The sequence below is a fragment of the Halpernia sp. GG3 genome, assembly GCF_052976925.2.
In genome coordinates this window covers 1-57,671 of sequence record NZ_JBRIIR020000006.1, presented here as the reverse complement: position 1 = coordinate 57,671, position 57,671 = coordinate 1, and the positions used below count along the sequence as shown (strand labels likewise).

Genomic DNA, 57,671 nt, shown 5'->3' with positions numbered 1-57,671 from the left:
TTTTAAGGAGCATCTTAATTTTTCGTTAAAAAACCCGAAATAAGTATAAATTTCTAATAATAAAACGAAAATTAAATCCTTTTATTCTAATTTAAAATTAATGCAAAAAGAAAAGTTTTGGTGCAGATCAGACAATTTTAATTTTTAGTAAATATATTTCTCAACTTATTTGAGAATTTTACAAGCCATGGTTCTTCATAATTTTTATCCTCATCAAAATAACCATAGCCATAGCCGTAGCCGTAGCCGTAGCCGTAACCATAGCCCTGTTTTACAGAATAATCATTATAAACTAAACCAAGATGCTTTATTTCTTGATTTTTATGTTTTTCCATAATCATTTTCAGCATATACTTTTCTGTATATTCATGCCTCACCACATAAACATTAGCATCCGTATACTTCATAAGTTCAAAAGAATCTGCCACCAAACCAACTGGCGGAGAATCAATTACAATAAAATCATAGTGCTTTTTAAGCTCAGTTATAAAATCTATATTTCTGTCACTCATCAATAATTCTGAAGGATTTGGAGGTATGGGTCCAGATGTCGCTACATCCAAGTCTTGTACATTAGTTTTATTAATGATTTGATCTATGGTAACTTCACCTGTAAGATAGTTTGAAATTCCATATTTATTATCAATATTGAAATCACCAAAGATCTTTGGTTTTCTTAAATCCATTCCTAGCAATATAGTTTTCTTGCCACTCAAGCCCAAGACAGAGGCAATATTGATGGAAACATAAGTTTTTCCCTCACCGCCCACAGAAGAGGTCACCAAAATTACTTTACTTTTATTATCTTGTTTATGTAAAAATCTAAGATTAGCTCTAATCCCCCTAAAAGCCTCAGAAATGGAGGATTTTGGCTGTACTAAAACCGTAATATTGCTGTCATTACTGTTGTTTCCAATCACGCCAAGCAGGGGCATTTTGGTAACGTGCAGCAATTCTTTAACATTTCTAATTTTATTATCCAACAATTCTCTCAAAAGAATTATCAGTAATGGAAAAAGCATTAAGATACTAATGATGAGTAACTTTGCACGGGAAATATTTGGAGCGATTGGTGTTTGACCTAAATTTTTAGCTGAATCAATAACAGTGATATCAGATTTATTGCTCGCCACCCTAAGAGAAGTTTCATTTTGCTTGGTCAAAAGTGCGTTATAACTAGCTTCTATCATATTATAACCGCGTTGTACATCCAGATATTTTCTTTCCTTTTCTGGATAAGTGGCTAAATCTTGGTCTGCAGTAGAAATTTTAGAATTTATTACCTGAAGTTGATCTGCAAAAACGCTGTAATATTTTCTTAAACTACCTTCAGATTTGCCACGGGATTCGTTAATGAGTCTATTTATTTCTTTCATAGGCGCAGAATTTGCCTGGTAGATCGTCCCCATTTCTCTCCTTTTAGCATAGAGTGCTTTTAACTCAGAAACTGATGCAGTAAACATTCCATCTTCAATACCTGCGGCATTTAGACTGATGAGATTATCTAAATTAGAAGATGCGACGGAATTTCTTACATTGTTAAGAGAATTAATTTTAGTTATTAATTCTGCTTTGGTTTTTTCTAAGTTTTTTATTTCATTCAGTTGTTTTTCATCTCTGTTTGTAATATCGTACAAACCTTCATTTACTTTCAGATTATTTAATTTATTTGCACTCGAATCTAATTTTATTCTTATTTTATCTAAATTTTCCTTAATGTAAACCGTGGTGTTTTCATCCACCATATTTTGATCTTCAATTCGCTTCTTTTTTAAAACCTCGACCGATTTATTCAGGAAATTAACCGTTCCATTTAAATTATAACCGCGTTTAGAAATAATCATGATACTGCTAATTTCTTTATCAAACGTAATACCTATATCCTGAGTAAGCTCATTGACCGCAGCATTAATAGTCGTAAGTGAAATGATAACATTTTCAAGCTTTATTGTAGACTTATATGGGTTTTGCACCAGTTTAAAGCGCAAATTAGGTGTTGTATACCATTCATTGACACTGATGATTTTATTTGCCGGTCTTTTATAAGGTGAAATTGATTGAAATCCCTCACCAATGAAACTATATAAGGAAGTCTGTTGTCCGTCATTTGGTAATTCTACCTCATATTTACTACCACCTTTGGGAAAAAGCGTTATGGGATAATTAACCTGCTGCAGATGCGTTTTATCTATTTCCAAAAAAACTGGACTATCGTTTTTATCTAAATAAGTGGCTTTAATAAGACCTTTTGTGGAGTAATTTGAATATAAATCCAGTTGCCTTACCAAATATTCATTGTGAGTTCTGGAGAGTAATAATTTTTTTAAAAATATACCATCTTGATTGCCCGTTTGTCCCCAGATAAAATTGATAGATTGATTAGGTGTAAAATAACTGGAAGAACTATTTGAAATACTTAAAGAAAGGTCTGAGGCGTAAATTCTCTGCGCATAATACTTTGCATAGATGAAAGATATAAAATAGCCCATTACAAACATGAGCAAAAACCAGTACCAATATTTTAAAACATTTCTAATAAAATGTTCTGTATCAAAAAAAGCAAAAGTGCCAAGTTTTTCTTTCGCCGGGATATTTCCTTCCTTTTTTTCTGGAATCATATGATTAAAGTCTAGATAGAATTAAATAAATAGAAAGTGCAGTTGTGATAACACTTACGCCCGTCGTTAAAGTTTGAATAGGATCTTTACCCAAGCCATTTAAGTTTTTAGGTCTTGTATTTAAAAAAATTTCGTCACCATTTTGGACCCAATAATATTCCGAATTCATAGCATCTTCTCTGGTAAGATCTATCTTCGCAATTTTTATTCCTTCTGGATATTTTCGGTGTATCTGTATGTTTTTACGATCTACAGTTCTGTTTAGTCCACCATTATCTGCAAGTGCTTCTGTTAGTGTTAACGTATTTTTATGTGCTACTTTTTCACCGGTCATTCCGACGGTTTCAACATCACCAATAATCGTATAAGTAATACCATCAGTATTCAATCTGACCTGAGATTTTCCATCTAAAAAATTTTCATTGACCCGCTTTTGAATCTCATCTGAAACGTCTTTAATAATTCTGCCCTCAGCTTTAATATAACCAATGCCAAAAATATTTATCTCACCATTTGAGTCCACTTTTAAACCATTAAAATAAATTGACGCATTTCCTGAACTTGCACCGCCACCTGAAACACTGACGCCGCTTGTCGCTGATGTTGCACCAACTGTTCCTGATCCACCTTCGCCAGCAGCATACAATTGCGAATAAAATTGTGCCGCATCACCCTTCGGCGTGGTTACGATATTTAAGGTAAGGATATCATTTTTTGTAATTCTATATTCAGGGATGTTGTACGGAATTAAGCCTTCCCCATTTATCACTAAACTTTCACTTGGTTGAAAATAGCGAACATCTTTTGTTGTGACACATGAGGTGACAGAAAAAACTGTAAATAATATTAAGAAAATTTTTAAGAATTTCATCATGGTTGTAAAGTTTGCAAAAATAATAATTTATTTGGATTTTCTTATTTTAAATTTAATTTCCGGAATGAAAGCACCTACAAAACCGAGACATACAACTAAAAAAAGTAATAGATTGTTATTTAGATGTCTAAAAAAATACGCGAAAAGCACTACCAAAAGATAATAGAATAAAATATAAGCTGTAGACCTTCTATGCGTATAACCCAATCTTAAAAGTTTGTGATGGATGTGATTGGTATCCGCTTCAATGAGGGATTTCTTTGTAATTAGACGGGTAATTATGACATTCAGCGTGTCGATTATTGGCAAAATAAGAATTGCAACCGCTATTACTGGTGCACTGTCTAGATGGTATTTTGGTATTGAAGCCACCTTTTTATCTACAAAGATATTGATAAAACAAATTCCCGTAAAGGCCAATAGGAAACCCAAAATCATAGATCCAGTGTCACCCATAAATATTTTTTTCTGTCTAAAATTTGATAAATTGTAATATAGAAATGCTAAAACAGAACCTACTATCACAGCTGAAAGGATGACCAAAGGATAATTATACGGTCCTAAACGAAAGTAACTTATCGCAAAAAATATACTGCAAAGTGCCGAATAACTTCCAGCTAAACCATCAATACCATCAATTAAATTAAAAGCATTTATTAAAATTACAAAGGTTAGGACACTAAAAAAAACACTTAATGTGTAGGACATTTGATAAATACCAAAGACACCAAATAAACTACCAATTCTAACATCTGAGCCAATAACCATTAGAGTGGAGACCAAGATCTGAGCAATCAATTTCTTATAAGCCCGCATGATCATAATATCGTCCATCACACCGATGAAAAGTAATATTGTCAATGATGCGAAAAGAAATTTATATTCTTTAAAAAGTTCAGAAGCAAAAATAGGCGCGCAGACACATAAAGAAAAAACAATAGCAATGCCACCCAAATTGGATATTTTGCGAAGATGTGAACTTCTTGATCCTGGCTCATCCATCAAGTTCTTCCGTCTGGAAATATTGATAATGCTTGGGATTGTGTAAAAAGTGATCAAAAATGATGCACTAAAACCAAGGAAAATCTTTAACCAAAAAAATGGAAATTCTATTGAACTTAAAATAGTATGTACTTTTTCCATATCTTAATTCCAAAGATAATTTTGATAAGTGTCTGGAGTAAATTTACCCTTTGTTGCCTGATAGTTTCCAAAAACAAAGTAATAAAAAATAACGAATAATATTAATATAAAATGTAAAAATTTTTTATAATTAATATCGTTAATAGCCGCTAAATTATTTGGTAAAATTAAAGCGGCAAAAACAACGTAAGTTCCAACTAATCTAGTTGAAAATATAGGACTTCCTCTAAATATAAAATACAAACAGATCCCACATACGCCTATATTTCTCATGTACTCATAATACGGAATTCTCTCGCATGTCACTTTATTCAGCGTAATAATAAAAAAGAGGTACAAGAGAGATATTAAATCAAAAAACTTTATAAACCCTGTATCAACGCTTTCTATACTGAGATAATCTGAATAGCCTTTATAGACCTCCTCCGGTGCAATGCTATTTAAAAAACCTATGTAATTATAAATTTCAAACGGTGACAAAATCATACAAAAAACAACTAAACCTATTATTTTAGCTTTTGTAAGTGAAACCTTTGCCAACCAATAAGCAGGAATAAACAAAATGGCTGACTTATGAAATCCTAGTGCAAAATACATTACAATTAAAAACATAAACAGATTCCGCTCCTTTATATATTTGAAAGAATATATTGCTAAAGCCATTGAAAGTCCCTGCCGGATCTGCCCAGAATCGGCAATAAAATAAGAAGGAATTAAATATAAAAGTAATGCCGTTGCAGGATAAGCAACGCTTTTTTCCATCATATAAAACTTTGGCGCTATCGACAAAATTGCCACAAAAGCCGTAAAAATAAAAAAGGGAGATCCTAAGAAAAAGAAAATATTATTAAAAAGGATAAAAAGCCATTCGATTTCTAAATTGTTTTTTTGAAAAAGAGCTTTGCTAAATATTTCGCCAAAATCTGTATGCAGGGGAAAATAGGTGTACATACTTTGATAAATAGGATAATCTGCACCTACACCTTTTCTAAAACCTGCAAAAATTATAAGTGCAATGACTATAAACCAAACACTTTTATAGTTTTTAATTTCACGGCCATAAACTTCTAAAAAACTGTAGCCTATTAAAATTAAAATGGATATCGTAAAAACTGGATGTAAAAGCTGCACCTAATCTTCTGTGTTTTTTATATAAATCTTCGTAAATAATTATTTAATCCAACAAAATATACCATATAGTAAATTATTTTACGCTTTGGCAAAGATAGCAGATAATTTTTACCAAAGCGTTTGTATCCTATTATTTCAAACAAACTGATACTATTTTCCTTAACAAATTCGCAATAAGCCTGATGTAGTTTTTTCGCAACTATCTCATCTTTCACATATGCTAAATATGCTAAATATGTATAAACTCCTTCCAAAATCTGAAAGTTTTTTAACCCAGTTTTCTCAGTGAAATATACGGAAGTTTTAAATTGATCAGAAACAGTTTTTACAGCTCGTAAAATATCAAGTCCCTTTTCCGTATGTGTTTTACTAATAGAATTTTCCCGCTCGAGATATTGATAATGGTAAACCTGCGTTTGCGCTAAGGTTTTGCATTTTAATAAAAGTTGTGGTATTAATTCAATATCTTCAAAGTGCATATTTTTTTGGAAACGCATGCCATTAAACAAATTTCTTTCAAATATTTTATTACAGGCAAAATAAGATAAATCTGAAAAAACGGAGAAGTTTTCCCTTAAATTTATAACCTCCGGAAGATGTGGAATTTGCGTTAGCTTTTGAGTTATAACTCCATTCTCATTTACTTTTTGAAGATTACAGACAACCACTTCAGCGCTGTGTTTTTGCGCCAGATCATACATTTCCTGAAACATATTTTCTAATACATAATCATCACTATCCACAAAACCGATGTACATTCCTTCAGCGTTATCTAAACCAAAGTTTCGCGCCTCACTTAATCCTCTATTTTGTTTGTTAAAATATTTTATTTTTAAAGGAAATTCTTGCTGAAATTCTTCTATAATTTTTAAAGACCCATCTGTACTTCCATCGTTAATAACAATTATTTGGATATCTTCCAATGTCTGAGCCACCAAAGAACTTAAACATTTCCTCAGGTATTTTTCAACATTGTAAACCGGAACGATTACAGAAACCTTATTCATCAGTTTATCATTTACTCACAATTTTATAGAGAAAATAGTCTTTTCCGATCGGTCTTATTTTATACATCCATCTCAAAATTTTAGGAGCGTTATTATGGATCTCAGCAATTGGATAACTTTTCACGAAGCTATAATGAGAATCAAAATAAACCTGCTCATCTGGTTTCATTCTGTAATAACTCGCATTGTCGCCGGGTTTATTATTAATGGTTAAAATATAATCCGGTTTAAAATCCTTCACAGAATTTATCCACCAGAAATTTTCATCTTTCAGCATTTCATCGGTAATTTTTTCGTTTACCAAACCCACCTCATCATACGTATAAAGTCCTGTATAAAAGGGAATTTTCCCCGCTGGCTCCAATATTATTGATTTGCTGATATCCGTATGTTCACTTTCTATATCTTTTGCAATTTGCATTCTTTGCGTTTCCTCCATATAACCGATGGTGTACGATTGCAATAATTGAAATGCATATAACCCAAGGGTAATACAAAATAATATTGGAAGGATGATCTTATTTTTATTTTTAAAAAAATGCAGCGAACAAAACAAAACTACTGCAAGCATAAAAACTCGGGGAAGCCAGTAATACCAATCAAAATAAGCTTTAAAATACGCAAAAACCGTAAGTTTTAATAAAGCAAAAACAACTGTTGCAACTAAAATAATTTTTGTAGAAAATAGAATTTGTGTTTTACTTCTCGTAATTTTAAAAATACAAAAACCAAGTAAAATAAGAAATGCAATAAAAATCAAAAACGTGAACAGTGAATATTTCTTTATTAAACCACCGTAATAAGCCCATTGGTAGAAAAAATAAGCTAACCTGTTATTTTGCATAACATTCTTATACGCTATTTTTTTTGCTGTGATCGTATGATTTACAATTTCGCCGAAATAAAAATAATTAAAAGATAACACGGTGCCAAGCCCTATCAAACCTCCTAAAACAAATAAATAATTAATTTTTTTCTTAATTATCAAATCGGCTAAAAAGAAAACGCCAAGAAAAATTACAGTATCAATTCTCGTCCAGAGAAGTAATATAGGAAAGATTAAATACGCCCACTTTTTGCCATTAAAAATTCCGAAATACATCAGCCCATTGTAGAGAAAAAATAAAATTCCGTATTCCATGCCCAAGCTGGAAGCTGTGAGTGCGGGCGGAAGCATATTTAGAAAAATAACGAAAATCCCACCTCTTACTTTATCATCTGGAAACAAAATTTTCGCCAGCCACAATGAGCCTACCGCAAAAAAAATTCCGTTGAAAATGAGTAAAGGATAAATAAAATGCTGCCCAAATATTAATTGAAAAAACGCACTCACTAAGACATAGAGATGCGTTGTAGAGGCTGAAATCCTTTCATCACCATTAAAACCAATGACACCATAATGAAGAAAATTTCTCGCAACGCGCCAAGTAATGAAGGAGTCTTCCTGAATGTGCTTCGTTAAAAACACCGGTATTTTGACAACTACCGTTATGAAGATCAGCCAAAAAGGATTTGCTAAAACTTTAAATAGATTTCTATTCATAATCATAAATTAATTGGTGACGATTATACAACTGATACATTTTGTTCATGCATGCAGCATATTTTTCATCTGAAAACCAAAAAATATGAAGTCTTCTGTAGCCCTGAGATTTTAAAAACGCTACTAATTTGGGTGATTTTTCTTTCCATAACTCAATAACGAAAAGCGGTTTATGCTCTTTCACAAACTCATGCATTCCCTCTAAAACCTGCTCTTCATAACCCTCAACATCTACTTTTACAACACAAAAATCATCTATTTTTAAATCTTTGTAAACGTCATCAAAACGCAGAATTTTCACAAAATCTTTACTATCGCCTGCCTTTTCACCGATGGAAGCTTCACCAAGCTCAAGTTTTTTATAATGAATGGTTTGCTCTTCTTTTTTATTACCCAATCCAAAATTGAAAAGGGTTGCATTATGCGTAACATTATTAAATTTAAGATTATTTTCAAGCGCATTAAAATTAATCTTCAATGGTTCAAAAGAAATTACCTTCCAGTTTTTTTTAGCCATCAAGGTGCTGTAACGACCAATGTGAGCACCTACATCTACAAAAGTTCCATTTTCATCCTTCACCACTTCTACAAGAAAATGCGTAAAATCCGGCTCATAACTTTCTAATGTTGCCCAAAAATCAATTGTATTTGACCTTGTTTCTAAAATTACATCCTGATATTTAAACTGAGCTTTTGGGAATTTAATAATTGGCGGCAATTTTAAAACTTTGAAAATATAGTGGTTATAAAATGCAGCCAAAAAATATTTTTGATTAGCGTTACTTCCTACAAATTGTGTTTTAATACTTTTTACAGTACTTTTTAATTGTTCTTTTTTTCCCATTTTGTGTGTAAATGTCTACTAATGTGTTCTCAGTTACGATTTATTTTTGAACGATAAATCACAGATTTTTTAAAAATCTTGTTCCTAAAAAGCCTCTCTTCGCATCTTCATATTCAATTTTAGAACACGGTAATAAATTTTCTATTTTTTCGTCATCACCAAAATACCAAAGATTTTTAAAAGTATCCCTTTTAAAGGTATGATCTTCTTCATTTACCATAACATGAAAAGTCTCAAAAAAACGTTCTCGCGGACGTGATTTTTCTAAATCTATACCTAAAATTAAGTACCAGATCATCTGCGCTAACAACTGATGATTTAAAATATCTTCTGCTTCAAAATTAAAATTAAATATTCCAACTGATTTTAGATTCTCACCCAAACCGATCTCTTGCATGTAAGCACAAATTTCTCTTCTGTTCAAGCCGTTCACTTGAGGATGAATTGAAAATGCTTCAGCAAAACTTTCCACCGCATCGCAATTAACCGTAACTAAATCTGCTCTGCGGAAAAAAGGTTCTGCCTTTTCTGTGGCATTCATCATTTCCGCGAGTCTAATTATATCAAAATCTACCTCTTTTATTAAATTTACTGATTCCTCAGGATTGAGATGCTTTTGATAGGCTAAATGGTGGTAATTTTCTACAGATAAATTTTTAGAACTTAAAATTTTAGATAAAAAATTTTTTTCAGAAAGCGGTTCTTCTTGATTTCCTAAGTTGATTTTGCTATTAATTTGGGTATAATTGATATTTTTTTTATGAAAATTTAAAGCTGAAAAAAGAGAAAATGCCAGATCATTACTGCCACCAATGATGACTGGGATTGCATTTTTATAATGGCAAAGTGAAAGAATTTCCTGTAAAACATAATGCGTATCTTCTGGTGTGTTACCCGAAATGAGATCACCTAAATCACAAATTTCCGTTTCAAAATGTAAATTTGAAAGACTGTAAAATTGCTTTCGGACCTTTCTGAAGTCTTGGCTTTCACCACCTCCATTTGCACCTCGCAAATCTGACACAAAAACTAATACAATGCTGTTTTCCAAAATTTCTGATTTTAGGAAGTGACCCAGTTGCCAGTTTTCTGTTTTTATATGAGGTGGTGGAATAATGAAATCGTCAATATTCATAAAATGATTTGATTTATTAGTATCAGCAAATTTAAAGAAAAAGGCGCAAATATAATTGCGCCTTTTAAAAACTGTCTAAGATTTAGTTTTCATCATTTTCCTTGTAATTACATCACCACTACTTTCAGTGATTTTAAGAATATAAATACCTGGCAATAAATCTGCTGCATCTATTTCTTTATTTTTAACCTTACCGGTTCGAATCATTTTTCCAGATGTATCAAAAATTTCAAATATTGCTGTTAAATCATTTTTTAAATAAATTTTATTTTGAAATGGATTTGGATAAATATCTGTATTTGAATTTTTTGCAGCAAGTTCAGGAAGTTGAATTTTTTTAGATATTTTCTTGGTATTTGAAGGATCGTTCACTAAAAATCTAGGTTCATCTTTTGCGCATCTTACTGACATTGCTGCCTGCGGATAAGCACCTGTTCCCGTCTGTAAATTACTGTCATCAAATTCCATTGCAAGTGCATAACCTGTTCCTAAATCTGCCATAGAAGCTAGCCAAACCCCACTTCTGTCAAATGAAACTCCCTCACCGCCTAATTCACCTCTCATCCCGGCATACGGGAAATTACCAATATTAAATTTATCCGATGTAAATTTTAAATAATATCCCTTTATATTTTGACCCTCATAAAATTCTGAAATACCCGTTGGTTGATCCTGTATAAGTCCAACGTTATTATATTGATCTGTAAGGTTCCCATTATAAAAAGGAGAATTTCCTTTTGAACTTGTGTAGAGTGCGGTGTAAGTTACGTCTGGAACTCTCCAACCTTCGGGACATGGATCGTAAACAGATTTTTGATCTGCATGACCCCATCTTTCTGGAGCCTGAGATTGCTTGTCAGAAACCCAGTCACGAATTTGAGTCACATCATTGTTAGTTTTATTTCCGCCATCGTATAATTCACCCGTATCATTTTGATATAAAAAATAAAGCGGATTATTCACTGAGTACAATATATTTTCTGAGATTTTTTTTGACGCGACTTCATTATTTGATTTATATTCTTGAAACTCTTTTGTATAATATTGCTCATATCCATTGCTTGAAATACTGGTATAACTCAAAGTACCATTATCCGTCATATTTTCTGATCCCACAAAAATCTTACTATTAGCATTGCTATAAAGCATTCTGCTGTAAACTGGGAAAATTGGCATTGCATCTTTTCTGCCCCATTGGTATTGTAAACCACTTGCATTATTAGCTTCATCTCTGGCATTTTTTTCATTTACTCCGCTAATTTTGTCAAATGATCCCAAATTACGATCCATAAAAGTAGTGGTGATTGGGGGCAAATTACTTTGTGATAAGCCTACAAAATTAAATGCACTTGGAATTGTTTTTTCTGTAGTGTAAGTTATACTGGCAGGTTCTTCCCCCGGACTCCATATTTGCCAACTCCAATACGCGGGTGTGTCAGTAGAATTATTATGAAGTGATACTATTGCGTTACCTTTAGTTTTACTGTTTAAATGTAGAATTATTTTTCCGTCCCGAACATCGCCAATACCAGCTTCGAAACTAATACTTTGAACTAAATCAGGATTATCCGTCCATAGCACTTTGGCTACTAAATGATTTGTCGCCAAAGATTCTTGGTCTGTCAGAAGTTGATTATAAACTGAAAACGCCTTACTTATTGAAATTTCTAAAAAAGATTGATTAACAACCATATAAGTATTAGGATCATGCAAACCTTTTGTATAATTTTCTTTATCCGAAACAAAATAATTGGTCGGAAAGTGACCGATAAAATCAACATTCGGATCTTTCATACATCTTACCGCAAGTGCATTTTTAGTTGAACCCGTTTGATTGATCCAAACACCGTGTAAACCAGCAGACGAAATATCTTTTCTCTGTGCATCGGAAATTAATCCTAAATATCTGGGACCGTCAAACCCATAAGTTCCACTCCATAGACCGCCATCAGAATTTTCATCTTGATAAATGGAAAAAATGGAAGAATTAGGAGATACTGAATTTGGATAATATACATAAGTGCCTGAAATCGGCATCATTCCTAGATTTCTGGCACCATTTTGCGCATTAGAAAAATCCATTCCAATTCCTGGATATACTTTTATGCCCGTAAGTGCCCCGTTAGCTACATCAGGTTTTAGCAAGCTATAATCGCTTTTATCGTCATTAGCTCCACTATTTTTTCTACCCCAAGGTCCTAAATTATTATTCACTGTTTCACGCCCATAATAAGATGGCACTCGCCAACCGTCTGGACAAGGATCTAATTCAGACTTTAATTCATATGAACGTGAATCGTTTTTGACGGTCGTGTTTGAGCTGCTTGCATTGCCATTTCCACCTTTATAATTATCAGACCATAAATCCCATGATGCATAGTTTCCAGCCGTTCCCTCCGAACGATGGATTTTATTAGAAAACCAATTTGCATTATCGGTATTAATTACTAATGTGAGCGGATTTTTAACTGCAAAATCCATATTTCTTTCGATATCATCAAACTCACGGATTTTGAGAGGTAATGTATTTAGTCCATCTATTGCGCGATGTTTTATGGAGCCTACTTCACCATTTAATTCATAAAAATAGAAATCTTTATTAGCAAGACCCGGGAAGGGATCTTTTCTACCCCATTCATAAAGCAACCCACCAGATTTTTGCCAGTTATTTCCTAAAAAATTTCCAGTAGAAGCCCCTAGGTTCCGATCCATATATTGGATTTCTACAGGGTTTCCCTTAATATCAGTTTCAAGACCTTGGGTGTATTTTACGCCATTTTCTGGGCTATCTGTCACCCAAACGTGCCAGCTCCAATATATGACGCCATTTACTTTAAAAGCAATTACCGCATTACCCGCACCTTTTCCTTTATTGACTTCTACTTTAATATTAGACTCTTCCGGCAAAGAAGCTCCTAATAGAGAAACATTTTCAATTAAACCCGGCACATCTTCCCAATATAAACTTGCGGTTAAAGTGCCCGTAGGAATGGGATTCGGCATTCCACCGCTTTTCAGATAGGTGTAATTTGTCCACATTTTGTACGCTTTCTTAACGGGAATTTGCAGACCACCATAATTTTGAAACTTCGCAATATCTAGGTCATAGATAAAACTATTTGGGGATTTTACATAATCTATATTCTGAGATTTTGCGCAAAGAGACAGTACTATAAATAGTAGGGAAATTTGTTGCTTCATTAGTTAAAAAAATTAAAGATTTTTAAATCTATTTTTTTAACATCATTTTGTGTGTTGTCCGATAATTTTTTGAAGCACCGTTTGTGTATATCAATAATATGACAAATTTCTAAGAAAACTAATATTTTCTAAGAAAATTTTAATAAATATTTAACATTAGTTAAAATTCAAAATTAAAGTCAAAAAAAATCACCAAATATATTGGTGATTAATTACAAAACAATAAAATTTGTTATTATTTTAATTTTGCCTTTACTACTGGTTTTTTCTTCACAGTAGATTTTTTAGTTGCTGGTTTTTTCGCAACTGCCTTCTTTGGTTTTTCTTTAAAAGCATTTTTATCCTGAGCTGTAATCCATTGTTTCACTTCCTCCAAAACAACTTCTTTTAAATCCTCAACTTCATATTTTTCACCCGCCTTTGTCCTTGGGATTTTATGAATATTTTTTCCGTGCTTGATAATCGGACCCCATCTTGCATTTTCAATAGAAATTTTTTCCGCTTCCCATTGCTGAATATACCTGTTAGCTTCTTTTTCTAATTTAGCATCAATTAATTCCTGAATATCGTTTTGAGATAAATTTTCAAAATTATAACGCTTCGGAACATTGATGAAAATACCTTTATACTTAATGAAAGGTCCAAATCTTCCCGTTCCTTTTGTCACAGGCTCTTCTTTATAAGTTGTGATTGGTGCGTCTGTCTCTTTTTTTTCTTCAATAATTTCGATGGCTTTTTCGTCATTCACAGAAAATGGATCCATACCTTTTGGAATACTTATAAATGCTTCGCCCCATTTCACGTAAGGTCCAAATCTTCCCACACCAACTAAAACTTTTTCACCTTCATAATCGTTTAAATCAAAAGGGATTTTAAATAATTCCAAAGCTTCGTCAAAAGTTAAAGTGACAATATTTTGATTTGCCATCAAACTTGCAAAAGTTGGTTTTTCTTCATCATCTTGCTCTCCAATTTGCACCATTGGTCCAAATCTTCCGATTCTCGCATACACATTTTTACCAGATTTTGGATCTTTTCCTAAAAGTCGTTCCCCATTTGCGCGCTCTGCATTTTCCTGCACATCCTCAATTCTTGGATGAAAGTCTTTATAAAAAGTTTGTAAAGTCTCCTTCCATTTTTCAGTTCCTTTCGCAATATCATCAAAGTTCTGCTCAACTTTTGCAGTAAAACCGTAATCTAAAATTTCGGCAAAATTAGCAGTTAGAAAATCAGTTACTACTTCTCCAATATCGGTCGGAACAAATTTATTTTTATCACCACCAAATTTTTCCTCTAAAATTTCTTTCGTTAAAGTTTTCGTTAAAGTTAACTTTGAAATTTCACGAGTTTGAGGTTCTATCTCACGCTTGTCAACATATTCTCTATTTTGAATTGTCTGAATAGTTGGTGCATATGTTGAAGGTCTTCCAATCCCAAGTTCTTCTAATTTTTTTACCAAACCTGCTTCCGTATATCTTGCCGCAGGACGGGTAAATTTTTGAGTTGCAGTAATTTTTTTATAACTTAGAATCTCACCAATGGTCACTTTTGGTAATAATTTACTGTTATCCTCCGCATCTTCATCATCATTTTTTTCAATACCGTACGCTTTTAAAAAGCCCTCAAAAATGATCACTTCACCAACTGCTTCGAAATGTTGGGGTAATTTCGGATTACCAATTTCAATAACCGTTTTCTCAATTTTAGCATTTGCCATTTGCGATGCTAAAGTTCGGCGATAAATAAGTTGGTATAATTTATTTAATAGCGCATCTGGCACTGATTTTAAACTAAAATCAGTAGGCCTGATTGCCTCGTGCGCTTCCTGAGCAGAAGCAGATTTCGTTGTAAATTTTTTTGGATTAGAAAATTCCTTTCCAAATTCAGAAATAATTTGTGATTTTGCCCCATTTATTGCTTCTTCAGAAAGATTAACAGAATCAGTTCTCATGTAAGTGATAAAACCCTCTTCATATAATCTTTGCGCAATTCGCATCGTATTAGTTACGTTGTAACCCAATCTGTTAGACGCTTCCTGCTGTAAAGTTGAAGTGGTAAAAGGTGCAGATGCAGAACGAATTCCAGGTTTTTTCTCAACATTTAAAACCTTAAATTCTGTATCTTTTGCTAAATTTAAAAAATCTTCTGCTTCATTTTCAACATAAAAATCTTTCTTTAATTTAGATAAAATATCCTGATTTTCTTTGTTCAGGAATGTCCCTTCAACCTTATAAGATGAAGAAGATTGGAAGTCGCGAATTTCTTTTTCACGTTCTACAACTAATCTTAATGCAACTGACTGCACCCTTCCTGCAGATAACCCGGTTTTTACTTTTCGCCATAAAACAGGTGACATTTCAAAACCAACAATTCTGTCCAAAATCCGTCTTGCTTGCTGCGCATTAACTAAATTTTGATCTATTTTTCTTGGATTTTCTATGGCCTTTAAAATCGCATTTTTTGTAATTTCATGGAAAACTATTCTTCTTGTCTGTTCTTCTTTTAATTTTAATTCCTGTGCCAAATGCCAGGAAATCGCCTCACCTTCGCGATCCTCGTCCGAAGCTAGCCAAATAATATCTGCTTTTTTAGCTGCGGCTTTCAATTCTGCAACTAATTTTTTCTTGTCTGCAGACACCTCATATTCCGGTGTGAAAGTTTCAAGATCAATGCCCATTCCTTTTTTAGGTAAATCTCTGATGTGTCCAAAACTGGATTTCACCTCATAATCACTTCCCAAATATTTCTGGATTGTTTTTGCTTTAGCGGGAGATTCTACAATTACGAGATTTTTTGACATAGACGAAATTTTTGCAAAAGTAGAAGTTTTTTTTTACACGGGAATTTTTTATGACATTTAATAATCGTTACCTTTATTTGTAGTTATACATCTCTCCTTGATGATTAAGAAATTTGAACTAAATTTTTGGCAAAAAATTTGAACTAAATAAATAATTAATCAGTTAAAAAAAAATTCATTTTTGAAGAACTTTATTAAAAATACCTTTCAGAGTCAAAAAGTTTTTTTTCGGTATATGCGGAAGAAAGGTTTTAGAAGATTTTTGAAAGAAAATATTCTCGAAAGCGACGGGAGTAACAAAACAAAAGCACTTTCCGTAGCTCTAGGCGTCTTTGTGGGCTTGACTCCCCTTTGGGGTTTTCATACCGTGATCGTTATTTTTTTAGCCAGCTATTTCAAACTCAATAAAGTTTTATCTTACATGAGTACCCACGTCAGTTTTCCTGTTTTTCTTCCTTTCATCATAGCGATTTGCCTGTATGTTGGAGGACATTTTCTAGGAGACTCTATTGATTTTTCTAATGAAGAAATGAATTTTGCATTTGTAAAAGAACATCTTTTGCAATATATTGTTGGAAGTTCTATCTTAGCAGTTTTCGCTTCTATAATATTTGGTTCAATCACCTATTTTTTTCTCGAGATCTTCAAAAATAAATAGAATTTCGAACGTTATTTAAAAATTAATCTTACTCTATTAATGAAAAACGCCTCACAAAATAAAATTAGAATAATCGCATTTTTAGTCTTCATTCTTACTTTAATTTTTATGTTTTCTAATTTTATTTTAATTCCAATTTTTCTTACAGTTGATTTTGCACTGCGTGGTTTCAACGCGAGTAAATTCAGTATTTTATCGGTGATTTCTTCTAAAATTGTTAAATTTCTTCCCTATGCCGAAAAACCAGTATTCTTTCCACCAAAACAGTTTGCCGCAAAAATTGGGTTGGTTTTTTCGATTTCTTTAATTATTTTTTATTTTCTAAATTTAAATTCAATTATTATTACCTCCATTTTAGCATTTTTTGCAGCAATGGAAGCGTTCTTTAATATTTGTATGGGCTGCATCGTTTTTAATAAATATCAAGAAATGAAAATTAAATACTCGAAAAATTAAATACTTTCGGAATTATTTTTCACAAAATATGTCACCTAGAACTCCATTTATTTTTGTTTCTGAAGTGATTTAAAAATTATCTAAAAATCCGTACCTTCGCGCCTTATTTTTAACCATAGAAATTAAAATTGATGAGTCAATTTACCGAATATAAAGGTCTGAATCTTACTGCAATAGCCAACAATATTTCTGAATTTTGGAAAGAAAACCGCACTTTCGAAAAATCTGTAGAAATGCGCTCTGGAAAACCAGAATATGTTTTTTACGAAGGACCTCCTTCCGCCAACGGAATGCCAGGAATTCACCACGTAATGGCGAGAGCGTTGAAAGATATTTTTTGCCGCTACCAAACGCAACAAGGAAAACAGGTTTTTAGAAAAGCGGGTTGGGATACACATGGTTTACCAATCGAATTAGGCGTTGAAAAAGAATTAGGAATTACAAAAGAAGATATCGGAAAAACAATTTCAGTAGAAGATTATAATGATGCCTGCCGAAAAGCAGTTATGAAATACACCGATGTTTGGAATGATCTCACTGAAAAAATTGGTTACTGGGTGGATTTAAAAGATCCGTACATCACCTACGAACCAAAATATATGGAAACGGTTTGGTGGCTTTTAAAAGAACTTTACAAAAAAGATTTACTCTATAAAGGCTACACAATTCAGCCTTATTCTCCGGCTGCAGGAACTGGACTTTCTTCTCATGAATTGAATCAGCCAGGAACTTATCGCGATGTTTCTGATACAACGGTGACAGCACAATTCAAAGTAAAAAAAGAATCTACGAGTTTATTTAATGAAATTTCTGGTGATGTTCATATTTTAGCCTGGACAACCACGCCCTGGACTTTACCCTCTAACACTGCGCTTGCTGTGGGAAGAGATATTGAATATGTATTAGTTAAAACTTTTAACCAATATACTTTTGAACCAGTTACAGTTGTTTTGGCGAAAGTTTTATTAGAGAAAAATTTTGGTAAAAAATTCTCGGTTGAAACCGAAGCAGATTTTATAAATTATACTTCAGAAAGCAAAGTAATTCCTTACCAAATTTTAAAAGAATTTACTGGTGAAGATTTAGCGGGAACTACCTACGAACAATTAATTCCGTGGTTTTTACCCGCAGAAAATCCTGAAAATGCTTTTCGGATAATTATTGGTGATTTTGTAACGACTGAAGATGGAACTGGGATCGTGCACATTGCGCCTACTTTTGGTGCCGATGATGCAAGAGTTGGGAAAGAAAATAATATTTCACCACTTTTAATAAGAGATAAAAATGACAGTTTAGTTCCACTTGTGAACTTACAGGGAAAATTCATTAAAGGTGAAAATGTACCGGAATTGTTTGCTGATAAATTCATTAAAAACGAATATTACGCGATCGGAACAGCACCAGAAAAATCTTGGGACGTTGATTTAGCAATTCTTTTAAAAACAGAAAATAAGGCTTTTAAAGTTGAAAAATACATCCACAGCTATCCACATTGTTGGCGAACTGACAAACCGGTTTTGTATTATCCATTAGATTCTTGGTTTGTGAAAATGACGGCTGTAAAAAATCGTTTGGTGGAACTTAATGAGACCATCAACTGGAAACCGAAATCAACTGGTGAGGGAAGATTTGGAAATTGGTTGGCCAATGTTAATGATTGGAATTTATCGCGTTCCCGTTATTGGGGGATTCCTTTGCCAATTTGGCGCAGCGAAGATTTAAAGGAAGAAATTATTATCGGTTCGGTTGAAGAATTGATGAATGAAATCAATAAATCGGTTACTTCAGGTTTTATGAAAAATAATCCTTTTTCAAAATTTGAAGTGGGAAATATGTCTATTGAAAATTATTTGAATATTGATTTGCATAAAAATATTGTTGATCAAATTATTTTAGTTTCAACTTCTGCCAAAGCGATGAAGCGGGAAAGTGATTTAATTGATGTTTGGTTTGATAGCGGTTCAATGCCTTATGCGCAGCTTCATTATCCTTTTGAAAATAAGGAAATGATTGACGATAGAAAAGCTTTTCCCGCAGATTTTATAGCCGAAGGTGTGGATCAAACTCGTGGTTGGTTTTACACTTTACATGCAATTGCAACAGCAGTTTTTGACTCTGTAGCTTATAAAAATGTAATGTCAAATGGTTTAGTTTTAGATAAAAACGGCCAAAAAATGTCAAAAAGATTAGGCAATGCCGTTGATCCTTTTACAACTTTAGAAAAATATGGACCAGATGCGACACGTTGGTACATGATTTCTAACGCTAATCCGTGGGAAAATTTAAAATTTGATCTGGAAGGAATTGATGAAGTAAGAAGAAAATTTTTCGGAACGCTCTATAACACCTATTCATTTTTTGCGCTTTATGCCAATGTCGATCATTTTAATTATTCTGAAAAAGAGGTAGAAAACCGTCCGGAAATTGACCGTTGGATTTTATCAGAACTTAATATTTTGGTAAAAGAAGTGACGGTATTTTACAATGATTATGAACCAACTAAAGTGGCAAGAGCAATAAATACTTTTGTAAATGATAACTTAAGTAATTGGTATGTAAGACTTTGTCGTAGAAGATTCTGGAAAGGCGATTATTCTGAAGATAAAATTTCAGCGTATCAAACTCTATACACCTGTCTGGAAACTATCGCAAAAATTGCCGCGCCAATTGCACCATTTTTCATGGATCAATTGTATCAGGATTTAAATAACATTTCCGGTAAAAATCCTGCTCAATCGGTTCATTTAACGGATTTTCCGGAGATTAGCGAAGATTTAATTGATTTAAGTTTAGTTGAAAAAACACATTTAGCACAACAAATTACATCGATGGTTTTTTCATTGAGAAAAAAAGAAAACATTAGAGTAAGACAACCTTTACAGAAAGTGTTAATTCCAGTTTTAGACAAAAAATTAGAAGAGCAGATTTTAGCGGTTGAAGATTTAATTAAGAGTGAAGTAAACGTAAAAGAAATTCAATTAATCAACGCGGAAGAGGCATCGCATCTGATCATTAAGCAAATAAAACCTAACTTCAAAGTTCTAGGTGCAAGACTTGGCAAAGACATGAAAGACGTTGCAAATGCTATTTTAAGTTTAAATTCAGACGAAATTTCAAGTTTAGAAAAAAATGGATTAATGGATATTAATGGATTTCCTATCACTTTGGAAGAAGTAGAAATTTCCACAAAAGACATTCCAGGTTGGACGGTGATTTCTGATAATAAACTGACCGTTGCTTTAGACTTAACTTTAACGAAAGAGCTTAAGGCAGAAGGGATTGCAAGAGAATTTGTAAACCGTGTACAAACTATTAGAAAGGAGAAAAACTTTGATTTGACGGATAGAATTTTAATAGAAATTGAAGAAAACTGTCCTTTTAAAACAGAAATTTTAGACAATAAAAATTATATTTCTACCGAAGTATTGTCAGATGAAATAAAGGTTGTACTTTCACTCTCAATTTTTGAAAATATCGAGATTGACGAAGTGGAATTCAAAATAAATGTGAACAAAATTTAATGATTTAATTAATTTTAATAAATATAAATTAGTTTAATCTTTTTTTAATAAAATTGTAAAAATTACGAACATGACAGAAGATAGACAGAGATACAGCGATGGTGATTTAGAGGAATTTAAAGTTCTGATCCAAAGTAAAATAAATAAAGCAGAGCGGGATTTAATGCTTATTAGAGAAAGTTTCCTTAATGACAAAAATAATGGAACTGATGATACTTCACCAACATTCAAAGCTTTTGAAGAAGGTGCAGAAACTTTAAGCAAAGAGCAAAATTCTATACTTGCGGGAAGACAGGAAAAATTTCTTCGTGATCTAAAAAATGCGTTGATACGTATTCAAAATAAAACGTACGGTATTTGCCGCGTGACCGGAAAATTAATCGCAAAGGATCGGTTGAAAGCTGTTCCGCACGCTACTCTAAGTATTGAAGCAAAAAATATGCAGCGTTAAAATATTTATTTTTGATGTCAGAATTTATCATTCTTTTTATAATTGCACTAGTTATTTTTCTCTATTTTTTTCGAAATAGATTTTCGAAAATTTATAAACCGAAAGTAAAAGCAAGTTATACTATGGATGATCAATTTAACTCTGATAAACGAGAACGGGAAAAAGAAATCGATCTTTTACTGTCTAAAATGGGTAAAAATGGTAAAAAAGATTTGTCTGAAAAAGACCAAAAGCGTCTGGATGAATTATCAAAAAAATTAAACGTTTAAAATAATGGAATCTATAATTGTACATACTAAAAACGCGATGGAGCTTCAGGCTGTAAAAACCGTTTTAAAAGACATGAATATAGAATTTGAAAAATTTCACAAAAATACTTTTCACAATCAAAAGACTGTAAAAAAATTACATGATAAAAAGATTGAAAAAATTGTGAAAAAATCAAAACCAAAAGGATAGTAATGAAGAAAATAGCTTCAATCACAATTGTGATTTTATTGATCGATCAACTCACTAAATATTATATTAAAACTAATTTTTTCCTTGGTGAATCTCATAACATTTTTCCAGGGTTTAAATTTACTTTTGTGGAAAATCCAGGTATGGCCTATGGTTTTCATTTCGGCGGACTTTTCGGCAAATATTTTCTGGTTTTAGTACGGTTGGTTCTTATTGGTGGCATGATTTATTTGTTTAAAAAATGGCTGAAAGAAGGCAGTTCAAATTATCTTATTATTCCAATGTCAATGATCTTTGCAGGAGCGATCGGTAATTTGATTGACGGTATGTTTTACGGATTAATTTACGATTCTGGAACTGTCTATGTGGAAAATATTGGGCGATGGATCGATTATGACGGCGTTTCAAAACTTACACAATTTGGCCATGGCTACTCTACTTTTATGAAGGGCTGCGTGGTTGATATGTTTCATTTTCCCTTGGTAAATTGGGACGTACCGCAGGGTTGGCCGATAATTGGCGGTCATCACATCGAGTTTTTTAAATATATTTTTAATGTAGCGGATGCCGCAATTACAGTAGGCGCCATTTTACTGTTTATATTTAGAAAAAAAGCATTTCCCCAAGGATTGGAATTTTAAAAAATTCTGATAAAACTTTTTAATTTTGTTTGATTGATTGATCAGGCATTCTCATCAATTATTTTTTAAAAAATGCCAAGAATTCTCACCGGAATACAAGCAACTGGAACACCACATTTAGGAAATCTTTTGGGGGCCATTATTCCTGCAATCGAACTTTCTAAACAATCAGAAAATGAATCTTTTTTGTTTATCGCTAATCTACATTCTTTAACGCAAATTAAAAATGCAAAAGATTTAAAACAAAATACTTACGAAATTGCTGCAGCGTGGCTCGCTTGCGGTGTAAATACAGATAAAACTTTTTTTTATAGACAAAGTGACATTCCAGAAGTAACAGAACTTTCCTGGTATTTAAGTTGTTTTTATCCTTTTCAGAGATTGACTTTGGCACACAGTTTTAAAGACAAAGCCGACCGTTTAGAAGATGTAAACGCGGGACTTTTTACCTATCCTGTTTTGATGGCTGCAGATATTTTATTGTACGACGCAGAAGTTGTTCCCGTGGGAAAAGACCAGTTGCAACATTTGGAAATGGCGCGCGATATGGGCGCAAGATTTAATAATCAAATGGGTGAAATTTTTGTTTTGCCAAAAGCAGAATTACAGGAAGACACAAAATATGTTCCCGGAATTGACGGACAAAAAATGTCAAAATCCCGTGGAAATATTATCAATATTTTTCTTCCCGAGAAAGATTTAAAAAAGCAAGTAATGTCTATTGAAACGAATTCTAAAACTTTAGAAGAAGCAAAAGATCCAGAAACCGATAAAGTTTTTGCGATTTATAAATTGATTGCAACTACTGAAGAAACGCAAATTTTAAAGAACAAATATCTCGCAGGAAATTTCGGTTACGGACACGCAAAAAACGAATTATTAAATTTAATTCTCACAAAATATTCCAAAGAACGAGAATTGTTTAGTTATTACATGAATAATTTACCCGAATTAGAAGTAAAATTAAATGAAGGAGCCGCAAAAACTAAAAAAATTGCCGCAGAAACTTTAAAAAGAGTTCGAGATAGCCTGGGAGTTTAGATAAATAGACATTTTAATGAAAAAAAGATAGAAATTGAAATATTAATATTCCTAGATTTTTAAAGATAATCTTTAATTTCAATTAAATTTTCAATTCTTTTAATATCCTTTAAATCTGATTTTTCTTTAAAAACATCAAAGAAAATAACGTCTAAACCATAATTTTTTCCACCTTGAAAATCTGCAATCCAGTCATCTCCAATAAGAATTGACTCTTCTCTTTTGGCATTTGCTAAATTTAAGGCATAATCAAAAATCTTGGGGTTTGGTTTTCTCACATCAACTTCATCTGCAGAAGTAACAGTTTCAAAATAATGCGTCAGTTTTGCACCATCTATTTTTCGATGCGTCACTTCGTGAAAACCGTTAGTAATAATATGCAGTGGATAATTTTTATTTTTTAAATAATCTAAAATCTCAAAAGTCCCAGGAACAACTTCATTGAATGCAATAATTTCATCTAAAAAATGATGCTCAAATTTCTGTGAGAGTTCAAAATCATCAATGTTAAATCTTAAAAAAGTATCGTAAAAACGATGTTTTTGCAGGTGTTCTTTATCAATTTTTTCATCTCTTATTTTCGCCCACAAATCTTCATTTACGATGTCATAAGCTGTGTGAAAATCTTCAAAGTTGATATGGTGAACTTCTTCTACTTCATACCTTTTAAACAGGATGTCTAAAGTAAGTCTTGCGTTTTTGCGATGATCCCAAAGGGTATTGTCTAAATCAAAAAAAATGTGCTCTATTTTCATAAGGCACAAATTTAATATTTTAAAAGTTAGTTTAATTCTTGGAAATTAAATATTTTTTTGTTGTAGTTTTCAGAACAGTTAAACTTTTTGAAAATTGAAGTAGAAATAAGATCGTTTCTTTTTTTGGATAAAGCGTTTTGATCTTTAAAGTGTCGAAATTTTTCATAGGCTATTTTTAATGTAAATTTAAAACGTAGCCTTTTAAAATTTATTGTTATCTGGTTAAAATAATATTTTTTTCGTCCATTATTTTACGCAAGTTAATCAACGCATAACGAACTCTACCTAATGTTGTATTGATACTGGAATCTGTTTGGTCTGCAATTTCTTTAAAACTTAAACCATCAAAAAAACGCAGCTTTATAACTTCTTGTTGGTTTTCTGGCAAATGCACCAAAAGGTCTAATAAATCTGAATTTATTTGTTCACTAATCATCTTTTCTTCAATGTTTTCATCTTGTACCTGAAGTGTATCGAAAATTGAATATTCATCGTTATCATAAGTCGTTTCAGACACCTTAAAATGTTTAGATTTTAAACGGAAATGATCAATTACTAAGTTGTGCGCAATTCTCTTTGCCCACAACACAAATTTTCCCTGATCATTATATCTTCCATTTTTAAGCGTTACGATAATTTTCATAAATGTATCCTGAAAAATATCATTAGCCAGATCCTCATCCATTATTTTATAGAAAATGTAAGTGTAAAGATCTTTTTGATGACGGGAAATAAGAAAATTTAAAGATTTCTCACAGCCATTTTGGTAAGAATCTATCAACTGACTATCGGTATAGGTATTCATTTTATTCTTCTTTAGTTAAATCCAAAAGTCGATCACAACGCTTTGTGAAAATCAATTTTTAGCAATTAGGAAGTAGAATTATACGATAGATGTATTTTTGAATTGGTTGTAAAAATACAAAAAAAGTTAACACTATGTTAAAAAAATTAAAATTTATTGATATTTTTTAATTTTAATTTAACAAATCGCGGATCATTACCAAAGGAATATTGATGGTGAAATTGAGATTAAAACCCTTCAATTCCTTTCCATTAATGGTTTGACCAGAAAAAGGAAATGCATAACCACCAGTTAGATCAATAATTCCAAACAAAGTGGCGCCTATTTTTGGTGCGACATATTTGGAGGTGATTTCTGCGCCCGCTAAAAAATAATAAGCGTGATAGAGATCAACATTTTTTTCTGTATTAATTAAAATGTCACCATGTAATTTAGGTAGAATTGCAAACTTAGAATTTGTACTGCCAATCATGGCAGACGCGCCCAATCTATAAATCAAATCGTCGCTTTTTAGAAATAATAAGCATCCGCCCAACTCGACAAAACTTTGATTCTGGTATACATAGCCCACTTGTATCATTTTATGCGTGGTATATTGCGCACTGAAACTTTGACTCAAAAAAAAGAAACCGAAAGCTAATATTAAACGTTTTATCATTTACAAATTAATTAATTATAAAGTTAATTAAAAAAACAGCTTTATGAAATATCATAAAGCTGCAGAAATTTTATAAATTAAATTCTTTCTTTATGTCGTCTATCCTGTCCAATTTTTCCCAGGTAAAAAACTCTAAATCTTTTACTACCACATTTTCACCAGATGCATTTTTAAAAGTCTTATCACCGATGTAATAATCTCTTCCCATGTGCCCATAAGAGGCAGTTTCCTGATAAATAGGATTTCTTAATTTTAGATTTTGTTCTATAGCATAAGGTCTAAGATCAAATATTTTTTGAATTTTTCTACCTATTTCACCATCAGTTAATTTCACTTTAGCAGTTCCTTTTGTGTCTACAAAAAGACCACAAGGCTCAGCAACACCAATTGCATAAGAAACCTGAACTAAAACCTCATCTGCAACTCCCGCTGCCACAAGGTTCTTCGCGATGTGCCGTGTAGCATATGCCGCACTTCTGTCCACCTTAGAAGGATCTTTTCCTGAAAAAGCTCCACCACCATGCGCCCCTTTTCCACCGTACGTGTCTACTATAATTTTTCTGCCTGTAAGACCTGTATCTCCGTGTGGACCGCCAATTACAAATTTTCCAGTGGGATTAATGTGGAATTTAATGTCGGAATTAAATAATTTCTGAATTTCTGGCTTTTGCTTTTCTTTTACGATTGGAATTAGCATTTCTACCAAATCTTTTCGGATTTTTGAAAGCATCGCTTCTTCACTTGCAAAATCATCGTGCTGCGTAGAAATAACAATACTGTCAATTCTCACGGGTTTGTGATCATCAGAATATTCTATAGTTACTTGGCTTTTTGCATCAGGGCGTAGATATTTAATCGCATTATCATTTTTTCTAAAATTTGACAGCTCCTTTAGAATAGTATGTGCCAAATCTAAAGCTAAAGGCATATAATTTTCTGTTTCATTAGTTGCATAACCGAACATCATTCCCTGATCGCCTGCGCCTTGCGCATTTGCCCGCGTTTCAAAATTAGCTTCATTTTTTATTCTGTCTACGCCTTGATTAATATCAGGTGACTGCTCATGTATACAAGAAATTACACCGCAAGAATCGCCATTAAACATATACTCACTTTTTGTGTAACCAATTTTATTGATGACTTCACGTGCAATTTGTTGAACATCCAAATAAGCTTTAGACTTTACCTCGCCCGCCAAAATGACTTGTCCGGTCGTTACTAAAGTTTCACAAGCAACTTTCGATTCTCTGTCAAAAGCTAAAAAATTATCAATTAAAGCGTCTGAGATTTGATCTGCTATTTTATCTGGATGACCTTCAGATACTGATTCAGAAGTGAATAGATAGGACATAAATTTATATTTTTTTTAAAATTAATTAAGAAAAATTTTGAAAATAAAGACCTTTGAAAATGCTAAAATAGAAAATCTGTTTTAGCATTTTTTAGAGAGGTTGCAATCAGTTCAAATTTTCCTCGAAATTGTAAGTGCAAATCTATGTTTAATAATTTATATATTACCAACTTTTTAGCACTAATTTATAGATGCTTTTATGGCAACAAAATCCGCAGGAGCCTCGTAATAATTCAGTTTTTTCATCAATGATTTTTGAATTGAAATCACCAATTCGTCAATTATTTTCTGTTTATAAGTAGGTTTGTAGTAAATTACAGATATCTCTCTGAACGGAAAAGGCTTTGCAAATCTAGAGACTTTTTCCCGTTGCAAAGAAGATAGTTGATCAACTGCAATTTCCGGTAAAATAGTGATACCTCCCATTTTATCAACCATGTGAATCAGCGTATTAATATTAGACGCTACAAATTCTAAGTTTTTTGGCTTGGCTTTGTTTTCTTTTAACTGGCAAATAGTTTCAAACTGATTTCTCAGACAATTTCCTTCCTCTAAAAGCCATACTTTATCAACATCAATTTCTTCTGGCAAAACAAAAGAACCTTCCTTCGTTTTATTTCCGTCAGCAGAATAAATCATTAATTCCTCATTAATAATAAAACTTTGCGAAAATTCTTCGGCACCAGTGTAAGGTGTGGAAATTATGCCTGCATCCAATTCCCCAGTTTTTAAAGCTTTTATAATATTATCGGTTGTCATTTCCTTTACGTTCAACTCAATTTTGTCATTTTTATTAATAAAATCAAAAATTTCAGTTGGGATTAAGGAGCCAGAAACGGTTGGAATGATACCTAAATTTAATTTTCCACCGAGAATATTTTTTAGCACATTTGCTTTATTCCGAAGTTCCATAACGCCATCTATAATCAAAGTCGCCTGCTTAATAATTTCCGCGCCTATATCAGTCGTTCTAATAGGATGCGTGGTTCGGTCAAAGATTTTCACATCCAGTTCTTCCTCAAACTTCTGAATCATCGCGCTCAAAGTGGGCTGTGTAATAAAACAGGATTGCGCCGCTTTTCCAAAGTGTTTGAATTTATTTACTGCGATAAGATATTCCAACTGCTGTATGTTCATTTAATTTATTTTATCTATTACAAATATAATTATGTTTTTAGAATTTCATACCTTTAAATCAAACTATATAGTAAATTTGTTCACACTTAAAATTCTACTCATGGATTCTAAAAAATTAACAAGCGGAACAGGCGTTCCTTATTCTGATCATGAAAATTCACAATCCGTCGGGGAACGCGGACCATTACTATTACAGGATTTTATTTTGCAGGAAAATTTAGCACATTTTGTTAGAGAGCGAACACCGGAAAGAGTTGTTAATGCTAAAGGTAGCGGCGCATATGGTTCATTTACGGTAACACATGATATTTCAAAATATACTAAGGCAAAATTATTTTCAAAAGTTGGAAATAGTTGTAAATTATTTGCAAGATTTTCTACGGTAGCGGGGGAAAAAGGAAGCGCCGATACAGAAAGAGATCCGCGGGGCTTTGCTTTAAAGTTTTACACCGAAGATGGTAACTGGGATTTAGTCGGAAACAATACTCCTGTTTTTTTTATAAAAGATGCAAAAAAATTTCCAGATTTTATCCATACACAAAAAAGAATTCCAAAAACGAACTTACGTGATAAAACGGTAATGTGGGATTTCTGGAGTTTGAATCCTGAGAGTTTACACCAGGTTTTAATTGTAATGTCACAACGCGGAACTCCTCATGGACACAGGCATATGCATGGTTTTGGCTCGCATACATTTTCGATGATCAATGAAAACAATGAGAGAGTGTGGGTGAAATTCCATTTTAAAACACAACAAGGAATTAAAAATTTTACAGCGCAAGATGCTATAAAAATGAAAGGTGAAAACCCGGATTTTGCACAGGAAGATTTGGTAAATGCAATAGAAAAAGGTGATTTTCCGAAATGGAAAATGTATATCCAAGTGATGACTGAAGAACAAGCAAAAGAATTCCGCTGGAATCCGTTTGATGTAACAAAAGTTTGGTTTCAAGACGAGTATCCTTTAATAGAAGTCGGTGTAATGGAATTAAATGAAATTCCAAATAATTATTTTGCTCATGTCGAACAAGCTGCTTTTGCACCCAGCAATTTAATTAACGGTATAAGTTTTAGTCCCGATAAAATGTTGCAAGGAAGATTATTTTCTTATGCAGATGCGGCAAGGTATAGAATTGGAGTAAATGGAAATCAACTGGAAGTAAATAGATGTCCGATTGGTTTTAATAATTTTCAGCGGGATGGCTTTATGGCTGATTCCAGTCAATACCAAGATACACCAAATTATTTCCCTAATAGTTTTGGTAATGTTAAACCAGATGAAAAATACAAGAATTTTGAATATGATTTAGACAGTCTTCATGTTGCAAACTTCAACAGAAATGAAAATGACGATGATCATTACACGCAACCAGGCTTACTTTACACCAAAGCAATGAATCCTGAGGCTCGACAAAATCTAATTGATAATATCGTAGATCATATGAGCGGAATAAAAGGGCCTAAAAAAGATGAAATTATAAACCGTCAATTGTGTCATTTCTTCCGCGCAAATATAGAATTAGGGATGAAAATCGCTCAGAAATTGCAAATTGAGATTGACGCAAATATGATGAGTCACACTTCAAATTAAACTGTAAAATATTTAAAGTCCTCACTTCAAATAAACTGCTTCTAATTATAAATATAAAAAAATGAATTATCAATTTCTTAATCTCTCAGAAGAAAACTTTATAACGACTATCCAAATCAATAAACCTGAAAGTTTGAACGCTTTAAACAAACAAATTATTGAGGAATTAAGTGACGCTTTTTCAAACCAAGAAAAAAACAAAAATTGCCGCGTTATTATTTTAACCGGTCAAGGTCAAAAATCCTTCGTCGCCGGTGCTGATATAAAGGAATTTAGTGATCTTGGTTCTTCTAACGCAGAAAATCTAGCACGAACCGGACAAGATAAATTATTTAATAAAATTGAAAATTTAAAAAAACCAGTTATTGCGGCGGTTAACGGCTTTGCTCTAGGAGGCGGTTTAGAATTGGCGATGAGTTGCCATATTCGTTACGCTTCAGATAATGCAAAATTGGGTTTACCGGAAGTTACTTTAGGTTTGATTCCGGGTTATGGCGGTACCCAAAGACTTCCAAAATTAGTAGGGAAAGGATGGGCAAATGAGATGATCTTTTCCGCTAAAATGATAACAGCGGATAGAGCAAAAGAAATTGGTTTGGTGAATGAAGTGTTCAGCAGCGAGACACTTCTGGAAGAATGTAAAAATTTAGCAAAAATTATTGCAAGAAATTCTCCTTTAGCAATCGAAAAAGCTATAAAATCAGTAAATCTATCTGATACCGCAGATGGCTTTGAAACTGAAATAAAATCGTTCGGAGAATTGTTTGATTTAGATGATAAAAAAGAAGGTGTAGCAGCGTTTTTGGAAAAAAGAAAACCTAATTTTTAAATGACAGAAGTAACAAAATTCGATATTGCCTATCTTAAAATGGCATTGGAATGGGGAAAACTTTCTTATTGTGAACGAAAAAAAGTAGGTGCATTAATTGTAAAAGACAGAATGATCATTTCTGATGGATACAATGGAACGCCGTCTGGTTTTGAAAATTGCTGTGAAGATAAAGACGGAAATACACTTTGGTATGTTTTACACGCTGAAGCAAATGCAATTTTAAAATTGGCATCAAGCACACAATCTGCGAAAGATTCCACGCTTTATATCACATTATCACCTTGCAAACAATGCAGCAAACTTATTCTACAGGCCGGCATTAAAAAATTGGTTTACATAGAAGATTATTCAGATTTTGATGGAATTTCTTTTTTAAAAGAACATGATATAGAAATTCTTAAAATTGATAAAAGCCATTTATTTTAAATTTAAAAAAATGGAATGGAAGGAACAAATTAAAGAATTTGAAGATTATTTAAGATTAGAGAAAAATTTTTCAAAGAATACTTTAGAAGCTTATTTAAGTGACATCAATAAAATAAAAGATTTCGCAATCGAAAATTTAGCGAATATTACACCGGAAAATATAACGTACGAGCATATTCAAGAATATTTATTCATACACAGTAAGCTGAAGTTTAGTGAGCGGTCACAAGCGAGGTGGATTTCTTCGTTAAAATCCTTCTTTAAATATTTAGTTGAAGAAGATATTAGAACAGACAATCCGACAACTTTATTGGAAGGTCCTAAACTCGGTTTTTATTTACCTGACACGCTTTCGGAAAATAATATTGAAAAAATAGTAAATTCCATTGATCGGAGTTCTATTTTGGGACAAAGAAATTACTGTATTTTAGAAGTCCTATACGGCTGCGGGCTGCGCGTGTCAGAACTGGTAGATTTAAAGATTTCTAATATTAATTTTAAGGAAAATTATCTGCGAGTTGATGGCAAAGGCGATAAAACGCGTTTCGTCCCATTTACCGATTTCACTGGGAAAGTTCTTGCAGACTATATTCTAAATGTGCGTACCAAAATTGAAGTTCAAAAAAAATATGAGGATTTTGTTTTTTTAAACAGACGAGGTTCATCCATGTCACGCGTTATGGTTTTCATTATTATAAAGGAATTAGCAGAAAAAGCAGGTTTTATCAAGAAAATATCACCGCATACTTTTAGGCATTCTTTTGCAACACATTTACTTCAGAATGGAGCTGATCTTAGATACATTCAGGAGTTGCTTGGTCACTCGAGTATTACAACGACAGAAATATATACACATTTAAAGACAGAAGAACTTCGCGAAGTCATTATTAATTGCCATCCGAGAAATATCTAAATTAATGGAAGATTTGAAATTTTGCCCGAAATGTGGTCAGGAAACAATAATTTGGAATGGCATTTCTAAATTATCCTGTAAAAATTGTGATTTTGTGATGTATCAAAATGTAGCAGCAGCCGTCGCAGTTTTAATAAAATATAAGGAAAAATACCTTTTTACCCGAAGAAATAAAGAGCCGAAAAAAGGATTTTTAGATTTATCCGGAGGTTTTACAGATCCTGAAGAATCCTCTGAAATTTCTTGTAAAAGAGAGCTTAAGGAAGAATTAAATCTTGATGTTGAAACAGAAAATTTACAGTATTTAGGAAGTTTACCCAATATCTACCTCTATAAAAATATCAAATATAATACATTAGACTTATTTTATTTATATGAAATTCAAAGTGAAATCCAATTTAAGCTTCAGCGAGAAGAAATCTCTGAAACTATTTGGCTTGGGGAAAACGAAATAGAACTAGGCGATCTCGCTTTTGATTCACAAAGGAAATTTCTTAAAAAATATTTTAATATTTCTGAGATTTTATAATATCCTGAAAATAATTAATCAGAACTTTTCGCTGCGCATCGGTAAGATTTGATTTCGGGTGATAAGGAATATAAGCCGCCATCGGCATTGATTTATCCTGCAACTCATTTACTGAATTTTCTAACATGTTTTTCTTTAAATCTGAATTAAAAGTAGTCCATTCAGAAAAATTGAGATGTTCTCTACCCTCATTTATATGATGTTTTATTGACCATGAAAAAGGTGCGATGAAAGCGTAATAAGGATAAACTGTCTCGTTGGAATGACAATCGTAACAGGCATTTTTTAAAATTTCCTTCACTTGGTTTGTAGCATTAAAAACCGCTGTAAAGTTTTCTGATTTTTTCACTGGCTTATTTTCTCTGTCTACAGGTATAAACTGAATTAATGATACAGCAATTACGAACCAAAATATAACCGTTTTGAATACCTGCATAATTATTTACCTGAAGACCTAGTTGCAGAAGGTTTTTTTAAGGCTCTGTCTTTCTTAACTTCCATTTTCGAATTGCCAAAATTACTTTTAGTAGATGTTTCTGGTAAATCACTATTTTCATCATACGGTGTCATATTATTTAAATCCCACGACTCCACAATTTCCCAAAATGGTTTTACCACCAATTTTTTATTAAACATAAAAACATCCTCCGCGTAAGTTTGTTTTAGAAAATCGATACTGTCCCAAATTCCATTTTCATTATTGTCTACTAAAATCCTGACTGTATACGTGCCTGGTTTAAGCTCCGTGAATTTACTATTTTCATCATTTGATTTTTTAGAATAGGCAACTTTATTATCTGCGTCAACGATTTCTATCCAAAAAGGGTGAACTGGTTTATTAATCAGTGTTAAAGTAAAGCTGCCATAGTTTTCAGATTTATCCCCTTCAAAATTCCATTGATAAGATTTTGCGATACTTTCAAAATAAGACGATACTGATCCCTTTAAAACAGTTAACTGGTAATTTTTACCCTCTTTAAAATCAGATCTTATTAAAACTTCATGCGGATTTGTTTTTGAGATTTCAGCAGTAAAACTTTGTTTAATACTATCTGAAAGAATGGAAAATTTTTCCGGCAGTATATTTTCGACCGGTAAATTAGAATAAATTTTGAAGGCTTTCTTCGGCGCTAATAAATTTCCTTCCCGGCTGCTTAATCCCATAAGCGCTTTTGCATCATGCTTATAAAATAAAGAAATACTGTCTTTTTTAAGGCCGGTTTGATAACCAAATTTCAAATTCTGAGAATTTTGAACCCCAACATTCTCTTTTAACGCATCAAAATAAACATTTACACTATCCGATTTTGGCTGATGAACTATTTTATAATCTTTTAATAAGTCACCTTTCAGTTGCACTTTCACTTCTTCGGGATGACCTTCAAATAAAAGTAAAACACCACCAGGCTGCGGTTTCCATTCTACATATTTAACCGGTTTTTTTGAAGGATAAATATTAAACTTCAGCCCTGAAACATCATTTTTTAAATCAATTTCAGCTTTTTGAAAACCTACTTTTTCTGTGCCATTGTCAAAAACAGAATTACCGTTTTCATCATTAAATGCGATAATTTTATATTTCCCGGGAGAGAGATAATTTAACTCAAAATAACCATCAGGATCTGTCTTTGTAATGTAATAGGGCTTTTGGCGGTAATTCATAGAATCCTTCACTTGAAAAAGACCGACTACAATATTTTTTTCTTTATTATCCGCACTCTTTTTATTACTCAAAAACGCATCTTTTACGACACCGCTGATATACAAATTATCAATTTTATCACCTGTGGAAAAAGCAAAATTATAGTATGGAAGCGGATTTCCTTCATTATTATCCTGTATAGAATTTCCAAAATTAAAACTATAAGTGGTGTTGGCTTGAAGCGTATCTTTCCACTGAACTAGTACAAACTTGGTGGCAAGATTTGAGGGAAAAATCTTTGTAATCTGCTTGATGGGTGGAGAAATAATCAGATTTTTATTAACATCTTTTAGAATTACATATTCATCAAAATCTAACCGGAGCTGGTGAATATCTCTTGGCACATTTACACGCAAAGAATCAATATTTGAACCTAAAAATTTGGGCGCAATTGTGTCTTTTTTCCCACCAACTGGAGAACCAACTCTTGCGCAGGAAAAAGTAAGAAGTGTGAATAAAAGTAAATACAAATAATTCTTCATAACTACCACTTTATATCTTCTTTTTTAATGACTAAAATACCGCTCATTAACAATAAGTCTTTTTAAAATTTTTAATGCGATTTTTTTAACTTTAAAATCGGGTGAAAAGTTACGTATTTTCTTTTCTAAAATCCTTATTCTGAACTATCATCGGTCTTAAAACCGTCATTCGGATTTGTTATTTTTTCTAATTTTTCTTTCTCAAATGGGAAATCTTCAAATAAACTGGATAAAGATAATGCGGAATAAACACGAGATGAATATTTATTTCCGATCGCCACAATGGTAACATTAGATTTAAGTAAATGGGCAAAAACGGCGTTGCTTCCGTGCCACCAACCATTATGATAAGTTAATTTTTCACCATTATCAAAAATTTTCATTCTAAAACCAATACCGTAATTGTTAATTCCAGGGTTTTCATTACTGTGCGGTTCAAAAATCATTTTCATTAAATCTTCACGAAGAAAATTTTTGGCAAACAAAGCTTTTGAAAAATTTAATAAATCCCGGGGTGTGGTATAAACATTTTTATCACCATAGATCAGATCTAACCGATCAAGCGGATACAATTTATTATTACCATTAAAAAAAGACTCTGATGCTGTTGCTGAATCTTTTTCTTCAAAAACATAGGTATAATCCATCTTCAAAGGCTTGAAAACAATTTCTTGCATTGCTTGGGGAAAAGGTATTTTCGTTACTTTTTCGATGATCAACGCCAACATTGCAAAATTGGTATTGCAATACATAAATCCAGAATTAGTCGCTTTCGCAAGTTCCGGTTTATAAGTAGTGAGCATATTTAAAATATCCCGATTACTTAGGTATTTTTTAGAAAGTTCAGGTGGCGCGGGTTTTATTCTTTCAATAAAATATTCATATTTTGGCAAGCCGCTCCTTTGCGATAAAAGATTAAAAACTGTCACTTCAGGATAAGGAAATTTCGGAAAAAATTTGGTGACAGGATCTTCTAATTTCAATAAACCACCTTCTACTAATTTCATAGCCGCCATCGCAGTCATAGTTTTTGAAACTGACGCGACATGTAACGGCGTATCTTTATTAATGGGCATTTGCTCATTTTCCCGTCCAAAACCGCGGTAATTTTCGTAAAGAATTTTATTTCCTTTCGCAACCAGAATTCCGCCGCTGAGATTTCCTTTTTCCCAAACTGTTTGGTAGTAATTCGCAATTACTTTTTTTATGGATGCTTCGTTTTGAAGTGTATTATTTTCATCGGTAAAAATCTTATCAACATCTACATTTCCATAATTTGGAAGTAAGGTTTCTAAAGATTTATTTGAGTCGGATTTTTTTTTACAGGACGAAAGGCTTAAAGCTAAAAAGAGAAATATAAAAGTTCGTTGCAGCATTATTATCAGCAGGTTTTTTTAAAGAAAAACGAATTTAGCAATAATCTTATAAAAACCTGAAGATCGAGAAAAGATTAAGAATACTTTAACAAAATTTTGTCCACAATTACCTGAGCAAGTTTCACCTTACTTTCGATCGTCCAGCCTGCAATATGTGGGGTGATGAGAACTTTATTAGATTTAAGAAGAAAATCTAACTCTTCATTCTCAATTTCTATGTTTTCAAACGAGGCTTTTTCAAATTCTAAAACGTCTAACGCAGCACCTTTAATTTTTTCGGATTTCAGAGCGGTTACAAGCGCTTTCGTATCAACATTTTTTCCTCGGGCTGTATTTATTAGAAAAAAGTTTTTCTGCATTTTGGAAATGAAATCTTCATTAATAATATATTGCGTGCTTTCATCGATCGGTAAATGTAAACTGACAAAATCTGCATTTTTTTGCAATTCTTCTAGCGAAACCTGCTTTCCTAAGTTATCTGACAAATTTGGCAAAATGTCGTAGAAAATGACCTCAACACCAAAACCGATCAGTCTTTTCGCCACAGCTTTCCCCATATTTCCATATCCAATAATCCCGAAAGTTTTACCTAATAATTCTTCACCCCGATTTTCTTCACGTTTCCAAATTCCTTTTTTTACTTCTTCGGAAGAAATAATTAAACGATTGGTTAGTAATAAGATCATCGCTAAAACCTGCTCTGCAACGGCATCTCGATTTCCTTCTGGTGAATTGATCAGTGTAATTCCTAATTCTTTGGCAACCTCAATATTTATGTTTTCCATTCCCGCACCAACTCTTGCGATGAACTTTAAATGTTTGGCATGGCGTAAAAAAATTTCATCTAAAGGAATTCTACTGCGAATAATGATTCCCTCAAAATCAGATATTTTTTCTAAAACCTCATCGTAAGTCGAGGTGAAATCTTCTTCAAAAGTGAAACCTTTCGCGGAAAGTTGCTCTTCTATAAGAGGATGATTTTTATCTAAAAGTAGAATTTTCATAAAAAATTGTGTTGACAAAAATTTAATTAATTATTTGCACTAACTAGCAGCCCGGCTTGAGTGAAGCTCCTTTTGCGAGGCGGAAGGCTGAGCAAAAGAGCGGGAACGGAAGACGGAAATGCTGCCCAAATAAATCTACTCCGAAAATAATTTTCTCAGTTCTACACTGTCTTTCGCCTTCATTCTGCCACCTAAAATTAGTGACAATTCCTTTCTACGAAGAGCGGCTTCCCATCTTTCAATTTCTTGCGGAGTTTCCGGGATTGCTTGAGGAATAGGAACTGGCACATTATATTCATCCACCGCAACGAAAGTATAAATACCGTCATTGGTGTGAATTTTCGTCTGTCTGATCGGATCATCTAACCAAACATCCACATAAATCTCCATAGAAGTGGAAAATGCGCGGGATACTTTGGCTTCTAAAACCACAATTCCTCCTTCCGGAATGGGTTTATCAAAAGAAACGTGATTGACAGAAGCAGTTACAACTCTTCTCGCACAATGCCGCGCAGCAGCAATTGCGGCACAACGGTCCATTTTTGCAAGCAATTCGCCGCCGAATAAATTTCTTAAAGAATTGGTTTCGTTGGGCAATACAATATTGGTCATTACTGTGAGCGATTCACCGACAGTTTTTTTATTTTTGGGCATTTGCAGTATTTTTAAGAGAAATAGAATCCGTTTTTAAACTTTGTTTTTTTTTAATAGGATTCATTTTTATTTTATTTGAGTTTTGAAAGGATTTTTTACCGAAAATTAAATCTGGATTTTGACTGGCAAAATAAATAATTGCAGCGGTTGGAATTATAAAAAATAACCACCACAATTTATTATTTGAAGTTCTGTAATCCGTGTTTGAATTTGTTATTAAATTGTTATGCTTATTTTTTAATTGGGCTAAATTAACTTCTTCTAAACCAAAATTATCTGGATTTTTTGTTGTAAACCTTTTTCCTTTAAATACTAAGCTATTGTCATTAATAAAGAAACTGCCTAATTCCGGTAATGTAAATTCTTTTTTATTTTCTAAAGAAGATTTCCAGTAGCTGGTTAATTCTTTTATTTTACTGTTACTCTCAGAAACACTGATGTTTTTTTGTACTGATAAATAATGAACAATACTTTCATCTTTTAGATCAAAATCTACATCAAAAAAGAATTCTTTTCCCGGGGGCAAAAAGGCCGCTGATTTTTCATCATAAAAAGCAGGAGAATCCCGATGCTGAAATATTCCGAAACCAGGAATTTTTACTTCGCCTCTTGTTACTAAATATTTTAAGATTAAATCCGTCATCATCATATTTTACGCAAATTTAAAGTAAATTTAATCAAAAAAAAGACTGCAAAACAGCAGTCTTTAAATTTAAAAAACAAAAATATTATTTGATGAATTTCACTACTTCAGTCTCGCTGCCATTAGAAACTTTTACCATATAATTTCCTCTTTGGTCAATATTAAGATCCAACGCAGAACCAGAAGATTTTACCTGAGATTGTTTAATAACTTTTCCTGACATATCATAAATGGTAATATCTAAATTCCCAGTCTGTTTGGTGTACAATTTTCCATTTGCTACGAAGGTGTTTTTCTTAGCATTTTGTAAATCGTTTACCGCTAATGTTGAAATAGTTACTGGACTCCAACCTGTTGCGTGGGCCGCGTCAGTAGTACTAAATCCAGAACTTCCACCACCAGGATTTTGATTAGTTGCATAATTATAAATAAATTTAATATTATTTATTTTAGTTCCTGAAGGAAATAAAGTTGATAGGTTCACTGTTGTGGTATAATTACCACTACCATCATTTACCAAATTGGTTCCTGGGTAAGCACCTAATACGTTAGTTGATGCTGCTTGATTGGGCGCTGTATCTGCCACATCAGTATAAGCATACAAATTAACAGGTGCTGAGGTCCAATCTGTTCCGGTAGTTCCGTCAACTTTGGTACTAAATTTAACACTATTACCAGTAATAGTAATTTTCATTTGCTGTGCATTGATAAAAAATCCGCACGTAATCATTAAGAAAGAGAATAAATGTTTTTTCATTTTCTACAAATTTTAGTTAATATCATAACAAATGTATCAAATAATTAACATGAAAAAGTAAATTATTTTAAATATTTCCATGAAAAACCAAACATTATTATTGTCCCAGATTGAGAAAAATAGTACGGTCCATCATAAACAAAGCCATTATTTACATATTTTTTATTAAACAAATTATTTACTAATACATTAAAAGTGAAATTGTTTTTATCGAAGCTCAAATTGTATTGCGCAGAAAAATCTGAAAGCAAATAATCATTCAATTTATAAAGCGCATTTTCCGTATTATCTAAATATTGTTTGCCAACATATTGATTCTGAATTTTAAAACTAAGATTTTTCGTGGGTGAATACTGTAAACTTAGGTTAGACAAAAAATCTGGCGATAAAGATATTGCTGTATTTCCAAGATTCTGAATGGCAGCTCCTTCCTCAGTGAAAAAATTTCTATTTCGATTCTGACTTAAGGTCACATTTGCCGCAAGTAAAAATTTTTTATAAATAGGAATTGCAGTAGAAATCTCAAGTCCTCTTCGGTAACTTTTACCAGAATTAACGCGGATAAATTCTCCCACACTATTAATCTGACCATTATAAACCAATTGATTTATATAGTTCATGTAATATAGATTGGCTGTAACTGAGGCGTTCCCAATTTTCTGTTCCCAGCCGGCTTCAAAATCATGAAGTTTTTCCGGTTGCGTTTGCTGATTTGCAAATAAATCGTCACGGTTCGGTTCTCTATGTGCATGGGCATAAGAAAGAAACAATTTACCACCATTAATTCTATAATTAATCCCAAATTTTGGATTAAAAAAGAGCCATTTTTTCTCTAAATTTACACCGTCGTTATCACCCTGCTGTAAAATTTTTGTAGAATAATTGATGTTTCTGAGTTGCAGATCACCGAAAAATTCAAAATCATGAACTTTGATTAGAGCCTTAGCAAAGCCAGAAACCTCATTTTTTAAAGAATTATTTCTATAATATTCATAATTATCAACCTGGGGAAACTGAACGCCCGAAACATTACCATAGTGGCGACCAAAATATTGATTTGCTACTGCTCCAAAATTCAGATCAATATTATCAAATTTTCCATACAGAGTAGAAACGGCACCATAAAAATCATTATTCAGCCATTTTTTACGGGTAAAATCAGTACTTGTAATTTCCTGATTATTTACCGAAATATTTGGTAAATTATAATCGGAAAAAGCAGCACCCTGTTTATAATTTTTATAATAACCTTGTCCTTTTGTATAATGTAAAGTGGTTTCAAGATTCCAGTTTTTGCTAAAATTCTGCTCCCATAATAACTGATAATGATTTTGCTTATAATTATCAGTTTCGTCCTTATAAAAATCAATGATCTGGCTATAATCAGAATTGTAAATAGCGCCAGAAATATTGAATTTTGGGTCTGTCAACCAAGTTTCGCGGGCGATTCCATTGTAAGCTTGGTAGGTTTTTTCTTTTCCACCAAAAGTGATGAAGCGCAATTTGGTTTTGTTGGCTTCAAACAAGGCAGAAAACTGATAAGATTCTAAATCAGAAAAAGCACGGTCGATATAACCATCAGAATGAATTTTTGAGTACCGGCCGGACACAGACAATTTATTATTAAAAAATTTTCCAGAACCGATCTCAGCTGAATATTTATAAGTGTTTAATGAACCATAACTTTCATCAGATTTTATGTAAAATTTTTCCGCTGGATTTTTCGTTAAAACATTCACACTTGCGCCAAATGCCGAAACACCATTACTGGAAGTTCCCACACCGCGCTGAATAATAATTTGTGAAGCCGAACTCGCCAAATCCGGAACATCCACAAAATAAGTCCCCTGGCTTTCAGAATCATTGTACGGAACGCCATTTAGCATTACATTAATAGAAGCCCCGCCCACACCACGAATTCTAAAACCTGTGTAACCTACGCCGTTTCCAGCGTCTGAAGTTGATAAAACCGAGGTTTGATTTTTAAGTAAAATAGGTAGATCCTGCGCGAGATTTTTATCGCCTAAATCTTTTTCAACATTGATAATGTCTTTGGCAACCGGCAGTCTGCGGGTAAAATTAACGGACTCGATCTCTTTTGTTTTGAGAGAATCCTGCGTTTTTTGTTGCGCAAAAAATAATGGACCTGCGCAAAGTCCTAAAAAAATAAATCCTTTCATTCTTTTAATTTTTTTTAAATAAATTATAGGAATAAAAGGGGAAATAATAAGATACAGTCACCAAAAATTTGGCGTTTTCCCTAAACAGCATTACCTGTTCTAGGTTCTTTGGGTATCATCTCAGCCTTTCACAGCACCCCTTTTTTCTTCATGCAAAGATAGAAAAATAGTGGAAATTTAGATAAAAAAATTAATAAAAATTATTTTGGCGCCAAATTTCCTCATTCCGTTCCCAATCTTTTCTTCCGCCGCGGCGGATAAAAAGGATTTCCCCTCAACTCGGGGCGCAGTTTTGTTTTAGAAATAAGAGTATCTTAAAATTTAGTAAGCCATATTATTTTCATCCACGTAGAAATATTCCTTATTATCCACACTTACTTCAAACATTTTCCCCAAAAACCAGGAATAATTCAGTTTAATATCAGCATAAATAAAAGGAATAATCACCTTTGCATTTTTATCAATCACACCAAATTTATTATTATAAACCGCAACTATCATCGGGTTATTAATATCATCACCTTCCATAACGTGCAATCTTTGGTATTGGGGGTAAATTACAAAGTCTTTATAATTTCCTTCGTTGATGGAATCTTTATCAACCAAGCCAAAAAAACCATGCATAATATAGGCTTTGTATTTTTGAGCTTTATATTCTGAGGGACATTTTGCTAAATCTTTTGTAATATATTTATAAACTTTTTTACCACTTTTGTTGATGCGATACGCAATTTTATTCTCTTCTACAGTTGCATATCCAGACCCGCCAAACAGTCTTACTTTTTTATTTTTTGAATTTAAAAGATTACAGTCAGAATTAAAAAACATGGCGAGATTGTATTTTGGTGCAATAACATACTTTCTTTTATGATTAACATAGCCAAAATTTCCGTTAATTTTTTGAGGAATTAAATCTGGAACCTTATTTATCCTACCAGAATCGTTTTGTGCAGAAAATAAGGTTGTTAGAAATATAAAATTAAAAAAAAAAGTTTTCATCATAGCGCTTACTTAAAAATAAATACCAAAAATAAGCATTATAAATTTCGCAGTATAAAAAACAAAATTATGATTACTGCAATGATATAAATTGCAGTTTTCCCGAATAAAATTTTTCGTGTTTTTGGATATTTATATTTTAAAGAAAAATACTCAAATAAAATTCCGACGAAAGCATAAGGAAGCGCAACTATAAATAAAGCATTATCAGCAAAAGCAGCTTTTAAATTACCATGTAATAAATTATGAACCGCACGTTGACTGCCGCAACCTGGACAATCTAAACCCGTGATTGCTTTGAAAGGGCATTTAATAATAAAATTTGTAGAGAGCGGGTCAACGAAATAATAAAATATCAATCCGCCAATCAAAAATAAAATTATTAAAAGAAATAATAATTTGTTTTCTTTAATCCACATTTAACGATTCATCACGCCGCCAAGAATAGCCATTCCTCCGAATGCCATAAATAATACTACGGTTAATAAACCAACTCCAACACTTACCATCACTAAAGTTTTGGCAGTTCTGGAAGCACTTTCTGCGCCCGCAATATCTCCACGATAAAATTTAGATTCTACTCCAGCGGCATAAATAATACTGATGACTCCCAGGATTTGGCAACAAAAAATAGTTACTAAAATTGACTCTACCAGCCATGTTTTCGGCGGTATACCATTCTGATTGTTAGAAATTGGACTGGAGTAGTTTTCCATATTTAATTTTTAAGTAAATATATTATAAATAGTTTGAAACAATAATCAAAATTTTTAATATAAATAAAATTATTTCATTTTCAATTTATAATTTCTTAAATTTGGACTTCAAACATTAAAGTAAAAAACAAGCATATGACTTTCGACATTGACATGATTAAAAAAGTGTATGAACGTTATCCTGAGCGTATTGCAGCTGCAAGAAACGCCGTCGGAAAACCTTTGACACTCTCAGAAAAAATTCTTTATTCTCACCTTTGGGAAGGTAGCGCTTCACAAAATTTTGAACGTGGAAATTCTTATGTAGATTTCGCACCAGACCGTGTTGCGATGCAGGACGCGACTGCCCAAATGGCACTTTTACAATTTATGCAAGCCGGCAAAACTAAAGTTGCAGTTCCTTCTACAGCGCATGCTGACCACCTGATACAAGCGAAAGTTGGTGCTGAAAAAGATTTACAGGAATCATTAAATAAAAATTCTGAAGTTTTTAATTTCTTAAGCTCAGTTTGTGATAAATACGGGATTGGTTTTTGGAAACCCGGCGCTGGAATTATTCACCAGGTTGTTTTGGAAAACTATGCATTTCCTGGGGGAATGATGATTGGAACTGACTCTCACACTGTGAACGCAGGTGGTTTAGGAATGGTCGCAATTGGCGTTGGTGGTGCAGATGCAGTTGACGTAATGGCAGGAATGCCGTGGGAATTAAAAATGCCTAAACTAATTGGAATTAAATTAACTGGAAGACTGAATGGTTGGACTTCCGCGAAAGATATCATCCTAAAAGTAGCCGGAATTCTTACTGTAAAAGGTGGAACTGGCTGCATCGTTGAATATTTTGGTGATGGTGCGATTTCACTTTCAGCAACAGGAAAAGGAACAATTTGTAATATGGGCGCTGAAGTTGGCGCTACCACATCCACTTTTGGATATGATGATTCCATGCGCAGATATCTATCAGCCACAGGAAGACAAGACATCGTAGATGCGGCCGATAAAATTTCAGAACACTTAACTGGTGATGCTGAAGTTTACGCTAATCCAGAATTGTATTTCGATGAAGTGATAGAAATTAATTTAGATGAATTAACACCTCATCTAAATGGTCCTTTCACACCAGATTTAGCGACCCCCGTTGCAGAATTTAGAGAAAAGGCTTTGGCAAATGACTGGCCATTAAATATTGAATGGGCTTTAATTGGGTCTTGTACTAATTCTTCTTACGAAGATCTTTCCAGAGCTGCTTCTGTTGTTGAAGATGCGGTTGCACAAGGTGTAAAACCAAAAGCAATTTTAGGAATAAATCCAGGTTCTGAACAAGTTAGATTTACCGCGGAAAGAGATGGTTTTTTAGATTCTTTTAGAAAATTTGAAAACGCCAGAATTTTTACCAACGCTTGCGGACCCTGCATTGGACAATGGGATAGAGAAGGTGCAGAAAAAGGCGAAAAAAACTCTATTATTCATTCTTTTAATAGAAATTTTGCGAAAAGAGCAGACGGCAATCCAAATACAAATGCGTTCGTGGCGTCGCCGGAATTGGTTGCGGCCATTGCCATAGCAGGAAGATTAGATTTCAACCCAATCACGGACACTTTAACTAACGAAAGTGGTGAACAAATAAAATTAAAAGAACCATCTGGAAGTGAATTACCAAGTAAAGGTTTCGCTGTGGGTGACAATGGTTATCAATCGCCGTCCAAAGATGGATCTTCAGTTCAAATAAATGTAAATCCAGATTCTGATCGTTTACAACTTTTAACACCTTTTGATGCTTGGGATGGAAAAAATATTACCAATGCAAAAGTTTTAATTAAAGCGTTTGGAAAATGTACAACTGACCATATTTCTATGGCTGGACCTTGGTTAAAATACCGTGGACATCTTGATAATATTTCTAATAATATGTTGATTGGTGCGATCAACGCATACAACATGGAAACAAACAGTGTTAAAAACGAATTAACTGGTGAGCACGGCGAAGTTCCTGCGGTAGCAAGAGCATACAAAGCGGCAGGAGTTCCAACAATTGTTGTAGGTGATCATAATTACGGCGAAGGTTCTTCCCGAGAACACGCTGCGATGGAACCAAGACATCTTGGTGTAAAGGCGGTTTTGGTAAAATCTTTCGCGAGAATTCACGAGACTAATTTGAAAAAACAAGGAATGCTTGGTTTGACTTTTAATAATGAAGAAGATTACAATAAAATCCAGGAAGATGACACTGTTAACTTTTTAGATTTAGACCAGTTTTCTGTAGGTAAACCTTTGAATATTGAATTTAAACATAAAGATGGAAGTTCAGATGTGGTTTTAACAAATCATACTTATAATGAAGCGCAAATCGCTTGGTATAAAGCAGGTTCTGCATTAAATTTAATTGCAGCAGAAGCAGCAAGAAACGCTTAATTTTTTAAGTTAATATAATTCAAATCCCTTTCGGAAGAGAGGGATTTTTTTATTTTAATTTTGAAAAAAATTGTGATCTGTAATTCTCGCCGAGTGGAATATCTTTTTTTGAAATTAGTGACACAAAATTACTTCCAACCTTTAAAATTTTGTCGGTATTTAATATGTAAGATTTATGAATGCGTTGAAAATTATGTGGGAGTTGCGTTTCCAGTGATTTTAAAGTTTCGAGGTAAATATATTCTTTATTTTCAGTTTTAATATTGACGTAATCTTTAATGCTTTCTATATATAAAATTTCACTAAAATTAATTCTAACTAGCTGACCGTCGCATTTTATAAAGAAATAAGTCTCTGTTTTAACCGCATCAAAATGTAATCTTTCTTTCGCTTTCTCTACACTTTTTTGGAAATTAGCTAAAGAAATTGGCTTCAATAAATAATCGATAACTTCATATTCGTAACCTTCCAACGCGTAATCTGAATAGGCGGTAGTAAGAATATATTTTACTTTAGTTCCTACTATTTTCATGAAATTAATACCGGAAAGTTCAGGTATTTGAATATCTAAAAAAACCAGATCAATCTCATTTTTTTGAATAAAATCAATTGCGATGATCGGATTATCAAAAGTGGAAGAAAGTTGTAAAAAATCAATTTTCTGCGTATAATTTTCTAATAATTGAATGGCCAAAGGTTCATCGTCAACAATAATAAATTTTATTTTTTTCATGGCTTTAAATCAATGATCAACTGTATTGAAAAATCATTTTCGTTTTCGTTAATATTTAATATAAATTTTTTTGGATAAAGAATTTCCAGTCGCTTTTTCACGTTCGTAATTCCTATTCCCGAAACGGAATCTTTTATTCCATTTCCTTTAAAATTGTAAATAGAAAAATCAAGTTTTCCTGCTTCTTCATTTATTTTCAAATCAAATCCTTTTTCATTAAAAACGATTTCTTTTAATTATAAAATTCCGACTAAAAATAAAAATGCAAACATTGATCAAAATTTATTAGAAAAAGATAAAAAAGAAGAAAGCGGTTTAGTTCCGGTTCAATAAAATATTTAAATTAAAAATGCTCTAAAAATTTGGAGCATTTTTAACAATTTTTCAGGTCTTAATTCTGATTCCAGTAACGCAATATTCAAAGAAGCATCTGATAGATTTGTTGCCAGAAGATCGGAGTAAATGTAAAGTCGCAATTGATCATCCTTATTAAAGAAAGCAATTCTGATATAAAGCATGGTCCATCTCGCTCCTGGCGTCGGTAGAACCGTATTTGTCAGCCAAATTCCGTCTGGAACATCAGAATTACTTACACCTACTGATTGAAAAATATTTCTGCTAGCGCTTCTATCAATAAGTCTTATGCTAGATTTTATAATGTAAGTTCCACTTGTGGCAAATGATTTTAAATATAAAACGTTTACTTTTAGGAAGAGGTTTAAAAATTGCGTTTACTTTTTTTAAATAATTTTAGAATTTTAATTATTTAAACAGATAAAATAAATTTTGTAGTTACTTATATTTCGCACGCTTTCCAAACTGCATCATTTTGCGGAACTGGCGCTGTTACTGAAATTTTCTCTTTTGTCACAGGATGCAGAAATTCTAAATTTCTGGCATGTAAATTAATGCCGCCGTCGGGATTTGAACGTGGCGAACCATATTTTAAATCTCCTTTTATGGGAATTCCAATTTTAGACAATTGCGCCCGAATTTGATGGTGCCGACCGGTTTCTAAATCAACTTCAAGCAACTGGAAATTATCTAAAACTTTTATAATTTTATAATTTAAAATAGATTCTTTTGCGCCTTCTGTAGCTTTCGGAAAAACGGTAGATTTATTATTTTTCTCGTTCTTTTGCAAGAAGTGAACGAGTCTTTGCTCTTTTGGAATTTCAATCTTTGGAACAACTGCCCAATATGTTTTTTTTACTTCGCGGTTTTTAACCATTACAGTTAAACGTGATAAAGCCTTTGAAGTTTTAGCGTAAATGACGCAACCTGAAGTTGGTCTGTCAATTCTATGAACCAGTCCAAGAAAAACATTTCCAGGTTTGTGATCTCTTCTTTTAATAAAATTTTTAATAGAATCCAGTAAGGATTCATCACCGGTTTTATCACCTTGTACGAGTTGTCCGGCTTTTTTATTGATAATTAAAAGATGATTATCTTCAAAGATAATTTGGTCTTGCATTTCTTATAATTTTACTTGCAATCCTGTCATTGCATTGATGCCGTGCGGATTTACTTCGTACACATTTGTAGACATATGTAACCCTTTTATTCCCAAATCTACAATTATGGCAATATTTTGCGTTAAAAATAATTTTGAATTTAAACCAAAATAAAGAAATAAGCCTTTTTCTTTTACCTTATACCGAAAATCTTTACGGACTAAAGGTTCTTCTTTTACAAACTTAATAAAGGATAAACCCTCCCTAAAATCAGCGGAAATTTTCAATTTTTTTTCTGAAAATAATAGGATTTGTTCTCTAACAACAATCGTATTAAATCGAAGTTTATATAAGAGCCAATCATTATCATTATGAAAATTATTTCTGGAATGCTCGAATCCGATGGCAATATTAAATTTTTCAGTTAGGTCTTTTCCAAAAAAAACGGTCGCACCATTAAAATAGTTGCGGTGTGTGCTTTTCAAAGATAATGCAGTTACTTCTATATATAATTGATCACTGCTTAAATTTTCATTACTCTGAGCAGTAAATTTTACGAAAAAGAAAACAAAAAAAAAGCTTGATAAAATTTTCATTAAATATATGCAAATCTACCGTTGCTGCATTTTCGGTCGCCCAACTAAGGAAATTATTACTCCTCCCAATAGACCAATAGTTTTTAAATAAAATAAAGTGCCCATGCTTGCTGGAATAAATGCGCCCACGATGCAGAACACTGCGGCAGCATACATTGGATAAATTAATTTTGGATTTGATAAAGTAGGCGCTTGAAAGAAGAAACTCGCACCAATCAAAAGATAAAATAATTGATTAAAAATAAAGCTATTGATAGGTTCAGAAAAAGGATGAAGCCAACCAATAATTAAACACGCCAACGCGCCAATGGATAAAATTGCTTGAGTACTGAGTTGATTATTCATTAATAACTTTCTTTTTCGTTAGGGAAATCCTGGGCTTTCACATCTTTCACGTATTGTGAAACTGCGCCAGTGATTTCAGTATATAAATCTAAATATCTGCGTAAAAATTTTGGCGTAAAATCTTTGTTCATCCCTACCATATCGTGGTAAACTAATACCTGGCCGTCACAGTCTGGTCCGGCGCCGATTCCAATTGTAGGAATGGAAATACTTTCAGAAACTTTTTTGGCTAAATGGGCTGGGATTTTTTCTAAAACCAAAGCAAAGCAACCTAATTTTTCTAAAAGTTTAGCGTCAGAAACTAATTTTTCTGCTTCATCATCTTCCTTCGCCCGAACTTTATAAGTTCCGAACTGGTATATGCTTTGCGGCGTTAAACCCAAATGTCCCATGACAGGAATTCCGGCGTTTACAATTTTCTTTATTGATTTTTCAACTTCTACACCACCTTCCAGTTTTATTGCATGCGCACCTGATTCTTTCATAATTCTAACCGCAGATTCCAATGCTTTATGAGAATCACTTTGATAAGAACCAAATGGTAAATCTACCACAACGAGCGCTTTTTCTACGCCACGAACGACGCATTGTGCGTGATAAATCATCTGATCTAGAGTTATAGGCAGCGTTGTTTCATGACCAGCCATCACATTTGAAGCAGAATCCCCAACCAAAATCGCGTCGACCCCGCCCGCATCTACCATTTTTGCTGTGGTAAAATCATACGCCGTGAGCATAGTGATTTTTTCCTTATCAAACTTCATTTTTCGCAAAGTTTCGGTCGTAATTCTTTTTATTTCTGAGTGTACAGACATGTTTTTTAGATTATTGTTTTTAGTGAAAGCTCTTAAAAATATAAATTTTAATTAATCTTTAATTTAAATTTACATATTTACATGGCCAACCTTCATTAATTTTTCGTGATTAATGATTTTTATATTTCTACCTTCCACTTCAATTAAATTGTCGTTTTTAAATTCAGATATTAAGCGAATCGCACTTTCAGTAGCCGTTCCGATAATATTTGCGATTTCTTCTCTGGTTAAGGAAATCTGGATAAATCCTTCTGGGTTAGTTCCAAGTTTTTGTTCCAGTAAAAGTAAAATCTCAGCCAGTCTTTCCCGAACCGTTTTCTGGGCTAGAAAAGTAACTGTGTTTGAAGATTCACCCAATTCAAAGGCAATCTTCTGCAACATAGAAAAGCATAATTTGGTGTCAACTTCCAGCAAATGCATAAAAACTTCTGTTGGCAAAAAAGTAACTTCAATATCAGACATCGCCTCAGCACTTGCTTGGAAATCTTCCCCACAAAGCAGTGAACGATAGCCGATTAAGTCTCCTTCTTTCACAAATCTCAAGATCTGTTCCTTGCCATAAACTCCAGATTTTGATAATTTTAAAGTTCCTTTTTCAATGTAATAAACACCTTTCGGTTTTTTACCATCTTCAAAAAGAAGATGTCCTTTTTTAAAACTCAGTTGCTGCTTTTCGGAAAGATATTTTTTAAAATCTTCGTCGGATAAGTTTTCCTTAAACGATTCTTCATTAAAAACCTTCTGAAAATTCTCTGCAACGCTTTGCTGTTGTTCTAAAGACATATTGATGACATTTATCAACAAAAATAGAGATTTTAAGACCGAAATGCAACTATAAATAATATAATTTTGCAAATCAATAAGATAGATGATTCAGACTAATTGTTTTCATTGTGGGCAAGAATTTGAGAAAGAACGCATCTTTTTTGATCAAAAAGAGTTTTGCTGTAATGGATGCAAATCTGTATTTGAAATTCTTAATATCAATAACTTAGGAACTTTTTATGACCTTAATAAAAGTTCAGGAGTCCGTCCAAATTCTGAAAATAATGATCAATTTGATTATTTAGACACGCCAGAAGTTTTTGAAAAAGTTGTGGATTTCTCTGAAGGAAAAACCACTTTGATTACTTTTAAAATTCCCGTAATTCATTGTTCTTCCTGTATTTGGCTATTAGAAAGTTTGCAAACTTTAGAAAACAATATTTATTACTCTCAAGTCAATTTTACACGAAAAACGGTCCAAGTTTCCTTTAATTCGGAAGAATTACCCCTAAGTAAATTAGCAAAATTCCTGACTAATCTTGGCTACAAACCTATTATTAGTTTAGAAACTGCAGAAAAAAAAGAAGAATTTTTAGATAAATCTTTAATTATTAAAATTGCAATCGCGGGTTTTGCCTTTGGAAACGGAATGTTCTTTAGTTGGCCAGAATATGTTGGCGGAAATGATTTTTACTTTCATCAGTATAAAAATTTATTTCGTTTTTTAATGTTTCTTATGGCTTTTCCAGTTGTTTTTTATTCGGCGTCAGATTATTATAAATCGGCGTGGTATGCTTTAAAAAATAAAATAATAAACATTGACATTCCCATTGTAATCGGGATTTTTGTACTCTTTGGAAGAAGTTTATATGAAGTCCTTACAGACTTTGGACAAGGTTATTTTGATACGCTGTGTGGTTTAATTTTCTTTATGCTTTTAGGTAAATATTTCCAGAAAAGAACATACAGCGCCCTTTCTTATGATAGAGATTACAAGTCATTTTATCCAATTGCGGTCACTAAAGTTGATTTTAATGGTGTTCAACAAAATATTTTATTGTCTGAGTTAAAAGTGGGCGATAGAATTATGGTACGCAACCAAGAAATAATTCCCGTAGATGCGGTTTTAATAAAAGGTGAAGCAAATATTGACAACAGTTTCATCACAGGAGAATCTGCTTCGATTGCAAAAAAAGCAGGCGATAAAATTTTTGCCGGGGGGAAACAAGTTGGGGCGATTTTAGAATTGGAAGTGATAAAAAATGTTAACCAAAGTTATCTCACGCAACTTTGGAATAAGGAAACTTTCAAAAAAATAGAATCGGGTTTAGATACGATGACTAATAATCTGAGTAAATATTTTACAATTATTATTTTAGGAATTACACTTTTAGCCGCTATTTTCTGGATAAGAATTGACTTTGAAAAAATGTTTCAAGTCGTTTGCGCCATTTTAATTGTGGCTTGTCCCTGCGCTTTGGCGCTTTCTGCACCATTTACTTTCGGACATATTATGCGGATTTTAGGACGCAACAAATTTTATGTAAAAGACGCATTAACAATTGAAAAAATTGCAAAGATCAATACTTTCGTTTTTGATAAAACAGGAACAATCACGCACAATAAAAAATCTGATATAAAATATTCTGGCATAGACATTTCTGACTCTGATTTAGAAAACCTAAAGAGTTTAATTAAAAACTCGACGCATCCCCTTTCTAAACTTTTGTATGATTTTATTGATGTGAAAGATCCTTATTTTGAGATTGAAAATTACGCGGAAATTGCGGGGAAAGGTTACAGTGGAAAAGTGAAAAGTCAGGTGTATCAAATTGGTTCTGCTAATTTCGTTGGTGAAAATTCTACCGATTTAGAAAGTGCAGTTTATATCAAAAAAAATGATGAATTTTTGGGTAAATTTATTTTTAAAAATGAATACCGTTCGCAATTAAAGGAAATGTTTTCTGCTTTAAATCAATTTAAAATAAATATTCTGAGCGGTGATAATGCCTCGGAAAAAAGCGTTTTAGAGAAAATAATTACAAATGCAACGGAATTAAAATTTAATCAGAACCCTGAAGATAAATTACAATACATCCAATATTTACAAAATAAGGGTCAAAATGTAGCAATGATCGGTGATGGCTTAAATGATGCAGGCGCTTTGAAGCAAAGCAATGTGGGCATTGCAATTGCCGATGACAGTAATTCTTTTACGCCTTCTTCGGACGTGATTATGGATGGAAAGAAAATCACAAAAATTAAAGATTATTTTGACTTGTGCAAAGACGCTGTGAAAATTGTGAAAATTACATTTGGCATCAGTCTGATGTATAATATTATTGGTTTAACATTTGCAATTACGGGCAATCTATCACCTTTAAAAGCTGCTATTCTAATGCCGATCAGTTCAATAAGTGTCGTGATTTTTACTTCTGCGGCAACTTGGTGGCGCTCAAGGAAATATTTTGAATTATAAGTTTATTTTAATATCTTTCTTTTGCCTTGAAGAAAATATTCAAGACCGGAAACTTACCTAAAAATTAGATTTTAATTCTAAAATTTCCAAATTCGGGCGGAATGTTCAATTTTTTTTGAGATGTTCAATTTTTACTGCCACTCAAACACTTGAAATTTTAACGATTTAAATAAAATTTTCTTAACGGTTCCGTTTCCAGGGTCGAAAAAATACAAAAGCAGCGAAAAATTTCGCTGCTTTTGATCAAACAAAAACTATTTGAAAAATTTCTACCAAATCTTTACTCTTAAAGAATCTGGGATGTACATTTTATCACCTTTTTTAATATTGAAGGTTTTGTAAAAAGCCTCAACGTTAGGGAAAGGTCCATTCACTCTGTATTTCGCGGGCGAATGAACGTCGGTCAATAATCTCTGAGCCAAGGATTCCTTTCTGATATTATACAACCAACCTAAAGAATAACCTAAGAAAAAGCGTTGTGCAGGCGTTTGACCATAAAGTTTTTTGCCTTCTTTATATTGCTTGGTTTTTTGAAATGCATCCCAACCTAGAAGTACGCCGCCCAAATCTGCAATATTTTCTCCTAACGTGGCTTTGCCATTAATGTGTATTCCTTTTACAGGTTCAAATTGATTAAATTCGTTGACCATTACATCTGCTCTTTTGTTAAATTTTACAACATCTTCCGGCGTCCACCAATTTTTAAGATTTCCCTGCGCATCAAACTGTCTACCTTGATCATCAAAACCATGTGTGATTTCGTGCCCGATAGTAGAAGCCGCGGCATAACCATAAACCAGAGCATCATCCAAATCTGCATCTTTTGTTCCGGGAACAATAAAAATTCCCGCTGGTAAAACGATTTCATTATTGGACGGATTGTAATAGGCATTGTAAGTTTGGGGCGTCATATCCCACTCATCGCGGTTTACGGGTTTTCCCAATTTGTTTAATTCATAATTATTCAGCCAAATATGTGCAGCGATTACATTTAAAGCATAAGGCTGGTCTTTAATTTTCATGGCCGAAAAATCTTTCCATTTATCTGGATAACCCACTTTTTTCTTCATTTTCGCTAATTTATCCAAAGCCTTCACTTTAGTTTCCGGGCTCATCCAATCGAGTTTTTGAATTCTTTCTTTCAATGCGCCTCGTATTTCTTCGACTATGTTTTCATATCGTTTTTTTGCTGTCGCATCAAAATTTTCTTTAACAAACAACTGCCCTAAAGCTTCACCAATTGCGTTTTCTTCGGTTCCTAAAACTCTTTTCCAGCGCACTTCTTGTTTTTTAGTTCCATTTAAAGTTTTACCGTAAAAATCAAAATTTTCCTGGTCAAAGTTTTTACTTAGATAGGGCGCATATTCCGTAATTAAATGGTATTTCATATAATTCTTCCAAACGTCTATCGGCGTAGATTTTAATAGACTACTAAGCGATTTTAAATATTCTGGTTGACCAATGATCACGCTATCTATTTTTTTCACATTGGCTTGGTTTAACCATGAAATCCAATCAATATTTGGTGTCAGTTTCTGTTGAATATCTTCAATTTTATATTTGTTATAATTTTTATAAGGATCACGTAGATCTTCGAGTTTTCTACTCGATTTTGCCATTTCAGTTTCTAACTTTAAAATATTTTCGGCTGATTTTGTCGCCGTTGCGGGATCTTGCCCGATCATCGAAAGCATTTTCTCGATATGTTTTGGATAAAGATTTCTAACTTTTGACGTTTGTTCATCCGTATTAAAATAATAATCACGATTTGGCAAACCCAATCCGCCTTGGTCAATATTAAAAGCCTCAACGGAACTTTTTTTAGAATCTTGCGCAACACCAGCACGAAAAAGCGTTGAAACCCCTATTCTTTGTAAATCAGCGGCTACTTTTAAAAGTGATTTTTCATCAGTAATTGCATCAATCTGGGACAAATAACTGTTAAGGGGTGCATATCCACTTTTGTCAATATTTAGAGTATCTAATCCACTTTTCCAGAAATTTGCAATTTTTTTCGAAATATCACCCTGCGGATTTTTCACAGCATCTTCGTTGATGATTCTTAATCTTTTTTGAAGATCATCAGTAACCAACCTCCCAATTCCATTACTGCTGTATTCGTCTGGGATAGGATTTTTCTTCAGCCACCCACCATTGGCATAATCAAAAAAATCATCATTGGGTTTAACGGTAGGGTCAATATTGGTTGATAGAAAATCAACCGGTGGTTTTTCTTGTTTTTTGCAAGCACCTAAAGATAAAAGACCTATTAAAAATAGTGAAAAATGCAGATTACGCTTCATTGTATAAGTTTATTTAAATTTTTTCTAAATTACAAAACCTTGGTGAAAACATAACATTTTAAATGGATTTCCCTTCAAAAAAAATTTTTAACAATAATTAACGTTTTCTGACTTAAGTCATCTAATTTATCTATTTATAAAAATTATAAAACCTATTTTTGTGAGGCGATATGGATATACTTTATTTAATGATAATTTGCAGTGTTTCAATAGCTGCCGTATTTTTAATATTATTTATTATTGGGGCGAAAAATGGGCAGTTTGAAGATGATGAATCACCTGCGGTGCGTATTTTAATGGAAAATGAAGTTATAAAAGAAAGTCCAAAATCAGAACAAAAACAAACTTAGATTAAACAATAAAGAACAAAAAGTGATTGACACATATGGAAACACAGAAATTTAGTTATGACAATGGAATAGTCAGGGGATTTCTCTACGCCACGGTAGTATTTGGGCTACTTGGAATGTTACTTGGTTTAACAGTAGCATTGCTCTTATTTTATCCAGAATTGCCAGAATTTTTATTTGGGACGGATGATCTAACTATAAAAAGTTTGTCTTCAGGCAATCTACAAGGTCTTATTAATTCTCAAGGAAAATTTGGTTTTGGAAGATTGAGAATGATGCATACTAACACCGTTATTTTTGCTTTTGTGATGAATGGCTTCTTCGCTGGGGCTTATTACTCACTTCAAAGATTATTAAAATCAAGAATGTGGAGTGATACCTTATCTTGGGTACATTTTTGGGGATGGCAATTTATGATCATTGCCTCTTTGGCTACTTTTATGTACGGGATTAATACTTCAAAAGAATACGCTGAACATGAGTGGCCCATTGATATTTTAATATTAGTCGTGTGGTTGGTTTTTGGTCTAAATATGTTTATGACCATTGCTAAAAGACGAGTTCGTCACTTATATGTTGCCATTTGGTTTTACATAGGAACTTGGGTCGCGATTGCAATGCTTCACGTTTTTAATAATTTAGAAGTTCCTTTAACCTTTGGTGGGTGGAAATCTTATTCTGCTTATGCAGGTGTGAAAGATGCATTGGTACAATGGTGGTATGGACATAATGCAGTGGCTTTCGTACTGACAACGCCAATTCTTGGTTTAATGTATTACTTTTTACCAAAAGCAGCAGACAGACCTGTTTTCTCATATAAATTATCAATTATTCACTTTTGGTCTTTAATTTTCGTTTACATCTGGGCAGGACCTCACCATTTGCAATACACCGCAATTCCGGCTTGGGCGCAGGCTTTGTCTACAGGATTTTCAATAATGCTAATTGCACCTTCTTGGGGTGGAATGCTTAATGGATTACTAACTTTAAGAGGTGCTTGGGATAAAGTTCGCGAAAATCCCGTTTTAAAATTCTTCGTTGTCGCACTTACTTGTTATGGCATGGCTACTTTTGAAGGACCACTTTTAGCCACAAAAACTTTAAACAAAATTGGCCATTATACCGATTGGGTTATTGGCCACGTACATGTTGGCGCTTTAGGATGGAATGGATTCATGACTTTTGGTATCATCTATTATCTTTTGCCAATCATGTGGAGAACTAAATTATGGTCTACTAAATTAGCAAACTGGCATTTTTGGCTAGGAACCTTGGGAATTATTTTTTATGTGGTTCCCATGTACATCGCAGGTTTTACACAAGGATTGATGTGGAAACAATTTAATCCGGACGGTACTTTATTATATAAAAACTGGTTAGATACAGTATCAGCAATTATTCCTTACTACCAAATGAGATTTGTGGGCGGTATATTCTATATTTCGGGAGTTATACTAATGTGTGTAAATGTTGTGGGTACAGTAAGGCAAGGTTCTTTTCAAAAAAATGTACCTGCAGAGGCACCAGCTTTGGCTAAAATTTCCAGTGGTAGAAAAGAAGGCGAAGGTGTACATTTATGGATCGAAAGATTGCCCGTTTTATTAACAATACTGTCACTTTGTGCAGTTTCAATTGGTGGTTTTTTCGAAATTGTTCCGACTTTAACAATAAAAGAAAATGTTCCGACAATTTCAGCGGTGAAGCCATACAGTCCGTTGGAATTGGAGGGTAGAGATATTTATATCCGAGAAGGTTGCAACGCTTGTCACTCTCAAATGATTCGACCTTTCCGGGACGAAGTGGTAAGATTTAATGGTAAAAATGGCCAATATTCCAAAGCTGGAGAATTTATTTATGACAGACCATTTCTCTGGGGTTCTAAAAGAACTGGTCCTGATTTACAAAGAGAAGGCGGTAAAAATCCAAGTTCGTGGCATTTTAAACACATGCTGAATCCAAGGGTGACTTCTGCAGGTTCTATTATGCCGAGATTTCCCTGGTTAATATCTAATACGTTGGACAGAAGTCAATTAGTTACTAAAGTACAATTTCTAAAAGACACTTATGACGTACCTTACACAAAATCTGAAATCGACACTGCGAATGCATGGGCAGATCATCAATCTGAACATATCGTAAAACAGATTTATTCTGAAGCAGCGGACGTTAAAGAAGCCTTTGAGAAAAGAAAGAAAGAGGAAGGAAGTAAGTTTGTACCTCTTGAAAAGAGAGAAATCGTAGCGGTAATATCCTATTTACAGCGTTTGGGAACTGATATAAAAACTACTGAGGTTAAAACTGCAAGTAATTAGTCTTTAAAAAATTAAGGAGAATGATACCACAGAATTTTAAAGATATTTTATCAAACGGCGAAAATGTCGGATTA

At 32.9% G+C, this 57,671-nt stretch carries 52 protein-coding genes; 17 read left to right on the top strand and 35 right to left on the bottom strand.

Annotated features, from left to right (window positions below):
* Nucleotides 1-137: 137 nt before the first annotated feature.
* The 10 genes from ACVBED_RS01230 to topA all read right to left on the bottom strand — a co-directional run bounded on the left by ACVBED_RS01230 (nt 138) and on the right by topA (nt 16,296).
* The gene (locus ACVBED_RS01230; protein WP_473094376.1) at nt 138-2,618 is read right to left on the bottom strand and encodes an exopolysaccharide transport family protein; all 2,481 of its coding nucleotides are present in this window, start codon (nt 2,616-2,618) and stop codon (nt 138-140) included.
* Nucleotides 2,619-2,622: 4 nt separating this feature from the next.
* Nucleotides 2,623-3,489 carry a polysaccharide biosynthesis/export family protein gene (locus tag ACVBED_RS01225; protein WP_447121144.1) on the bottom strand — a complete coding sequence of 289 codons (867 nt, stop codon included), beginning with the start codon at nt 3,487-3,489 and terminating at the stop codon, nt 2,623-2,625.
* Between the two features lie 30 nt (nt 3,490-3,519).
* A complete protein-coding gene (locus ACVBED_RS01220) occupies nt 3,520-4,635 on the bottom strand; it encodes a glycosyltransferase family 4 protein (RefSeq protein ID WP_447120760.1) in 1,116 nt (371 codons plus the stop codon).
* Between the two features lie 3 nt (nt 4,636-4,638).
* Nucleotides 4,639-5,766 (bottom strand): EpsG family protein, encoded by a 1,128-nt coding sequence (locus tag ACVBED_RS01215; protein WP_473094375.1) that lies wholly within the window; start codon nt 5,764-5,766, stop codon nt 4,639-4,641.
* Nucleotides 5,767-5,783: 17 nt separating this feature from the next.
* A complete protein-coding gene (locus ACVBED_RS01210; RefSeq protein ID WP_447120758.1) occupies nt 5,784-6,773 on the bottom strand; it encodes a glycosyltransferase family 2 protein in 990 nt (329 codons plus the stop codon).
* A gap of 7 nt (nt 6,774-6,780) precedes the next feature.
* Complete coding sequence (locus ACVBED_RS01205; RefSeq protein ID WP_447120757.1) at nt 6,781-8,316, bottom strand: hypothetical protein; 1,536 nt, start codon at nt 8,314-8,316, stop codon at nt 6,781-6,783.
* Nucleotides 8,309-9,160, bottom strand: coding sequence for an FkbM family methyltransferase (locus tag ACVBED_RS01200; RefSeq protein ID WP_447120756.1), 852 nt, complete (start codon nt 9,158-9,160; stop codon nt 8,309-8,311). Before ACVBED_RS01200 ends, ACVBED_RS01205 begins: the two co-directional genes overlap by 8 nt.
* A 58-nt stretch (nt 9,161-9,218) precedes the next feature.
* Nucleotides 9,219-10,295: a formimidoylglutamase gene (locus ACVBED_RS01195; protein ID WP_447120755.1), complete on the bottom strand. Its 1,077-nt coding sequence runs from the start codon at nt 10,293-10,295 to the stop codon at nt 9,219-9,221.
* Nucleotides 10,296-10,370: 75 nt separating this feature from the next.
* Nucleotides 10,371-13,496 carry a T9SS type A sorting domain-containing protein gene (locus ACVBED_RS01190; RefSeq protein ID WP_447120754.1) on the bottom strand — a complete coding sequence of 1,042 codons (3,126 nt, stop codon included), beginning with the start codon at nt 13,494-13,496 and terminating at the stop codon, nt 10,371-10,373.
* A gap of 235 nt (nt 13,497-13,731) precedes the next feature.
* Nucleotides 13,732-16,296 (bottom strand): type I DNA topoisomerase, encoded by a 2,565-nt coding sequence (gene topA / locus ACVBED_RS01185; RefSeq protein ID WP_447120753.1) that lies wholly within the window; start codon nt 16,294-16,296, stop codon nt 13,732-13,734.
* 235 nt (nt 16,297-16,531) lie between these two features.
* Here topA and ACVBED_RS01180 point away from each other — a divergent pair, with 235 nt between their 5' ends.
* The 8 genes from ACVBED_RS01180 to trpS all read left to right on the top strand — a co-directional run bounded on the left by ACVBED_RS01180 (nt 16,532) and on the right by trpS (nt 23,523).
* A complete protein-coding gene (locus tag ACVBED_RS01180; RefSeq protein ID WP_447120752.1) occupies nt 16,532-16,954 on the top strand; it encodes a DUF2062 domain-containing protein in 423 nt (140 codons plus the stop codon).
* Nucleotides 16,955-16,993: 39 nt separating this feature from the next.
* Nucleotides 16,994-17,410: a DUF4395 domain-containing protein gene (locus ACVBED_RS01175; RefSeq protein ID WP_447120751.1), complete on the top strand. Its 417-nt coding sequence runs from the start codon at nt 16,994-16,996 to the stop codon at nt 17,408-17,410.
* A 131-nt stretch (nt 17,411-17,541) separates the two neighbouring features.
* Nucleotides 17,542-20,931: an isoleucine--tRNA ligase gene (gene ileS, locus ACVBED_RS01170; protein ID WP_447120750.1), complete on the top strand. Its 3,390-nt coding sequence runs from the start codon at nt 17,542-17,544 to the stop codon at nt 20,929-20,931.
* 70 nt (nt 20,932-21,001) lie between these two features.
* Nucleotides 21,002-21,382, top strand: a complete 381-nt coding sequence (locus tag ACVBED_RS01165; protein WP_447120749.1) for a TraR/DksA family transcriptional regulator — start codon at nt 21,002-21,004, stop codon at nt 21,380-21,382.
* 14 nt (nt 21,383-21,396) lie between these two features.
* Complete coding sequence (locus ACVBED_RS01160) at nt 21,397-21,651, top strand: DUF6576 domain-containing protein (protein WP_447120748.1); 255 nt, start codon at nt 21,397-21,399, stop codon at nt 21,649-21,651.
* A 4-nt stretch (nt 21,652-21,655) separates the two neighbouring features.
* Nucleotides 21,656-21,841, top strand: coding sequence for a DUF2683 family protein (locus ACVBED_RS01155; protein WP_447120747.1), 186 nt, complete (start codon nt 21,656-21,658; stop codon nt 21,839-21,841).
* Nucleotides 21,842-21,843: 2 nt separating this feature from the next.
* Complete coding sequence (locus ACVBED_RS01150; RefSeq protein WP_447120746.1) at nt 21,844-22,482, top strand: lipoprotein signal peptidase; 639 nt, start codon at nt 21,844-21,846, stop codon at nt 22,480-22,482.
* Between the two features lie 72 nt (nt 22,483-22,554).
* Complete coding sequence (trpS, locus tag ACVBED_RS01145) at nt 22,555-23,523, top strand: tryptophan--tRNA ligase (RefSeq protein WP_447120745.1); 969 nt, start codon at nt 22,555-22,557, stop codon at nt 23,521-23,523.
* 59 nt (nt 23,524-23,582) lie between these two features.
* Here the strand turns inward: trpS and ACVBED_RS01140 are convergent, their stop codons facing one another.
* From ACVBED_RS01140 to ACVBED_RS01115, 6 genes are all read right to left on the bottom strand, one after another.
* Nucleotides 23,583-24,278, bottom strand: coding sequence for a YjjG family noncanonical pyrimidine nucleotidase (locus tag ACVBED_RS01140; RefSeq protein WP_447120744.1), 696 nt, complete (start codon nt 24,276-24,278; stop codon nt 23,583-23,585).
* Between the two features lie 31 nt (nt 24,279-24,309).
* Nucleotides 24,310-24,444, bottom strand: coding sequence for a hypothetical protein (locus tag ACVBED_RS01135; protein ID WP_473094374.1), 135 nt, complete (start codon nt 24,442-24,444; stop codon nt 24,310-24,312).
* A gap of 48 nt (nt 24,445-24,492) precedes the next feature.
* Nucleotides 24,493-25,083, bottom strand: a complete 591-nt coding sequence (locus ACVBED_RS01130) for an RNA polymerase sigma factor (RefSeq protein WP_447120743.1) — start codon at nt 25,081-25,083, stop codon at nt 24,493-24,495.
* 172 nt (nt 25,084-25,255) lie between these two features.
* Nucleotides 25,256-25,741: a hypothetical protein gene (locus tag ACVBED_RS01125; protein ID WP_473094373.1), complete on the bottom strand. Its 486-nt coding sequence runs from the start codon at nt 25,739-25,741 to the stop codon at nt 25,256-25,258.
* A 70-nt stretch (nt 25,742-25,811) separates the two neighbouring features.
* The gene (gene metK, locus ACVBED_RS01120) at nt 25,812-27,092 is read right to left on the bottom strand and encodes a methionine adenosyltransferase (RefSeq protein WP_447120741.1); all 1,281 of its coding nucleotides are present in this window, start codon (nt 27,090-27,092) and stop codon (nt 25,812-25,814) included.
* 180 nt (nt 27,093-27,272) lie between these two features.
* Complete coding sequence (locus tag ACVBED_RS01115; RefSeq protein ID WP_447120740.1) at nt 27,273-28,229, bottom strand: hydrogen peroxide-inducible genes activator; 957 nt, start codon at nt 28,227-28,229, stop codon at nt 27,273-27,275.
* A 100-nt stretch (nt 28,230-28,329) separates the two neighbouring features.
* Between ACVBED_RS01115 and ACVBED_RS01110 the strand changes: the two genes are divergently transcribed.
* The 5 genes from ACVBED_RS01110 (at nt 28,330) to ACVBED_RS01090 (ending at nt 32,520) form a co-directional block, all read left to right on the top strand.
* On the top strand, nt 28,330-29,820 hold the full coding sequence (locus ACVBED_RS01110; RefSeq protein ID WP_447120739.1) for a catalase: 1,491 nt from the start codon (nt 28,330-28,332) through the stop codon (nt 29,818-29,820).
* 61 nt (nt 29,821-29,881) lie between these two features.
* Nucleotides 29,882-30,649, top strand: coding sequence for an enoyl-CoA hydratase-related protein (locus ACVBED_RS01105; protein ID WP_447120738.1), 768 nt, complete (start codon nt 29,882-29,884; stop codon nt 30,647-30,649).
* The gene (locus tag ACVBED_RS01100; protein WP_447120737.1) at nt 30,650-31,078 is read left to right on the top strand and encodes a deoxycytidylate deaminase; all 429 of its coding nucleotides are present in this window, start codon (nt 30,650-30,652) and stop codon (nt 31,076-31,078) included.
* 10 nt (nt 31,079-31,088) lie between these two features.
* Nucleotides 31,089-31,991 (top strand): site-specific tyrosine recombinase XerD, encoded by a 903-nt coding sequence (xerD, locus tag ACVBED_RS01095; RefSeq protein ID WP_473094372.1) that lies wholly within the window; start codon nt 31,089-31,091, stop codon nt 31,989-31,991.
* A 4-nt stretch (nt 31,992-31,995) separates the two neighbouring features.
* On the top strand, nt 31,996-32,520 hold the full coding sequence (locus ACVBED_RS01090) for an NUDIX hydrolase (protein ID WP_447120736.1): 525 nt from the start codon (nt 31,996-31,998) through the stop codon (nt 32,518-32,520).
* Here ACVBED_RS01090 and ACVBED_RS01085 read toward each other — a convergent pair.
* The 11 genes from ACVBED_RS01085 to ACVBED_RS01035 all read right to left on the bottom strand — a co-directional run bounded on the left by ACVBED_RS01085 (nt 32,498) and on the right by ACVBED_RS01035 (nt 43,033).
* Nucleotides 32,498-32,956, bottom strand: a complete 459-nt coding sequence (locus ACVBED_RS01085) for a heme-binding domain-containing protein (RefSeq protein ID WP_447120735.1) — start codon at nt 32,954-32,956, stop codon at nt 32,498-32,500. The genes ACVBED_RS01090 and ACVBED_RS01085 overlap by 23 nt on opposite strands.
* A 2-nt stretch (nt 32,957-32,958) precedes the next feature.
* Nucleotides 32,959-34,704: an Ig-like domain-containing protein gene (locus ACVBED_RS01080; protein ID WP_447120734.1), complete on the bottom strand. Its 1,746-nt coding sequence runs from the start codon at nt 34,702-34,704 to the stop codon at nt 32,959-32,961.
* Nucleotides 34,705-34,838: 134 nt separating this feature from the next.
* A complete protein-coding gene (locus ACVBED_RS01075; protein ID WP_447120733.1) occupies nt 34,839-36,080 on the bottom strand; it encodes a serine hydrolase domain-containing protein in 1,242 nt (413 codons plus the stop codon).
* Nucleotides 36,081-36,154: 74 nt separating this feature from the next.
* Nucleotides 36,155-37,084, bottom strand: a complete 930-nt coding sequence (locus tag ACVBED_RS01070; RefSeq protein WP_447120732.1) for an NAD(P)-dependent oxidoreductase — start codon at nt 37,082-37,084, stop codon at nt 36,155-36,157.
* A 135-nt stretch (nt 37,085-37,219) separates the two neighbouring features.
* Nucleotides 37,220-37,738 (bottom strand): acyl-CoA thioesterase, encoded by a 519-nt coding sequence (locus ACVBED_RS01065; RefSeq protein ID WP_447120731.1) that lies wholly within the window; start codon nt 37,736-37,738, stop codon nt 37,220-37,222.
* Nucleotides 37,725-38,381, bottom strand: coding sequence for a hypothetical protein (locus ACVBED_RS01060; protein WP_447120730.1), 657 nt, complete (start codon nt 38,379-38,381; stop codon nt 37,725-37,727). The genes ACVBED_RS01065 and ACVBED_RS01060 overlap by 14 nt, the downstream gene beginning before the upstream one ends.
* A gap of 85 nt (nt 38,382-38,466) precedes the next feature.
* Nucleotides 38,467-39,138: a T9SS type A sorting domain-containing protein gene (locus ACVBED_RS01055; RefSeq protein WP_447120729.1), complete on the bottom strand. Its 672-nt coding sequence runs from the start codon at nt 39,136-39,138 to the stop codon at nt 38,467-38,469.
* A gap of 62 nt (nt 39,139-39,200) precedes the next feature.
* On the bottom strand, nt 39,201-41,318 hold the full coding sequence (locus tag ACVBED_RS01050; RefSeq protein ID WP_473094371.1) for a TonB-dependent receptor: 2,118 nt from the start codon (nt 41,316-41,318) through the stop codon (nt 39,201-39,203).
* A 321-nt stretch (nt 41,319-41,639) separates the two neighbouring features.
* A complete protein-coding gene (locus ACVBED_RS01045) occupies nt 41,640-42,320 on the bottom strand; it encodes a WG repeat-containing protein (protein ID WP_447120728.1) in 681 nt (226 codons plus the stop codon).
* 35 nt (nt 42,321-42,355) lie between these two features.
* Nucleotides 42,356-42,736 carry a DUF2752 domain-containing protein gene (locus ACVBED_RS01040; protein WP_447120727.1) on the bottom strand — a complete coding sequence of 127 codons (381 nt, stop codon included), beginning with the start codon at nt 42,734-42,736 and terminating at the stop codon, nt 42,356-42,358.
* The gene (locus ACVBED_RS01035; RefSeq protein WP_447120726.1) at nt 42,737-43,033 is read right to left on the bottom strand and encodes a CD225/dispanin family protein; all 297 of its coding nucleotides are present in this window, start codon (nt 43,031-43,033) and stop codon (nt 42,737-42,739) included.
* 135 nt (nt 43,034-43,168) lie between these two features.
* On the opposite strand from ACVBED_RS01035, the gene ACVBED_RS01030 reads away from it, so the two are divergent.
* Nucleotides 43,169-45,445, top strand: a complete 2,277-nt coding sequence (locus ACVBED_RS01030) for an aconitate hydratase (protein ID WP_473094370.1) — start codon at nt 43,169-43,171, stop codon at nt 45,443-45,445.
* A gap of 49 nt (nt 45,446-45,494) precedes the next feature.
* Here ACVBED_RS01030 and ACVBED_RS01025 read toward each other — a convergent pair whose 3' ends face one another.
* The 7 genes from ACVBED_RS01025 to ACVBED_RS00995 all read right to left on the bottom strand — a co-directional run bounded on the left by ACVBED_RS01025 (nt 45,495) and on the right by ACVBED_RS00995 (nt 50,171).
* Nucleotides 45,495-46,178, bottom strand: a complete 684-nt coding sequence (locus ACVBED_RS01025) for a LytR/AlgR family response regulator transcription factor (RefSeq protein WP_473094369.1) — start codon at nt 46,176-46,178, stop codon at nt 45,495-45,497.
* Nucleotides 46,175-46,378, bottom strand: coding sequence for a hypothetical protein (locus tag ACVBED_RS01020; RefSeq protein ID WP_473094368.1), 204 nt, complete (start codon nt 46,376-46,378; stop codon nt 46,175-46,177). The genes ACVBED_RS01025 and ACVBED_RS01020 overlap by 4 nt, the downstream gene beginning before the upstream one ends.
* A gap of 596 nt (nt 46,379-46,974) precedes the next feature.
* Nucleotides 46,975-47,652, bottom strand: coding sequence for an RluA family pseudouridine synthase (locus ACVBED_RS01015; RefSeq protein ID WP_473094367.1), 678 nt, complete (start codon nt 47,650-47,652; stop codon nt 46,975-46,977).
* A 3-nt stretch (nt 47,653-47,655) separates the two neighbouring features.
* Complete coding sequence (locus ACVBED_RS01010) at nt 47,656-48,228, bottom strand: hypothetical protein (protein ID WP_473094366.1); 573 nt, start codon at nt 48,226-48,228, stop codon at nt 47,656-47,658.
* A 15-nt stretch (nt 48,229-48,243) separates the two neighbouring features.
* A complete protein-coding gene (locus ACVBED_RS01005) occupies nt 48,244-48,573 on the bottom strand; it encodes a hypothetical protein (protein WP_473094365.1) in 330 nt (109 codons plus the stop codon).
* On the bottom strand, nt 48,573-49,388 hold the full coding sequence (panB, locus tag ACVBED_RS01000; RefSeq protein ID WP_473094364.1) for a 3-methyl-2-oxobutanoate hydroxymethyltransferase: 816 nt from the start codon (nt 49,386-49,388) through the stop codon (nt 48,573-48,575). The genes ACVBED_RS01005 and panB overlap by 1 nt, the downstream gene beginning before the upstream one ends.
* Nucleotides 49,389-49,457: 69 nt before the next feature.
* Nucleotides 49,458-50,171, bottom strand: coding sequence for a Crp/Fnr family transcriptional regulator (locus ACVBED_RS00995; protein ID WP_473094363.1), 714 nt, complete (start codon nt 50,169-50,171; stop codon nt 49,458-49,460).
* An 85-nt stretch (nt 50,172-50,256) separates the two neighbouring features.
* On the opposite strand from ACVBED_RS00995, the gene ACVBED_RS00990 reads away from it, so the two are divergent.
* On the top strand, nt 50,257-52,632 hold the full coding sequence (locus tag ACVBED_RS00990; RefSeq protein ID WP_473094362.1) for a heavy metal translocating P-type ATPase: 2,376 nt from the start codon (nt 50,257-50,259) through the stop codon (nt 52,630-52,632).
* Nucleotides 52,633-52,901: 269 nt separating this feature from the next.
* Here the strand turns inward: ACVBED_RS00990 and ACVBED_RS00985 are convergent, their stop codons facing one another.
* On the bottom strand, nt 52,902-54,935 hold the full coding sequence (locus tag ACVBED_RS00985; protein ID WP_473094361.1) for a M13 family metallopeptidase: 2,034 nt from the start codon (nt 54,933-54,935) through the stop codon (nt 52,902-52,904).
* A 170-nt stretch (nt 54,936-55,105) separates the two neighbouring features.
* Here ACVBED_RS00985 and ccoS point away from each other — a divergent pair, with 170 nt between their 5' ends.
* On the top strand, nt 55,106-55,285 hold the full coding sequence (gene ccoS, locus ACVBED_RS00980) for a cbb3-type cytochrome oxidase assembly protein CcoS (RefSeq protein ID WP_473094360.1): 180 nt from the start codon (nt 55,106-55,108) through the stop codon (nt 55,283-55,285).
* Nucleotides 55,286-55,320: 35 nt separating this feature from the next.
* Complete coding sequence (gene ccoN, locus ACVBED_RS00975; protein ID WP_473094359.1) at nt 55,321-57,597, top strand: cytochrome-c oxidase, cbb3-type subunit I; 2,277 nt, start codon at nt 55,321-55,323, stop codon at nt 57,595-57,597.
* The last annotated feature ends 74 nt before the right edge of the window (nt 57,598-57,671 follow it).

Bases quoted from the DNA above. Each gene is read 5' to 3' on its own strand.
- ACVBED_RS01230 (WP_473094376.1), bottom strand. From the start codon at position 2,618: ATGATTCCAGAAAAAAAGGAAGGAAATATCCCGGCGAAAGAAAAACTT.
- ACVBED_RS01225 (WP_447121144.1), bottom strand. From the start codon at position 3,489: ATGAAATTCTTAAAAATTTTCTTAATATTATTTACAGTTTTTTCTGTC.
- ACVBED_RS01220 (WP_447120760.1), bottom strand. From the start codon at position 4,635: ATGGAAAAAGTACATACTATTTTAAGTTCAATAGAATTTCCATTTTTT.
- ACVBED_RS01210 (WP_447120758.1), bottom strand. From the start codon at position 6,773: ATGAATAAGGTTTCTGTAATCGTTCCGGTTTACAATGTTGAAAAATAC.
- ACVBED_RS01205 (WP_447120757.1), bottom strand. From the start codon at position 8,316: ATGAATAGAAATCTATTTAAAGTTTTAGCAAATCCTTTTTGGCTGATC.
- ACVBED_RS01200 (WP_447120756.1), bottom strand. From the start codon at position 9,160: ATGGGAAAAAAAGAACAATTAAAAAGTACTGTAAAAAGTATTAAAACA.
- ACVBED_RS01195 (WP_447120755.1), bottom strand. From the start codon at position 10,295: ATGAATATTGACGATTTCATTATTCCACCACCTCATATAAAAACAGAA.
- ACVBED_RS01190 (WP_447120754.1), bottom strand. From the start codon at position 13,496: ATGAAGCAACAAATTTCCCTACTATTTATAGTACTGTCTCTTTGCGCA.
- topA (WP_447120753.1), bottom strand. From the start codon at position 16,296: ATGTCAAAAAATCTCGTAATTGTAGAATCTCCCGCTAAAGCAAAAACA.
- ACVBED_RS01180 (WP_447120752.1), top strand. From the start codon at position 16,532: ATGCGGAAGAAAGGTTTTAGAAGATTTTTGAAAGAAAATATTCTCGAA.
- ACVBED_RS01175 (WP_447120751.1), top strand. From the start codon at position 16,994: ATGAAAAACGCCTCACAAAATAAAATTAGAATAATCGCATTTTTAGTC.
- ileS (WP_447120750.1), top strand. From the start codon at position 17,542: ATGAGTCAATTTACCGAATATAAAGGTCTGAATCTTACTGCAATAGCC.
- ACVBED_RS01165 (WP_447120749.1), top strand. From the start codon at position 21,002: ATGACAGAAGATAGACAGAGATACAGCGATGGTGATTTAGAGGAATTT.
- ACVBED_RS01160 (WP_447120748.1), top strand. From the start codon at position 21,397: ATGTCAGAATTTATCATTCTTTTTATAATTGCACTAGTTATTTTTCTC.
- ACVBED_RS01155 (WP_447120747.1), top strand. From the start codon at position 21,656: ATGGAATCTATAATTGTACATACTAAAAACGCGATGGAGCTTCAGGCT.
- ACVBED_RS01150 (WP_447120746.1), top strand. From the start codon at position 21,844: ATGAAGAAAATAGCTTCAATCACAATTGTGATTTTATTGATCGATCAA.
- trpS (WP_447120745.1), top strand. From the start codon at position 22,555: ATGCCAAGAATTCTCACCGGAATACAAGCAACTGGAACACCACATTTA.
- ACVBED_RS01140 (WP_447120744.1), bottom strand. From the start codon at position 24,278: ATGAAAATAGAGCACATTTTTTTTGATTTAGACAATACCCTTTGGGAT.
- ACVBED_RS01135 (WP_473094374.1), bottom strand. From the start codon at position 24,444: ATGAAAAATTTCGACACTTTAAAGATCAAAACGCTTTATCCAAAAAAA.
- ACVBED_RS01130 (WP_447120743.1), bottom strand. From the start codon at position 25,083: ATGAATACCTATACCGATAGTCAGTTGATAGATTCTTACCAAAATGGC.
- ACVBED_RS01125 (WP_473094373.1), bottom strand. From the start codon at position 25,741: ATGATAAAACGTTTAATATTAGCTTTCGGTTTCTTTTTTTTGAGTCAA.
- metK (WP_447120741.1), bottom strand. From the start codon at position 27,092: ATGTCCTATCTATTCACTTCTGAATCAGTATCTGAAGGTCATCCAGAT.
- ACVBED_RS01115 (WP_447120740.1), bottom strand. From the start codon at position 28,229: ATGAACATACAGCAGTTGGAATATCTTATCGCAGTAAATAAATTCAAA.
- ACVBED_RS01110 (WP_447120739.1), top strand. From the start codon at position 28,330: ATGGATTCTAAAAAATTAACAAGCGGAACAGGCGTTCCTTATTCTGAT.
- ACVBED_RS01105 (WP_447120738.1), top strand. From the start codon at position 29,882: ATGAATTATCAATTTCTTAATCTCTCAGAAGAAAACTTTATAACGACT.
- ACVBED_RS01100 (WP_447120737.1), top strand. From the start codon at position 30,650: ATGACAGAAGTAACAAAATTCGATATTGCCTATCTTAAAATGGCATTG.
- xerD (WP_473094372.1), top strand. From the start codon at position 31,089: ATGGAATGGAAGGAACAAATTAAAGAATTTGAAGATTATTTAAGATTA.
- ACVBED_RS01090 (WP_447120736.1), top strand. From the start codon at position 31,996: ATGGAAGATTTGAAATTTTGCCCGAAATGTGGTCAGGAAACAATAATT.
- ACVBED_RS01085 (WP_447120735.1), bottom strand. From the start codon at position 32,956: ATGCAGGTATTCAAAACGGTTATATTTTGGTTCGTAATTGCTGTATCA.
- ACVBED_RS01080 (WP_447120734.1), bottom strand. From the start codon at position 34,704: ATGAAGAATTATTTGTATTTACTTTTATTCACACTTCTTACTTTTTCC.
- ACVBED_RS01075 (WP_447120733.1), bottom strand. From the start codon at position 36,080: ATGCTGCAACGAACTTTTATATTTCTCTTTTTAGCTTTAAGCCTTTCG.
- ACVBED_RS01070 (WP_447120732.1), bottom strand. From the start codon at position 37,084: ATGAAAATTCTACTTTTAGATAAAAATCATCCTCTTATAGAAGAGCAA.
- ACVBED_RS01065 (WP_447120731.1), bottom strand. From the start codon at position 37,738: ATGCCCAAAAATAAAAAAACTGTCGGTGAATCGCTCACAGTAATGACC.
- ACVBED_RS01060 (WP_447120730.1), bottom strand. From the start codon at position 38,381: ATGACGGATTTAATCTTAAAATATTTAGTAACAAGAGGCGAAGTAAAA.
- ACVBED_RS01055 (WP_447120729.1), bottom strand. From the start codon at position 39,138: ATGAAAAAACATTTATTCTCTTTCTTAATGATTACGTGCGGATTTTTT.
- ACVBED_RS01050 (WP_473094371.1), bottom strand. From the start codon at position 41,318: ATGAAAGGATTTATTTTTTTAGGACTTTGCGCAGGTCCATTATTTTTT.
- ACVBED_RS01045 (WP_447120728.1), bottom strand. From the start codon at position 42,320: ATGATGAAAACTTTTTTTTTTAATTTTATATTTCTAACAACCTTATTT.
- ACVBED_RS01040 (WP_447120727.1), bottom strand. From the start codon at position 42,736: ATGTGGATTAAAGAAAACAAATTATTATTTCTTTTAATAATTTTATTT.
- ACVBED_RS01035 (WP_447120726.1), bottom strand. From the start codon at position 43,033: ATGGAAAACTACTCCAGTCCAATTTCTAACAATCAGAATGGTATACCG.
- ACVBED_RS01030 (WP_473094370.1), top strand. From the start codon at position 43,169: ATGACTTTCGACATTGACATGATTAAAAAAGTGTATGAACGTTATCCT.
- ACVBED_RS01025 (WP_473094369.1), bottom strand. From the start codon at position 46,178: ATGAAAAAAATAAAATTTATTATTGTTGACGATGAACCTTTGGCCATT.
- ACVBED_RS01015 (WP_473094367.1), bottom strand. From the start codon at position 47,652: ATGCAAGACCAAATTATCTTTGAAGATAATCATCTTTTAATTATCAAT.
- ACVBED_RS01010 (WP_473094366.1), bottom strand. From the start codon at position 48,228: ATGAAAATTTTATCAAGCTTTTTTTTTGTTTTCTTTTTCGTAAAATTT.
- ACVBED_RS01005 (WP_473094365.1), bottom strand. From the start codon at position 48,573: ATGAATAATCAACTCAGTACTCAAGCAATTTTATCCATTGGCGCGTTG.
- panB (WP_473094364.1), bottom strand. From the start codon at position 49,388: ATGTCTGTACACTCAGAAATAAAAAGAATTACGACCGAAACTTTGCGA.
- ACVBED_RS00995 (WP_473094363.1), bottom strand. From the start codon at position 50,171: ATGTCTTTAGAACAACAGCAAAGCGTTGCAGAGAATTTTCAGAAGGTT.
- ACVBED_RS00990 (WP_473094362.1), top strand. From the start codon at position 50,257: ATGATTCAGACTAATTGTTTTCATTGTGGGCAAGAATTTGAGAAAGAA.
- ACVBED_RS00985 (WP_473094361.1), bottom strand. From the start codon at position 54,935: ATGAAGCGTAATCTGCATTTTTCACTATTTTTAATAGGTCTTTTATCT.
- ccoS (WP_473094360.1), top strand. From the start codon at position 55,106: ATGGATATACTTTATTTAATGATAATTTGCAGTGTTTCAATAGCTGCC.
- ccoN (WP_473094359.1), top strand. From the start codon at position 55,321: ATGGAAACACAGAAATTTAGTTATGACAATGGAATAGTCAGGGGATTT.